Origin of the sequence: Falsiroseomonas selenitidurans (assembly GCF_012103215.1) — a bacterium.
In the GTDB taxonomy this organism is placed as follows: domain Bacteria; phylum Pseudomonadota; class Alphaproteobacteria; order Acetobacterales; family Acetobacteraceae; genus Falsiroseomonas; species Falsiroseomonas selenitidurans.
In genome coordinates this window covers 1-54085 of record NZ_JAAVNE010000026.1, presented here as the reverse complement: position 1 = coordinate 54085, position 54085 = coordinate 1, and the positions used below count along the sequence as shown (strand labels likewise).

At 73.9% G+C, this 54085-nt stretch carries 53 protein-coding genes (1 of these 53 cut by a window edge); 24 read left to right on the top strand and 29 right to left on the bottom strand.

The features are described 5' to 3' along the window. The 5 genes from HEQ75_RS16250 to HEQ75_RS16230 form a co-directional block, all read right to left on the bottom strand. Window positions 1-685, bottom strand: the 5' portion of a protein-coding gene (locus HEQ75_RS16250; protein ID WP_168032534.1) for a glycosyltransferase family 4 protein. It extends 443 nt beyond the left edge of the window; the window shows 685 of its 1128 coding nt (coding positions 1-685); the start codon lies at window positions 683-685; its stop codon lies off the left edge, out of view. 182 nt (window positions 686-867) lie between these two features. Then, complete coding sequence (locus HEQ75_RS16245; RefSeq protein WP_209318603.1) at window positions 868-2553, bottom strand: heparinase II/III family protein; 1686 nt, start codon at window positions 2551-2553, stop codon at window positions 868-870. Then, a complete protein-coding gene (gene rpe / locus HEQ75_RS16240) occupies window positions 2550-3218 on the bottom strand; it encodes a ribulose-phosphate 3-epimerase (RefSeq protein ID WP_168032479.1) in 669 nt (222 codons plus the stop codon). Before rpe ends, HEQ75_RS16245 begins: the two co-directional genes overlap by 4 nt. Before the next feature lie 153 nt (window positions 3219-3371). Continuing rightward, window positions 3372-3839 carry an Lrp/AsnC family transcriptional regulator gene (locus HEQ75_RS16235; RefSeq protein ID WP_168032477.1) on the bottom strand — a complete coding sequence of 156 codons (468 nt, stop codon included), beginning with the start codon at window positions 3837-3839 and terminating at the stop codon, window positions 3372-3374. Between the two features lie 87 nt (window positions 3840-3926). Next, window positions 3927-5243, bottom strand: coding sequence for an RsmB/NOP family class I SAM-dependent RNA methyltransferase (locus HEQ75_RS16230; protein WP_168032474.1), 1317 nt, complete (start codon window positions 5241-5243; stop codon window positions 3927-3929). 49 nt (window positions 5244-5292) lie between these two features. Here HEQ75_RS16230 and HEQ75_RS16225 point away from each other — a divergent pair, with 49 nt between their 5' ends. Next, on the top strand, window positions 5293-6972 hold the full coding sequence (locus HEQ75_RS16225; protein WP_168032472.1) for a glycosyltransferase family 39 protein: 1680 nt from the start codon (window positions 5293-5295) through the stop codon (window positions 6970-6972). Next, window positions 6969-7574: a DedA family protein gene (locus tag HEQ75_RS16220; RefSeq protein WP_168032470.1), complete on the top strand. Its 606-nt coding sequence runs from the start codon at window positions 6969-6971 to the stop codon at window positions 7572-7574. Before HEQ75_RS16225 ends, HEQ75_RS16220 begins: the two co-directional genes overlap by 4 nt. Window positions 7575-7728: 154 nt before the next feature. Here HEQ75_RS16220 and HEQ75_RS16215 read toward each other — a convergent pair whose 3' ends face one another. Together HEQ75_RS16215 and htpX are read right to left on the bottom strand one after the other, a co-directional pair. Then, complete coding sequence (locus tag HEQ75_RS16215; RefSeq protein WP_168032468.1) at window positions 7729-8064, bottom strand: hypothetical protein; 336 nt, start codon at window positions 8062-8064, stop codon at window positions 7729-7731. A 71-nt stretch (window positions 8065-8135) separates the two neighbouring features. Next, window positions 8136-9080 (bottom strand): zinc metalloprotease HtpX, encoded by a 945-nt coding sequence (htpX, locus tag HEQ75_RS16210; RefSeq protein WP_168032466.1) that lies wholly within the window; start codon window positions 9078-9080, stop codon window positions 8136-8138. Between the two features lie 186 nt (window positions 9081-9266). Between htpX and HEQ75_RS29195 the strand changes: the two genes are divergently transcribed. Continuing rightward, the gene (locus HEQ75_RS29195) at window positions 9267-9488 is read left to right on the top strand and encodes a DUF1674 domain-containing protein (RefSeq protein WP_168032529.1); all 222 of its coding nucleotides are present in this window, start codon (window positions 9267-9269) and stop codon (window positions 9486-9488) included. A 39-nt stretch (window positions 9489-9527) separates the two neighbouring features. On the opposite strand, the gene ccmI is transcribed toward HEQ75_RS29195, so the two are convergent. The 7 genes from ccmI to HEQ75_RS16170 are packed head-to-tail and all read right to left on the bottom strand — an operon-like array spanning window position 9528 to window position 14763. Continuing rightward, on the bottom strand, window positions 9528-10322 hold the full coding sequence (gene ccmI, locus HEQ75_RS16200) for a c-type cytochrome biogenesis protein CcmI (RefSeq protein WP_168032464.1): 795 nt from the start codon (window positions 10320-10322) through the stop codon (window positions 9528-9530). Further along, window positions 10319-10792 (bottom strand): cytochrome c-type biogenesis protein, encoded by a 474-nt coding sequence (locus HEQ75_RS16195; RefSeq protein WP_168032462.1) that lies wholly within the window; start codon window positions 10790-10792, stop codon window positions 10319-10321. The genes ccmI and HEQ75_RS16195 overlap by 4 nt, the downstream gene beginning before the upstream one ends. After that, on the bottom strand, window positions 10792-11358 hold the full coding sequence (locus tag HEQ75_RS16190) for a DsbE family thiol:disulfide interchange protein (RefSeq protein ID WP_168032460.1): 567 nt from the start codon (window positions 11356-11358) through the stop codon (window positions 10792-10794). Before HEQ75_RS16190 ends, HEQ75_RS16195 begins: the two co-directional genes overlap by 1 nt. Then, the gene (locus HEQ75_RS16185) at window positions 11355-13337 is read right to left on the bottom strand and encodes a heme lyase CcmF/NrfE family subunit (RefSeq protein WP_168032458.1); all 1983 of its coding nucleotides are present in this window, start codon (window positions 13335-13337) and stop codon (window positions 11355-11357) included. Before HEQ75_RS16185 ends, HEQ75_RS16190 begins: the two co-directional genes overlap by 4 nt. After that, window positions 13334-13852, bottom strand: a complete 519-nt coding sequence (gene ccmE, locus HEQ75_RS16180; RefSeq protein ID WP_168032456.1) for a cytochrome c maturation protein CcmE — start codon at window positions 13850-13852, stop codon at window positions 13334-13336. Before ccmE ends, HEQ75_RS16185 begins: the two co-directional genes overlap by 4 nt. Next, window positions 13849-13995, bottom strand: coding sequence for a heme exporter protein CcmD (gene ccmD / locus HEQ75_RS16175; protein ID WP_168032454.1), 147 nt, complete (start codon window positions 13993-13995; stop codon window positions 13849-13851). The genes ccmE and ccmD overlap by 4 nt, the downstream gene beginning before the upstream one ends. Before the next feature lie 3 nt (window positions 13996-13998). Further along, a complete protein-coding gene (locus HEQ75_RS16170; RefSeq protein WP_168032452.1) occupies window positions 13999-14763 on the bottom strand; it encodes a heme ABC transporter permease in 765 nt (254 codons plus the stop codon). Between the two features lie 164 nt (window positions 14764-14927). Between HEQ75_RS16170 and HEQ75_RS16165 the strand changes: the two genes are divergently transcribed. From HEQ75_RS16165 to HEQ75_RS16145, 5 genes are all read left to right on the top strand, one after another. Next, window positions 14928-15218, top strand: coding sequence for a YciI family protein (locus tag HEQ75_RS16165; protein WP_168032450.1), 291 nt, complete (start codon window positions 14928-14930; stop codon window positions 15216-15218). Then, window positions 15218-15655 carry an EVE domain-containing protein gene (locus HEQ75_RS16160; RefSeq protein WP_168032448.1) on the top strand — a complete coding sequence of 146 codons (438 nt, stop codon included), beginning with the start codon at window positions 15218-15220 and terminating at the stop codon, window positions 15653-15655. The genes HEQ75_RS16165 and HEQ75_RS16160 overlap by 1 nt, the downstream gene beginning before the upstream one ends. A gap of 3 nt (window positions 15656-15658) precedes the next feature. Then, window positions 15659-16147, top strand: coding sequence for a GFA family protein (locus tag HEQ75_RS16155; protein WP_168032440.1), 489 nt, complete (start codon window positions 15659-15661; stop codon window positions 16145-16147). Continuing rightward, window positions 16144-16506, top strand: coding sequence for a Rieske (2Fe-2S) protein (locus HEQ75_RS16150; protein ID WP_168032438.1), 363 nt, complete (start codon window positions 16144-16146; stop codon window positions 16504-16506). Before HEQ75_RS16155 ends, HEQ75_RS16150 begins: the two co-directional genes overlap by 4 nt. Before the next feature lie 227 nt (window positions 16507-16733). Beyond that, window positions 16734-17747: a Bug family tripartite tricarboxylate transporter substrate binding protein gene (locus HEQ75_RS16145; RefSeq protein WP_168032427.1), complete on the top strand. Its 1014-nt coding sequence runs from the start codon at window positions 16734-16736 to the stop codon at window positions 17745-17747. Here HEQ75_RS16145 and HEQ75_RS16140 read toward each other — a convergent pair. Next, window positions 17731-18456, bottom strand: coding sequence for a class I SAM-dependent methyltransferase (locus tag HEQ75_RS16140; protein WP_168032425.1), 726 nt, complete (start codon window positions 18454-18456; stop codon window positions 17731-17733). The genes HEQ75_RS16145 and HEQ75_RS16140 overlap by 17 nt on opposite strands. A gap of 157 nt (window positions 18457-18613) precedes the next feature. Here HEQ75_RS16140 and acs point away from each other — a divergent pair, with 157 nt between their 5' ends. Continuing rightward, window positions 18614-20557: an acetate--CoA ligase gene (acs, locus tag HEQ75_RS16135; RefSeq protein WP_168032423.1), complete on the top strand. Its 1944-nt coding sequence runs from the start codon at window positions 18614-18616 to the stop codon at window positions 20555-20557. Window positions 20558-20570: 13 nt separating this feature from the next. Here the strand turns inward: acs and HEQ75_RS16130 are convergent, their stop codons facing one another. Continuing rightward, window positions 20571-21362 (bottom strand): EAL domain-containing protein, encoded by a 792-nt coding sequence (locus tag HEQ75_RS16130; RefSeq protein ID WP_328734130.1) that lies wholly within the window; start codon window positions 21360-21362, stop codon window positions 20571-20573. Window positions 21363-21487: 125 nt separating this feature from the next. Between HEQ75_RS16130 and HEQ75_RS16125 the strand changes: the two genes are divergently transcribed. Beyond that, window positions 21488-22657, top strand: a complete 1170-nt coding sequence (locus HEQ75_RS16125; RefSeq protein ID WP_168032419.1) for an MFS transporter — start codon at window positions 21488-21490, stop codon at window positions 22655-22657. A 240-nt stretch (window positions 22658-22897) separates the two neighbouring features. On the opposite strand, the gene HEQ75_RS16120 is transcribed toward HEQ75_RS16125, so the two are convergent. Further along, window positions 22898-25333: a membrane-bound PQQ-dependent dehydrogenase, glucose/quinate/shikimate family gene (locus HEQ75_RS16120; protein WP_168032417.1), complete on the bottom strand. Its 2436-nt coding sequence runs from the start codon at window positions 25331-25333 to the stop codon at window positions 22898-22900. 69 nt (window positions 25334-25402) lie between these two features. Continuing rightward, complete coding sequence (locus HEQ75_RS16115; protein ID WP_168032415.1) at window positions 25403-26041, bottom strand: TetR/AcrR family transcriptional regulator; 639 nt, start codon at window positions 26039-26041, stop codon at window positions 25403-25405. A gap of 86 nt (window positions 26042-26127) precedes the next feature. Here HEQ75_RS16115 and HEQ75_RS16110 point away from each other — a divergent pair, with 86 nt between their 5' ends. The 3 genes from HEQ75_RS16110 to mdoH are packed head-to-tail and all read left to right on the top strand — an operon-like array spanning window position 26128 to window position 29017. After that, window positions 26128-26538: an ABA4-like family protein gene (locus HEQ75_RS16110; RefSeq protein ID WP_168032413.1), complete on the top strand. Its 411-nt coding sequence runs from the start codon at window positions 26128-26130 to the stop codon at window positions 26536-26538. Beyond that, a complete protein-coding gene (locus HEQ75_RS16105) occupies window positions 26535-27305 on the top strand; it encodes a hypothetical protein (protein WP_168032411.1) in 771 nt (256 codons plus the stop codon). The genes HEQ75_RS16110 and HEQ75_RS16105 overlap by 4 nt, the downstream gene beginning before the upstream one ends. Window positions 27306-27325: 20 nt before the next feature. Next, window positions 27326-29017: a glucans biosynthesis glucosyltransferase MdoH gene (gene mdoH, locus HEQ75_RS16100; RefSeq protein WP_168032409.1), complete on the top strand. Its 1692-nt coding sequence runs from the start codon at window positions 27326-27328 to the stop codon at window positions 29015-29017. A gap of 6 nt (window positions 29018-29023) precedes the next feature. On the opposite strand, the gene HEQ75_RS16095 is transcribed toward mdoH, so the two are convergent. From HEQ75_RS16095 to HEQ75_RS16085, 3 genes are all read right to left on the bottom strand, one after another. Then, window positions 29024-30991: an alpha/beta hydrolase domain-containing protein gene (locus HEQ75_RS16095; RefSeq protein ID WP_209318602.1), complete on the bottom strand. Its 1968-nt coding sequence runs from the start codon at window positions 30989-30991 to the stop codon at window positions 29024-29026. A gap of 51 nt (window positions 30992-31042) precedes the next feature. Then, window positions 31043-33109 carry a YjbH domain-containing protein gene (locus tag HEQ75_RS16090; RefSeq protein WP_235961777.1) on the bottom strand — a complete coding sequence of 689 codons (2067 nt, stop codon included), beginning with the start codon at window positions 33107-33109 and terminating at the stop codon, window positions 31043-31045. A gap of 136 nt (window positions 33110-33245) precedes the next feature. Further along, complete coding sequence (locus tag HEQ75_RS16085) at window positions 33246-35909, bottom strand: SLBB domain-containing protein (protein ID WP_235961775.1); 2664 nt, start codon at window positions 35907-35909, stop codon at window positions 33246-33248. A gap of 100 nt (window positions 35910-36009) precedes the next feature. Between HEQ75_RS16085 and HEQ75_RS16080 the strand changes: the two genes are divergently transcribed. From HEQ75_RS16080 to HEQ75_RS16050, 7 genes are all read left to right on the top strand, one after another. Continuing rightward, entirely contained in the window at window positions 36010-37725 is a 1716-nt protein-coding gene (locus tag HEQ75_RS16080; RefSeq protein ID WP_235961772.1) for a heparinase II/III domain-containing protein, read from the top strand. 58 nt (window positions 37726-37783) lie between these two features. Further along, window positions 37784-38644 (top strand): hypothetical protein, encoded by an 861-nt coding sequence (locus HEQ75_RS16075; protein ID WP_168032405.1) that lies wholly within the window; start codon window positions 37784-37786, stop codon window positions 38642-38644. Continuing rightward, window positions 38641-39831, top strand: a complete 1191-nt coding sequence (locus tag HEQ75_RS16070; RefSeq protein ID WP_168032403.1) for an O-antigen ligase family protein — start codon at window positions 38641-38643, stop codon at window positions 39829-39831. Before HEQ75_RS16075 ends, HEQ75_RS16070 begins: the two co-directional genes overlap by 4 nt. Further along, the gene (locus tag HEQ75_RS16065; RefSeq protein WP_168032401.1) at window positions 39824-40432 is read left to right on the top strand and encodes a sugar transferase; all 609 of its coding nucleotides are present in this window, start codon (window positions 39824-39826) and stop codon (window positions 40430-40432) included. Before HEQ75_RS16070 ends, HEQ75_RS16065 begins: the two co-directional genes overlap by 8 nt. A 126-nt stretch (window positions 40433-40558) precedes the next feature. Continuing rightward, window positions 40559-41752, top strand: coding sequence for a DegT/DnrJ/EryC1/StrS family aminotransferase (locus HEQ75_RS16060; protein WP_168032399.1), 1194 nt, complete (start codon window positions 40559-40561; stop codon window positions 41750-41752). Further along, entirely contained in the window at window positions 41739-43079 is a 1341-nt protein-coding gene (locus tag HEQ75_RS16055) for a glycosyltransferase family 4 protein (protein ID WP_168032397.1), read from the top strand. The genes HEQ75_RS16060 and HEQ75_RS16055 overlap by 14 nt, the downstream gene beginning before the upstream one ends. After that, window positions 43076-44317: a glycosyltransferase gene (locus HEQ75_RS16050; RefSeq protein ID WP_168032395.1), complete on the top strand. Its 1242-nt coding sequence runs from the start codon at window positions 43076-43078 to the stop codon at window positions 44315-44317. The genes HEQ75_RS16055 and HEQ75_RS16050 overlap by 4 nt, the downstream gene beginning before the upstream one ends. A gap of 10 nt (window positions 44318-44327) precedes the next feature. Here HEQ75_RS16050 and HEQ75_RS16045 read toward each other — a convergent pair whose 3' ends face one another. From HEQ75_RS16045 to HEQ75_RS16035, 3 genes are read right to left on the bottom strand one after another with little or no spacing between them, the layout of a single operon-like run. Continuing rightward, window positions 44328-44525: a cation transporter gene (locus HEQ75_RS16045; protein WP_168032394.1), complete on the bottom strand. Its 198-nt coding sequence runs from the start codon at window positions 44523-44525 to the stop codon at window positions 44328-44330. Continuing rightward, the gene (locus tag HEQ75_RS16040; RefSeq protein ID WP_168032392.1) at window positions 44522-44914 is read right to left on the bottom strand and encodes a Cu(I)-responsive transcriptional regulator; all 393 of its coding nucleotides are present in this window, start codon (window positions 44912-44914) and stop codon (window positions 44522-44524) included. The genes HEQ75_RS16045 and HEQ75_RS16040 overlap by 4 nt, the downstream gene beginning before the upstream one ends. A gap of 8 nt (window positions 44915-44922) precedes the next feature. Further along, on the bottom strand, window positions 44923-47385 hold the full coding sequence (locus HEQ75_RS16035; protein ID WP_209318601.1) for a heavy metal translocating P-type ATPase: 2463 nt from the start codon (window positions 47383-47385) through the stop codon (window positions 44923-44925). Window positions 47386-47567: 182 nt separating this feature from the next. On the opposite strand from HEQ75_RS16035, the gene HEQ75_RS16030 reads away from it, so the two are divergent. From HEQ75_RS16030 to arsJ, 4 genes are all read left to right on the top strand, one after another. Beyond that, window positions 47568-48617 carry a trypsin-like peptidase domain-containing protein gene (locus HEQ75_RS16030; protein WP_168032388.1) on the top strand — a complete coding sequence of 350 codons (1050 nt, stop codon included), beginning with the start codon at window positions 47568-47570 and terminating at the stop codon, window positions 48615-48617. Window positions 48618-48701: 84 nt separating this feature from the next. Then, the gene (locus HEQ75_RS16025; RefSeq protein ID WP_168032386.1) at window positions 48702-49556 is read left to right on the top strand and encodes a metalloregulator ArsR/SmtB family transcription factor; all 855 of its coding nucleotides are present in this window, start codon (window positions 48702-48704) and stop codon (window positions 49554-49556) included. After that, window positions 49553-50596 (top strand): ArsJ-associated glyceraldehyde-3-phosphate dehydrogenase, encoded by a 1044-nt coding sequence (locus HEQ75_RS16020; protein WP_168032384.1) that lies wholly within the window; start codon window positions 49553-49555, stop codon window positions 50594-50596. The genes HEQ75_RS16025 and HEQ75_RS16020 overlap by 4 nt, the downstream gene beginning before the upstream one ends. A 4-nt stretch (window positions 50597-50600) precedes the next feature. After that, window positions 50601-51833 (top strand): organoarsenical effux MFS transporter ArsJ, encoded by a 1233-nt coding sequence (gene arsJ / locus HEQ75_RS16015; RefSeq protein WP_168032382.1) that lies wholly within the window; start codon window positions 50601-50603, stop codon window positions 51831-51833. Window positions 51834-51839: 6 nt separating this feature from the next. On the opposite strand, the gene HEQ75_RS16010 is transcribed toward arsJ, so the two are convergent. From HEQ75_RS16010 to HEQ75_RS15990, 5 genes are all read right to left on the bottom strand, one after another. Then, on the bottom strand, window positions 51840-52256 hold the full coding sequence (locus HEQ75_RS16010) for a DoxX family protein (RefSeq protein ID WP_168032380.1): 417 nt from the start codon (window positions 52254-52256) through the stop codon (window positions 51840-51842). Between the two features lie 91 nt (window positions 52257-52347). After that, a complete protein-coding gene (locus HEQ75_RS16005) occupies window positions 52348-52929 on the bottom strand; it encodes a nitrile hydratase subunit alpha (RefSeq protein ID WP_168032378.1) in 582 nt (193 codons plus the stop codon). Then, window positions 52929-53222 carry an SH3-like domain-containing protein gene (locus tag HEQ75_RS29070; RefSeq protein ID WP_168032376.1) on the bottom strand — a complete coding sequence of 98 codons (294 nt, stop codon included), beginning with the start codon at window positions 53220-53222 and terminating at the stop codon, window positions 52929-52931. The genes HEQ75_RS16005 and HEQ75_RS29070 overlap by 1 nt, the downstream gene beginning before the upstream one ends. Then, the gene (locus HEQ75_RS29065; RefSeq protein WP_168032374.1) at window positions 53219-53539 is read right to left on the bottom strand and encodes an SH3-like domain-containing protein; all 321 of its coding nucleotides are present in this window, start codon (window positions 53537-53539) and stop codon (window positions 53219-53221) included. The genes HEQ75_RS29070 and HEQ75_RS29065 overlap by 4 nt, the downstream gene beginning before the upstream one ends. 9 nt (window positions 53540-53548) lie before the next feature. Next, the coding region (locus HEQ75_RS15990) for an SH3 domain-containing protein (protein ID WP_209318600.1) at window positions 53549-54085 on the bottom strand (537 nt) is incomplete at its 5' end.

Sequence of the window (54085 nt, the reverse complement as noted above, 5' to 3'; positions counted from 1 at the left end):
CGGCCACCCACAGCACGCAGTTCGGCGGTGTGCAGGCCATCGCCTCCAGCAACTCCACAAAACCCTTGTGGCGGACGAGGCGGGAGATGGCGATCACCACGCAATCCCCCGCGGCCGCGCCCAGCGCCGCGCGCAGACGGGCGCGGGCGGCGGGGTCCGGGTGGAAGCGGGCGGGGTCGCGGCCGTTCAGCACCGCCACGGGGTGTGGATGGATGCCGAGCCGCCTGGCATCCCCGGCTTCCTCGGCGCTGACGGTCAGGTAGGTGTGGGTGATGCGGCCGGCGGCGCGTTCCAGGCCGAGCGCCAGCCGCCGGCGCCACCAGGGGCCGGGCTGGTTGAACAGGAAACCATGGCCGGTATAGGCGATGCGCGGCACCCCGGCGATGCGCGCGGCGCTGCGCGCCAGCAGGCCGCTGATCGGCATGTGGGCGTGCACGAGGTCCGGCTTCTCCGCCCGCATCAGCGCCACCAGCGCCGCCAGCGCGCGCGCCTGCGGCAGCGGGTTCAGGCTGCGGGCGAAGGGGATGGGGTGGATGCGGAAGCCCTCCGCCCGCGGCCCGGCCAGTAGCGGGCCCTCGGCGCAGGCGCCCTGCACCTCATGCCCCCGGGCGCGGAGCGCGCGCATCAGGGGAGAGATGAAGTGCAGCAGGGCGAAGTCGATGTTGGTGACCTGCAGGATCTTCAGGGCACGCGGCGGTGCGCCCGCAGCCGGCCCGCTCATGCCAGATCCCGGTGATCGTGGCCGACCACCGCCTCAATCGCCGGCGCCGGCATCCGCCGGCATGGCCAGGCGCCATGGGGCGCGGCGGCCGTTCCGCCGCTTGCCCGCCCTCGGCGGGCGCGGGTTCCGGCCCGTGGGATCCGGCATCACTCGGGCTGCGGCTCCGGCGCCGTGGGGGCGGGCACGCCGATCCGGCTCAGCGCCCAGTTCACGCCGGTGGCCCCGGCTTCCAGATGCAGCGCCACCTGCTGGCTGCGCCGCGGTTCGCCGCCGAGATAGATGCTCTCTTCGATTGCCACCCGCACCTCCCGCCCCGCGCGCAGGCGCCAGCCGACGCCCGACGGCAGGCGCAGCAGCGCGCCCTGTTCGTCCTGCTGCAGGCTGGCGGTCACCGTCGGGTGCAGGTGGAAGCGCACGGTGAAGCCGGGCAGCGTGGTGTCGCGCACTGCCTCCAGCACGTCCTCGCCGATCAGGCTGTCACCGGATTCGGACAGGAACAGGCGGCGGCGGTGGCGCAGGCCGAACTGCTTCACCCAGCCATCATGGGTGCCGTCCAGCCACAGCTTGCCCTCCTCCTCGAAGCGGTCCGTGGTCACCGTCTCCACCCGCCGGCCAAGCCCTTCCGGCCGCAATTCGGAGGAGTTGGTATCGGCCAGCACCAGGGTGGAATGGGCCGCGGTGGCGCGCATCGCGTCGCGCCATTCGCCCTCCGCCGCCGGGGCGGCGCCGCAATTGACGATCAGGCGTTCCCGGCCCACCGAGACCTCGAAGGACAGGGTGCCGGCATGGGCGTTGCGGTCGGCGCCGCGTGGCAGGCCGCCCGGGGCGGCGTCGCGCCGCGCCGCCGGCGGGGCGCCGCAATCCATCAGCACCAGGGTGCGGCTGGCGGCCAGGCGGTGGAAGCCGGTCTCCGGCAGGAGGCTGGGCGCGCGGCCGCGCGACTGGCCCTGGGTCAGCACCAGGTCGATGAAGGACGCCGCTTCGTCCCGCGTGCCGTTGAACAGCGACAGCCCGCCATCGGCATGGCGCATCAGGCGCAGCGCCGGGGCGGCGCGGTCCAGCGTCGCGGCCAGTTGCGGCGGCGCCTCCACGCCTGCGCCGTGCAGCAGGTTGCGGATCTCGATCAGGTCCTGCAGCGCCGAAAGCTGCACGCCCGGGCTGCGCTCCACATGCCCGCCATCGGCGCGGAACTGCCGTTCGAGCTCCTGCGGCAGGAAGCGGACGCAGCGCGCCAGCCAGGTTTCCTCCTCCAGCGCCACGGCGCCGGCCATGCCGCCCTTCAGCGCCACCAGCGCGCCGCGGTGCAGCGCCTCGGCCGGCAGGCCGGCGACGACGCTGCGCGCATCCTGCGCCAGCCGCTGCATCAGTTGGCGGCGGAAATCATCCTCCGCCGTCGCGGCCAGGAAGTCCCAATGGCCGAGCCAGGCGGAGATGCGGGCGCCGGCCACCTCGGGGGCTTCCGCCAGCGGGTCCGACGCCCCGTTCAGCAGCCAGTCGGCGGCCAGCGCCCGGCCGCGCAGCCGGGCGGCGTCGGTGCCCAGCGCGCGCAGGTCGCGCAGCCAGGCGAAGGCATGGGCGGCGGCGTACCAGGTGCCGGTGCCGCCGGGCTGGGCGGGGGTCCAGTCATGCCGCGACGGCCCGCCTTCCACTTCCTGCGGCCGCAGCGGGCGCGTGGTGCCATGCGCCTCGAACTCGCCGCGCAGCAGCCGGGCGCCGCGCGCCGCATCGCCCGGCCAGAGATCGCGGAAGGAGCGCGCCGGGCCCTCCGGCACCTTGATCGGCTTGAGGTTGGCCAGGATGCGGCGGGCGCCGCGCAGAACCCCCCCGATCATGCGCTGCTTCCCCCCCCGCGCAGTCCGGCGATGGCCGCGGCGTAGTCGGGCGCGCCGAACACCGCGGTGCCGGCCACGAGCACATCCGCCCCCGCCGCCAGGCAGTCCGGTGCCGTCGCCGCCGTCACGCCGCCATCCACCTCCAGCGCGATGGCACGGCCGGAGGCATCGATCATCGCCCGCAGCGCGGCGATCTTCGCCAGCTGGCTGCGGATGAAGGACTGGCCGCCGAAGCCGGGATTCACCGACATCACCAGCACCAGGTCGCAAAGGTCGATCACCGGCGCCACGGCTTCCACCGGCGTGGCAGGGTTCAGCACCACGCCGGCCTGCTTGCCCAGCGCACGGATGGTCTGCAGCGACCGGTGGAGATGCGGCCCGGCTTCCGGGTGCAGGCTGATCAAATCCGCCCCGGCCTCCGCGAAGGCGGCCAGATAGGGATCGGCCGGGGCGATCATCAGGTGCACGTCGAAGAACATCCCGCTCTGCCGCCGCAGCGCCTTCACCAGCCCGGGGCCGAAGGAGATGTTGGGCACGAAATGCCCATCCATGATGTCGAGGTGCAGCCAGTCCGCGCCGGCCGCCTCGATGGCGGCGACCTCCGCGCCCAGGCGGGCGAAATCGGCGGCGAGGAGGGAGGGGGCGATGCGGATGGGTGCGGGCATGTCCGGTCGGTTCTAGCCTTCGCGGTGGCGCGGGGGAACCGGCCCCGTCGCAATAACGGCAGGGTTGAACGCGGCCGGGCCGGGCTCTGGCCTGGGGTCAGGCGGCTTTCCCGGAACCCGGGCGGCGCCGGCCGCGGCACCACCCGGCGACCTTCAGATGGGCAGGGCGGTGGTGGACTTCACCCGTTCCATGGCGAAGCGGCCGGTCACCTTGCGCAGCGCCGGCACGGCGGCGACGAAGCGTCGGTAGAAGGCGTCGTAGCCGGCCATGTCCGGCACCACGACGCGCAGCAGATAATCCACGTCGCCGCCCAGCCGCCAGCATTCGACGATCTCCGGCAGGCTTGAGACGGCCTCCGCGAACCGGGCGATCCATGCGCCGGAATGGTCGCCGGTCTCCACCGCGACGAAGACCGAGATCGGCAGGCCGACGCGCGCCGGGTCCACCAGCGCGACACGGCCGGTGATGACGCCCGCTTCCTCCATCCGCCGGATGCGCTTCCAGCAAGGCGTCGGCGTCAGCCCCACCTCCTGCGCGATCTCGGCGAGGGAGCGGGCGGAATCCTGCATGATGAGGCGCAGGATCTCGCGGTCGATACGGTCCAATTCGGCAGCGGCCATCTCGGGAATCTTCCCTGTTTCACCAGGATCTGTAGCACGATCCTCTCCGCCACGAAGCCAGGCCCGCGGGGCAGGGAATAATCTTCCTCAGAGCTTGCGAAAGCGCGCGGCGAAGAAGCCGTCGATGCCGCCCTTCTCCTCCCACATGTCGGGCCGGGTGCGCAGGGTGCCGCCGCGCATCAGGGCGGTGCGCAGCCCGGGCAGCTCGGTGGGCGCGATCGGGTCCGGCGCCAGGCCGAAGGTCGCGGCCCGCGCCAGATGCGCCTCGCCTTCCTCCGGCTGCAGGGAACAGGTGGCCAGCACCAGCCGCCCGCCGGGGCGCAGCAGCCGCGCCGCCTGGGCCAGCAGCCGGGCCTGTGCCTCCACCAGCGGGGCGATGTCCTTCGGCCGCTTCAGATGCGGGATGTCCGGGTGGCGGCGGATGATGCCGGTGGCGGAGCAGGGGGCGTCCAGCAGCACGGCGTCGAAGCCGGCTTCCTCCGGCATCCAGGTCGCGGCATCGGCCTCCACCACCCCCACCGCCAGGTGCAGCCGGGCCAGGTTCTCCCGCAGCCGTGCCGCGCGCTTCGGCTCCCGCTCCACCGCGGTGACGATGCCGCCGGCGGCGGCGAGCTGCGCGGTCTTGCCGCCGGGCGCGGCGCAGAGATCGGCCACACGCTCCCCCGGCCGGACGCCCAGCAGCCGCGCGGGCAGGGCGGCGGCGGCGTCCTGCACCCAGAAGGCGCCCTCCGCGAAGCCGGGCAGGTCCGTCACCCGCGTGCCTTCCGGCAGGCGCCAGGACCCCGTCGGCAACTGCTCCGCGCCTTCAGGCGGCGTGGCGCCGGGGGCCAGGGTGATGTCGAGCGGCACGGGCAGCCGATGCGCGCGGGCGATGCCACGCACCGCCGGGCCATAGGCGGCGTGCCAGGCGGACCAGAGCCAGGGCGGCGTGTCCAGCCGTTCCGCATCCAGCGCGGCCAGCGCTGCCGCACCCTCCGTCGCCACCTTGCGCAGCACGGCATTCACCAGGCCCGCGAAGGGGCGCGGCACCACGGCCACGGTGGCGTCGACCGCGGCGTGGGCGGGGGTGCCGAGATGCAGCAGCTCCGCCGCCCCCATGCGGAGCGCGGCGCGCACCACGGGCGGCGGCTGGCGCCGCAGATGCGGCTCCAGCACCGCATCCAGGCTGCCGGCATGGCGCAGCACGGCGGCGGCCAGGCGATGCGCCGCGGCGCGGTCGCGCGGATCGAGCGCGGCGGGCAGCTGGTCCAGCGCTTCTTCCAACGGCCGGTGGCGGTCGAAGACGGCGGCGAGCAGCGCCAGCGCGGCGGAGCGCGTGCCGGGCGGCGGGCCGGCGCGGTTGGCGCGGGCATTGGGCGGACGGGCGGTCACCCGCTTGGTGGCCGGGGGATTTGTGGGGGGCATGAGGCCGGGTTTATGGCCGCCCGCGACCGGCCATGCTAGGGGCGGCGCCATGCAGGCGCTCTCCGACTTCCTCGATCGGCTGCCGGAGACGCGGCGACCGCTTCCCTGGCTCGTCCTGCTGTGCGCGCTGCTGTGGCTGCCGGGCTTCGCCACGCTGCCGGCCGGTGATCGCGACGAAAGCCGCTTCGCCCAGGCAACGCGGCAGATGGTGCAGACCGGCGATTACGTCCGCATCCGCTTCGGCGAGGTGGAGCGCAACAAGAAGCCTGCCGGCATCCACTGGGCGCAGGCCGCCGCGGTGCAGGCGGCGGAGGCGCTGCGGATCGGCAGCCGCGACGACATCTGGCCCTACCGCGTCCCCTCGCTGCTCGGCGCGCTGGCGGCGGTGCTGGCGACGGCGCATTTCGGTCGCGCCCTGGTCGGGCGCCGCGCCGCCTTCCTCGGCGCCGCCATGCTGGCCGGCTGCTTCGTCCTCGGCGTGGAGACGCATATCGCCAAGACCGACGCAGCGCTGCTGGGGACCATCGTCGTCGCCATGGGGCTGATGGGCCGCGCCTGGCTGACGCCGGCGCAGTTCGGCGCCGGGCAGGCGGCCGCCTTCTGGCTGGTGCTCGGCGGTTCCGTGCTGCTGAAGGGGCCGATCGGGCCGCTGGTGCCGCTGCTGGCCGGCATCACGCTGGCGGCCGCCGACCGCGCCTGGAAGACCGGCGCGCCCTGGCTGCGCGCGCTGCGCCCGGGCTGGGGCGTGCCCCTGATGGTGCTGGCCGCCGCGCCCTGGTTCATCGCCGTCACCATCGCCACCGAAGGCCGCTTCATCACGGAAGCGCTGGGCGGCGACATGCTGGGCAAGGTGGGCGGGGCGGATGAGAACCATTGGGGCCCGCCCGGCTACTACCTGCTGAGCTTCGGCCTGGCCGCCTTCCCCGCTGCCTTCCTGGTGCTGCGCGCCGCGCCGGGGGTCTGGGCGGACCGGCTGCAGCCCGGCACGCGCTTCCTGCTGGCCTGGGCCGTGCCGGTCTGGCTGATGTTCGAGGCGGTGACCACCAAGCTGCCGCATTACGTGATGCCGGCCTACCCGGCGCTGATGCTGCTGGCCGCCGCCTGGGCGCTGGACCCGCTGCGCCGGGCGCCGCCGCGCTGGCTTGCCCGGCTGTCCGGCTTCGGCGCGGTGGCCGCCGCCGCCGGGCTGGCGCTGGCCGCCGCCCTCCTGCCGGTCCTGGCGGATGGCGCGGTGGATCCGCTGGCGCTGCTGGCGCTGCCGGCCGCCGCGCTGTTCATCTGGGCCGTGCTGGCGCTGCTGCGCCAGGGGCTGCCGGCCCGCGCCGCCCTGGCGGCGGTGCTGCTGGCGGTGCCGATCCAGGCGACCGCCCTGGGCCTGGTGCTGCCGCGGCTGGAGGCGCCCTGGATTTCGCCCCGCCTGGCGGCGCTGGTGCGCGCCACCGCGCCCGGCCTGCCCACCGCGCGCTTCGGCGTCGCCGGTTACCACGAGCCGTCCCTGCTGTTCGCGCTGGGCGGCGACATAAGGCTGCTGCGCGACGGCGTGGCGGCGGCGGCATTCCTGGCCGACGAACCCGGACGCCTCGCCGCCGTTTCCGACCGCGACGGCGCCACCTTCCTGGCGGAGGCGGCGCGGCTCGGCCTGGTGCCGGCGGCCCATGGCCAGGTGACCGGCTTCAACTATTCCCGCGGCCGCAGGGTCGCGATCACGCTGTACGGGACGAACCGATGATCGAATGGGTGACAGGCGTGGTCGCCGCCGGCGGCTGGCCCGGCGTCATGGCGCTGATGTTCCTGGAGAACCTGTTCCCGCCGATCCCGTCGGAGGTGATCATGCCGCTGGCCGGCTTCGCCGCGGCGCGAGGCGAGATGTCGCTGGGGCTGGCGCTGTTCGCCGGCATCGTCGGGACGCTGCTGGGCAATGTCTTCTGGTACGAACTCTCTCGCGCCATCGGCGCCGACCGGATCCGGCCGCTGGTCGGGCGCTACGGCCGCTGGTTCGCGGTCAGCGAGGACGACATGCGCAAGGCGGAGCGGACGCTGGAGAAATACGGGCCGGTGGCGCTGTCCTTCGGCCGGCTGCTGCCGGGCATCCGCACCATCATCTCCATCCCCGCCGGGCTGATCCGCATCCCGCGCCACGTCTTCTACCTGTACACAGCCCTGGGCAGCACGGTGTGGACCGCTTTCCTGACCTTCGCGGGCTACTTCCTGGAAGACCAGTACGACCAGATCGAGGGCTGGCTGGAGCCGCTGAGCTACGTGGTCATCGCCGGCATCATCGGTACCTATCTCTGGCACATCTGGTCCACCCGAGGCCGGCGGAAGGGCTAGGGCCTGTGGACTCTTGGGCTGCGGGCGCGTCCGGCGGTGCTTTTCCGCGCCGGGTGCGTCAGCCATGCTCGCCGATGGATAGCCATCGGCTGCGCTGTCTTCCTGCCCAGCACCAAAAATCCCTCGCCGGCCGCATCCCGGCCCCAACTGTCCCCTAGTTTTTCGCCCCCGGGCGCCGGGCCTTGGCGCGGGCCGGCACAAGGCCCGGCAACCACGCCGGCACCGGGGGGCCGCGGCGCGGCGGCGGTGACGCGCCGTCCAGCAGCGCCAGCGCCACGCCGATCTGCACGGCCGAGAAGGTGAGGCCGAGGAACAGCCACAGCAGCGCACCCGGCCACCAATGGCCGGCGCCGCGCAGCAGCAGCGCCCGCGCCTCATTCGGATCGGCGGCCAGCAGGAAAGCCATCGCCAGGGCCGCCAGGCCGAAGCCGATGGCCGTCTGGCACAGCAGGAATCGCACCATCCCCGGCAGCCCTTCGCAGCGACGCATCGCAACCTCCTCCTATCCGCGCGAAACGCGCGGCTGGTGCGGGCGGTTGCGGGACGGCGGAAGCGGCCCTGTCAGGCCCAGGGGTTGCGGCGCGGCGTGCGGGAAGGCTGGCGCTGCTGCGACCACGGCCCCGGCGCCGGGGCGCGCAGCGGCGGGCCGGACGGTGCCTGCGCCGGGCCGCGCAGCGCGCGCAACGCCGCCACCCGGTTTTCCGTCCGCGGATGGGTGGAGAACAGACCATCCATCCGCTGGCCGGAGAGCGGGTTGATGATGAACATGTGCGCGGTCGCCGGATTGGCCTCCGCCGTCAGGTTCACCCGGCCCTCCTTGTAGGCTTCCAGCCGCAGCAGGGCGGCCGCCAGGCCTTCCGGGTCCCCGGCGATCTCGGCGCCGATGCGGTCCGCCTCATATTCCCGCGACCGGCTGATCGCCATCTGCACCACCATGGCGGCCAGCGGCGCCAGCACGATCATCAGGATGGTGCCGATCATCCCGAAGGGGTTCTGCCGGTTGTCGCCGCGGCCGAACAGGAAGCCGAACTGCGCCAGCATGCCGATGGCGCCGGCGATGGTCGCCGTCATGGTCATGATCAGGGTGTCGCGGTTCTTGATGTGCGCCAGCTCATGCGCGATGACGCCCGCCACCTCCCGCTCCGGCATCATGTCCAGCAGGCCGGTGTTCACCGCCACCGCGGCGCGGTCCGGGCTGCGGCCGGTGGCGAAGGCGTTGGGCTGGTCCTCATGGATCACATACAGCGCCGGCATCGGCAGGCCGGCACGGTTGGCCAGGGCCTGGGTCAGCTGGAACAGGCGCGGCGCGTCGCCGGGGCCGATCGGCTGCGCATTGTGCAGGCGCAGCACCATGCGGTCGCTGTTCCACCAGGCGAACAGGTTCATGCCGCAGGCGACCAGGAAGGCGATCGCCATGCCCTGCTGCCCGCCGATCATGAAGCCGACGCCGACGAAGAGGGCCGTCAGCCCTGCCAGCAGAACCGCCGTCCGCAGATACCCGCCCATTGGTCCTCCTTTCCGCAATCCGGCGCCGTGCTGCGGCGTTGACCTCTCCGCAGCGCCAGGGGAACGACCTACATGTGGGGCATGAGCAACGCGAATCACGAGGGTCGGGGCATGACACCCGCGATCACATCCCCTCCGGGGATCGGCGCCCAGCAGGTGCCGCTGCCGCCGCACGACCCGCCCGGCATGCCACCGGGCCAGCCGCCGGCGCCGGAGCCGCCGCCGATCCAGCCGCCGCCGGACAATGAGCCGCCGCTGCCCGGTGACCCGCAACAGCCGCCGGTGGGCGACCCGCCCTCCGAGAAGCCGATGCGCATGGCCCTGCCGCCCGAGATCGGCGGCCCCAAGGGGCCGGAGCCGACGCGCTATGGCGATTGGGAGCAGAAGGGCCGGGTCAGCGACTTCTGAAGCCGAGGGCCGCCGCCGGGGCGGCCGGCCGGCGGACCATCAGGGCAGGGCGCGCAGCTGGGTCTCGACCACCGGGCGCCAGGGCGCGTCCGGCGGGGCTTCCGCCAGCAGCGCTTGCCAGGTGCGCCGCGCATTATCCGCCCTTCCGGCGCGGGCCTCCGCCAACCCGGCCAGGAAGCGCAGCCGGGGCTCCTGCGGCGCGCTGCCCAAGGCGCGGGCGATGAGGGCGGCGGCGGCATCGGTCTCGCCACGCTCGATCTCCACCTCGGCCAGGTCGCCGGCAAGCGACGCGTCGAAGCGGGCCTGCAACGCGCGCCGCCAGGCGGCGGCGGCCTCCGCCATGTTGCCGCGGCTGCGTTCCGCATTGCCGAGCAGGATCAGCCCCTGCCGCGCCAGGTCCGTGGCCGGGTCCATGGCGGCGACGCGGGCGCGCAGCGTCTCCATCATCCGGTCCTCGGCCTCGGCCAGGCGCTGGCGCTCGGCGTGGGGGGCGGAGGGCATGTCCGGCACGCCGCGCACCAGGTACAGCGCCAGGCCGGCGGCAGGCAGCAGGAACAGCAGGGCGGCGAGCAGCGCCGGCGTGCCGCGGCCGCCCGCGATATCCGCATCCTGCGGCGCGGCCAGGATGCGGCGCTGCACCTCCAGCCGCGCGGCCTCGTGCTGTGCCGCCTCCAGCCGTCCCGCCTCGCGCTCCCGGTCCAGCTCCGCCAGCTGGGCGCGGTAGATCGCGAGATCGGCCTCCGTACGGCCGCGCAACCGGGCGGGGCGCAGCAGGGCCCAGGCGAGCGGCGCCAGGGCCAGGGCGGCAAGGCCGCCGAGCAACAGCCAGATCACGCCTGTGTCCCGCCCCCGACCCGTTCGAGTTCCGCCAGCCGGCGCTGTTCCTCTGCCGTCAGCGGCGCCGGCGGGGTGGGCTGCACGGCCTTGCGGCGGGACAGCCAGATGAGCCCGAAGCCGCCGAGCAGGGCCAGCACGGGCGTCGCCCACAGGATCAGCGTGTTCCAGGCGAAGGGCGGGCGCAGCAGCACGAAATCGCCGTAGCGGGCATGCAGGAAGGACTTCACCTCCGCGTCGCTGGCGCCGGCGGCGATGCGTTCGCGCACCAGCAGCCGCAGGTCGCGCGCCAGGCCCACCTCGCTGTCCTCGATCGACTGGTTCTGGCAGACCATGCAGCGGATTTCGCGCCCCAGGGCGCGGGCGCGTTCCTCCTGCGCCGGATCGGGCAGCATGTCGGCGGGGCTGGACAGCGCCAGGGCGCTGAGCGGCGCCAGCAGCAGCAGCAGAAGGATCAGGGCGCGGCGCATCAGGCGGCGTGCCGCGCCAGCAGGATGCGCAGATCCTGCTCCAGCACCTCGGGCGTGATCGGGCCGGCATAGCGCCAGCGGATGATGCCCTGGGCGTCCAGCAGGTAGCTTTCCGGCACGCCGTAGACGCCCCAGTCGATCGCCACCCTTCCCGGCACATCCTGCGCCAGGCGGCGGAACGGGTTGCCGTGGCGGCGGAGGAAGGTGAGGCTGTCGGCCGGCTTGTCCTTGTAGGCGATGCCGAACACCGGCACCCCCTGGCGGGACAGCGCCATCAGCTGGGGATGCTCGATGACGCAGGGCACGCACCAGCTGGCCCAGAAATTCACCAGCGCGGGCTGGCCCAGGCCGCGCAGATCGGCGGCGGCGAAGGGCTCCACCCCGCTCTCGGGCACCGGCGGCAGGTCGAAGGCCGGCGGCGCCTGGCCGATCAGCGCGGAAGGAACGCCGCGCGGGTTGTAGGCGCCGGTCCGCTGCCGTTGCAGCGCGGTGTAGAAGCCGGCGCCGCCGAGCGCGGCGGCGGCGAAGGGCGCGGCCAGCAGCAGGCGACGGGAAAGCGGGGTCATGCCGGCCTCGGCCCCGTCGTGGCGCGGGCGGTGGCGCGGTTCGGGGCGGAAACGCGCACCCGCCGGTCGGCCAGGGACAGGCCGCCGCCCAGCGCCATGATCCCGGCGCCGAGCCAGATCCAGGGGGCGAGGAAATTGTAGTGCAGGCGGATGACGGCGCGGCCGCTGGCGGCGTCCTCCTCCCCGATCACGGCGTAGAGGTCGGCGATCAGGTTGGTGTGGATGGCGACCTCGGTGGTGTTCTGCCGGGCGAGGGGGAAGAAGCGCCGCGCCGGGCGCATCACCCGCACCACCGCCCCGTCCCGCAGCAGGGTGATGGTGGCGCGGCGCGCGGTCCAGTTCGGCCCGACCTCGTCCCGCACCTCCTCCAGCCGCCATTCATAGCCGGCGAGGGTGGTGGACTGGCCGGGGGCGAGGGAGGCCAGGCGTTCCTGCGCCAGCCCCATGCCGGCGATGCCCGCGGCGGTGATGCCGATGCCGGCATGGGCGATGGCCGCCCCCCAGGCCGCGCGCGGCAGGCCCTTCGCCCGGTTCCAGGCATTGCCCAGGTTGGTGCGGAACAGCGCGGTGCGGTCGGCGATATCGGCGAAGGCGGCGCCGATGACCCAGGCGGCGAAGGCGAAGCCCACGGCCGGCAGCACCTTCTGGCCCGAGGCCAGCAGCGCCACGAAGAAGGCGGCGAAGCCGATCACCGCCACCCACCACAGCTTCATCACCACGGGCATGAACTGCGCCCGCTTCCACGGCATCAGCGGCCCGGCCGCCATCGCCAGCAGCAGCGGCACCACCAGCGGGAAGCTGGCGGAATTGAAGAAGGGCGGCCCGACGGAGACCTTGGTGCCGAACAGCGCATCCGCGAACAGCGGCCACAGCGTGCCGACGAAGACCACCGCGGTGATGCAGCAGACCAGCAGGTTGTTCAGCACGATGGCGCCTTCGCGCGACACCGGCGCGAAGATGCCGGTCGGGATCATGGCCCGTGCGCGAAAGGCGAACAGCAGGAAGGCGCCCGCCAGGTAGAACATCAGCAGGCCGAGGATGAACAGCCCGCGCTCCGGGTCGTTGGCGAAGGAATGCACGCTGTTCAGCACGCCCGAGCGCACCAGGAAGGTGCCGAGGAGGGACATGCCGAAGGCGATGATCGCCAGCAGGATGGTCCAGGTCTTCAGCGCCTCCCGCTTCTCCACCACGATGGCGGAATGCAGCAGCGCGGTGCCGATCAGCCAGGGCAGCAGCGAGGCGTTCTCGACCGGGTCCCAGAACCAGTAGCCGCCCCAGCCCAGCTCGTAATAGGCCCACCAGGACCCCAGCGCGATGCCGAGCGTCAGGAAGGACCAGGCAGCCAGTGACCAGGGCCGCACCCAGCGGCCCCAGGCGGCATCCACCCGCCCCTCGATCAGCGCGGCGATGGCGAAGGCGAAGGTCACGGCATAGCCGACATAGCCGAGGTAGAGCAGCGGCGGGTGCATCGCCAGCCCGATATCCTGCAGGATCGGGTTCAGCCCCTGCCCATCCGGCGCCGGCGGCCAGATCCGCTGGAACGGGTTGGAGGTGCGGATGGTGAAGGCCAGGAAGCCCACGGAAATCAGCCCCAGCACGCCGAGCACCCGCGCCCGCAAGGCCGTCGGCAGGTCCCGCCCGAAGGTGGAGACGGCCGCGCCGCAGATCCCCAGGATCATGACCCAGAGGATCAGCGACCCCTCATGGTTCCCCCAGGTGCCGGTGATCTTGTAGAGCATCGGCTTGGCGGAATGGCTGTTCTGCACGACGTTCGCCACCGTCGTGTCGTTGATCGCATAGGCATACATCAGGCAGAGAAAGGCGCTGGCCAGCGCCAGGCATTGGCCGAGCGCCAGCGGTGCGGCGGTGGCCATCATCCGGCCGTTGCGCAGCTCCGCCCCCAGCAGCGGCAGGATGGTCTGCGCCAGGGCCAGAACCAGGGCCAGCGCCAGGGCGAAATGGCCCAGCTCCGCGATCATGAGCCGCTGGCCGGGCTGCGGGGCGGGGAGAGCGTGTTCCAGCTGGCCGCCGGCGGCGCGGCGCCCTGTTCGGGCTGCCAATGGCCGGACCGCTTCAGCGCGTCCGCCACTTCGGGCGGCATGTAGGTCTCGTCGTGCCGGGCCAGCACCTCCGTCGCGCGGAAGGTGCCGTCCAGCCCGTAGCGGCCGGCGGTGACGACGCCCTGGCCTTCCCGGAACAGGTCCGGCAGCACGCCCTGGTAGACCACCGGGATGGTGTTGGCGCCATCGGTGACGCGGAAGCGCACGCTGGGGCGCGCGCCATCGGCCACCTGCTCGCGCTCCACGCTGCCGGCTTCCACCAGCCCGCCCAGGCGGAAGGAGCGTTCCGGCGCCGGGCGCTCGGCCAGGATGTCGGAGGGGGAGCGGAAGAAGACGATGTTGTCCTGGAAGGCGGTCAGCGTCAGCGCCGTCGCGCTGCCGACGCCAAGGCCGCAGAGCAGCAGGATCCAGAGGCGGCGGCGTTTCCGGGTCATGTGTCCTTCCCGCCCCGCGGGTCCAGCCGTTGCAGTGTCGCCGCCGCCTGGCGCTGGCGCAGCACGGCAGAGATGGCGAGCCCGGCGAAGATCGCCAGCGTGCCGGCCCAGGATAGGGTGATGTGGACCCAATGCGTTGTCATGGATCAATCCCCGGCGAGGGTTGCGGGCGCGGCGGCCAGCGGCCGGTCGGCACGGCGGGCGCGCGCCATTTCCAGCGCGCGGATGCGGCGTTCCATCACCGCGCTGCGGGTCCGTGCCAGGACAATGGCGCCGAACAGCAGGGAAAAGCCGATGGCGCAGACCAGCAGCGGGTACAGCATGTCCACATGCATCCCCGGCGCGTCCAGGCGGGTGACGGAAGCCGGCTGGTGCAGCGTGTTCCACCAATCGACGGAAAACTTCACCACCGGCAGGTTCACCAGCCCGACCAGGGCCAGGATGGCCCCGGCGCGGGCGCCGCGTTCCGTCTCGTCGAAGGCGCGCACCAGCGCGGCATGGCCCAGCCACAGGAAGAACAGCACCAGCACGCTGGTCAGCCGCGCATCCCACACCCACCAGGTGCCCCACATCGGCTTGCCCCACAGGCTGCCGGTGGCCAGGCACAGCGCGGTGACGGCGGCGCCCACCGGGGCCAGTTCCCGCGCCGCCAGATCCGCCAGCGGATGCCGCCAGATCAAGGACATCACGGAGAGGATGCCGAGGCCGAGATAGCCCCCCATGGCCAGCCAGGCCATCGGCACGTGCACATACATGATCCGCACCGTCTCGCCCTGCTGCCAGTCCGCTGGGGCGTAGAGCAGGGCCCAGGCGGTGCCCCAGGCGGTCACGGCCAGGGCCGTGGCCCACAGCCAGGGCAGGACGGCCCCGGCCAGCCGCAGGAAGCGGCCGGGATTGGCAAAGCGATGCAAGGACCGCGCGCCCGCTGGCGGGGCGGCGGCGGGCGGGCCCGGTTCTCGGGGCGTGCTGGGTCTGGCGTCCACGCCCCTAGAGTAAGGCGGCTTCGCGCCGGATTGAAGCCGGAGCCTGGGGGCGTTACGTCCCTTTATCACCGCCGCAACCACGGGAGCCGTCCATGCTGTTCGCCATCACCTGCACCGACAAGCCGAATTCCCTCGAACTGCGCCTGGCCACCCGGCCGACGCATCTGGAATACCTGAAGTCCAGGATGGCGGATTTCGTCGTGGTGGGCCCGGTGCTGGACGCGGAGGGCAAGCCCTGCGGCAGCCTGTTCGTGGTGGAGGCCGCCGACCAGGCCGCCGCCGAGGCCTTCGCCGCCGGCGACCCCTATGCCCTGGCCGGGCTGTTCGAGACCGTGCAGGTGCGGCCCTTCCGCATGGTGTTCAAGGACGGGGCGATGGTGTGATGGCGCCAGCCCGCCAGTACTGGCTGGTGAAGTCGGAACCGGACGCCTTTTCCTGGGACCAGCAGGTGGCCAACGGCACCGAGCCCTGGACCGGCGTGCGCAACCACATGGCCAAGGCCAACCTCAAGGCCATGCGGACCGGCGACCTGTCCTTCTTCTACCATTCCAACGAGGGCAAGGAGATCGTTGGCGTGGTGGCGGTGGCGCGCGAGGCCTACCCCGACCCGACGGTGGAGCCGGGCACAAAGGGGGAGTGGGTCTGCGTCGACATGAAGGCGGTGGGGCCGATGCCGAAGCCGGTGACGCTGGCCGAGATCAAGGCGGACCCCGACTTCGCCGACCTCGCCCTGGTCCGGATGTCGCGGCTTTCGGTGATGCCGGTCTCGGCCGAGCACTGGAAGAAGCTCTGTCAATTGGGCGGCTGGAAGGGGAAGTAGGGGATGCGGCTGGAAGGGTCCTGCCATTGCGGCAAGGTGGGGTTCCGGTGCGAGAGCGCGCACCCCTACCCCTACCAGCGCTGCTATTGCTCGATCTGCCGCAAGACGCAGGGGGGCGGCGGCTATGCCATCAACCTCTCGGGCGATGCGGCGACGCTGAAGATCCGCGGGGCAAAGCATCTGAGGATCTACCGGGCGGTGCTGCGGGAGGCCGGCCGGCGATCCCGGAAAAGCCCGGGCCAGCGGCATTTCTGCGGCGAATGCGGCAGCGCGCTGTGGCTTTTCGACCCGCGCTGGCCGGCGCTGGTGCATCCCTTCGCCTCCGCCATCGACACCAGGCTGCCGGTGCCGCCGGAACACACCCACCTGATGCTGGGCTCCAAGGCCGATTGGGTGGAGCCCTGCCTGGCGGAGGGCGACCGGCGGCACCGTGACTATCCAAGGGAAAGCATCGCCGCATGGCATGCCAGGCTGGGGCTGGAGCAGACATGAGCGAGGCTGATGCCGCCGAGCGGGTGCTGTGCCAGCTGGAGGAGATTCCGGACGGCGAGAGCCGCGGCTTCGCCCCGGCGGCCGGCGCCTTCACCGGCCTGTTCGCGATCCGGCGCGGGGCGCAGGTCTTCGTCTATGTGAATTCCTGCCCGCATATCGGCCTGCCGCTGGACCCGGCGCCGGACCGTTTCCTGGACGCGAAGCGCAGCGCCATCATCTGCGCCGCCCATGGCGCCCGATTCCGCATCGAGGACGGGCTCTGCACCTCCGGCCCCTGCTATGGCGAGAGCCTGGAGGCGGTGCCGGCGCGGGTGGATGAACAGGGGCGTGTGATCGTGCCTGGGGATGCCGGGCTGTAGCAGGGCACTGCCCGCACCGCCGCGGCCTCGCGCGCTCTTCCTGCCTGACAGGCGGGATGAGAGAAAATAAATCTTCTGATTGACTGAAATTCCGGCCTTCATGGAAAATATTTCCATGAACAAGCCGAGGCTAGCGCACCACCCCGTCCCGTCGCCCAGGTGCCGGCGGCGATGTCGCCCCGCCGACAGCCGCCCCGCCCCCCGCTTCTGAGCCTCGGAGACCGATCATGCCCGTACCCCCGACCGACCGCTTCCGCCGCCGCCTGCTGCTGCACACCCTGGCGCTGGCCGGCGCCACCGCCCCCTGGGCCACGAGCCGGGCCGCCGGCGCCGAGGCGCCCTGGCCCGACCGGCCGATCCGCCTGGTGGTCCCCTGGCCGCCCGGCGGCGCGGTGGATGTGCTGGCGCGCGCCGTGCAGCAGCCGCTGGGTGCGGCGCTCGGCCAGCCGCTGGTGATCGAGAATATCGGCGGTGCCTCCGGCCGGGTCGGCGGCCAGGCGGCGGCGCGCGCCGCGGCGGATGGCTACACGCTGCTGCTGGCCAACGACACCTTCGCCGCCACCGAGGCGCTGCCGGTGGAAGGGGCTCCGGCGCTGCGCCAGGCCCTGCGCCCGGTCGCGCAGGTCATCACGGCGGAGCAGGGCTTCTTCACCCATCCGCGCTCCGGCCTGGCGAGTGCCCAGGATTTCGCCGCCGCCGCCCGGGCGCGGCCGGGGGCGCTGAATGTCGGCGTGCCGGGCATCGGCGCCTCGCAGCACCTGACCAGCGAATTGCTGCTGCGCGCGGCCGGCGGGCTGCGGGTGGAGCATGTGCCCTATCGCGGCGGCGGGCCGGTGCTGCAGGACCTGCTGGCGGGCAACATCGATGTCGGCGTGGTGACCTTCTCCGCCGGCGTGCCCTTCGCGCGCGATCGCCGGCTGCTGCCGCTATTCGTCACCAGCGCCGCCCGCCCGGCCGCCCTGCCCGAGGTGCCGACCGCGGCGGAGGTCATCGCGCCCGGCTTCGTGCAGGACACCTGGATCGGCTTCTTCGCCCCCACCGGCACGCCGGAGCCCATCCGCGCCCGGCTGCACCAGGCGGTGCTGGCGGTGCTGGCCGAACGGGCGGTGCAGGCGAAGCTGGCCCTGCTGGGGTTCTACCCCTCCGGCCTCGGCCCGGCGGCCTTCACCGCCCGCTTCGACAACACCATCGAGACCTTCGCCGCCATCGCGCGGGAACGCGGGATCACGGTGGGAAGCTGACCGCCGGCCGGCACCATTCCATGATGTGGAAATAGGGCACACGGCGGTAGCGCGCCGCCGCGTGCGGGTCGCCGCCCTCGCGCGGCGCCGGTTCGTCGAAATGGGTCAGGACCAGGCCCCGGCCCAGCAGCAGGGTCATGTAGTGGTGCATCGGCCGGTGCCAGTTGCGGATCCGGATGCCGCGCCAGCCGACCCATTCGGCGCGCTCCTCCAGGTAGCGGTCGATGGCGAAATGCGTCGCCTCGCCACGGCGCACCCAGCCATCCGGCATCCCGGCGGTGAAGAAGGGGTTGAGGTTGGCGATCAGCAGGCGGCCGCCGGGCGCCAGCACGCGCGCCATCTCCGTGATGCCGGCGGCGGCGTCCGGGATGTCGATCAGGCTCAGATAGCTGACGACGAGGTCGAAGGCCGCATCCGGCGCGGGCAGGGCTTCCGCGCGGCCCGGACGGTAGTCGCCGCCCGGGTCGCGGCGCCGGGCCTCTTCCAGGAGCGCCTCGGTCGGGTCGATGCCGGTGGCGGCGATGCCGCGGGCGCGCAGCAGCCGGCAGAAGCGGCCCTCGCCGCAGCCGACATCCAGCGCGGCGCGCACCGGCGCCGCCGCCACCCGCGCCAGCATCGGGGCATCCAGCACGAAGCGGCGGCCGTAATCGCCCTCCTCCCCCTGGCTGGCGATCCAGGCCCCGGCCGATTCCCCCCACCCATTCTCCATGCCCTGCCCCCCCCCCGCCTGCCGCTTGACGCCCGGTTGACGCAGCGCAACGCCGCGTGCCCCATTCATGCTCTATGAACCGGCCGGAACGCCGGAACGAGACGCGCCGAACGACCCGGCCCATGAGACCAGGCCCAAGAGACCACGGGGACGCCCAATGACCGAAACCACCCTGATCGCCGTGAAGCCCGAAATCGCCGCGCGCGCCCATGTGGATGCCGCCGGCTACAAGGCGATGTACGCGGAAGCGGCCGACAACCCGGATGCCTTCTGGGCGAAGGAGGCCGGGCGCATCGCCTGGATGAAGGCGCCGGGCCTGGTGAAGAACGTCGATTTCGGCGCCACCTCCGGCCAGGTCTCCATCAAATGGTTCGAGGACGGGGTGCTCAACGCCTCCGTCTCCTGCCTCGACCGGCATCTGCCAGCCCGCGGCGACCAGGTGGCCATCATCTGGGAGGGCGACGACCCCGCCAGCGACGCGAAGGTGACGTACCGGGAGCTGCACGCCCGCGTCTGCCAGCTGGCCAATGCCATGCGCGGCCTGGGCGTCACCAAGGGCGACCGCGTCTGCATCTACCTGCCGATGATCGTGGAGGCCGCGGTCGCCATGCTGGCCTGCGCCCGCATCGGCGCGGTGCATTCCATTGTCTTCGGCGGCTTCTCGCCGGACAGCCTGGCCAGCCGGATCCAGGATTCGGCATGCGCCCTGCTGATCACGGCCGATGAGGGCCGCCGCGGCGGCCGCAAGGTGCCGCTCAAGGCCAATGCGGACGAGGCGCTGAAGACCTGCCCCTCCATCCGCCATGTCATCGTGGCCAGGAACACCGGCGGGGCGGTGGCGATGCAGGAAGGCCGCGACCATTGGTGGGCGGCGGCCTGCGACGGGCAGCCGAAGGAGGCAGCGCCGGAGCCGATGGGGGCGGAGGACCCGCTGTTCATCCTCTACACCAGCGGCAGCACCGGCAAGCCGAAGGGCGTGCTGCACACCACCGGCGGCTACATGGTCTGGGCCAGCTTCACGCACCAGAACGTCTTCGACTACCGCGAGGGCGAGATCTACTGGTGCACCGCCGATGTCGGCTGGGTGACCGGCCACACCTACATCGTCTACGGCCCGCTCGCGAACGGCGCGACCACGCTGATGTTCGAGGGCGTGCCCAACTATCCCACCGTCTCCCGCTTCTGGGAGGTGGTGGACAAGCACCAGGTGAACATCTTCTACACCGCGCCGACTGCCATCCGCGCCCTGATGCGCGACGGCGAGGCCCCGGTGAAGCGCACCAGCCGCGCCAGCCTGCGCATCCTGGGCAGTGTGGGGGAGCCGATCAACCCGGAAGCCTGGCTGTGGTACTACCGCGTCGTCGGCGAGGAGCGCTGCCCGATCGTGGACACCTGGTGGCAGACGGAAACCGGCGGCATCCTGATCTCGCCCCTGCCCGGCGCCATCGCCCAGAAGCCCGGCTCCGCCACCCTGCCGCTGCCCGGCGTGAAGCCGGCGCTGGTGGACAATGAGGGCAATTTCCTCGACGGCGCGACGGAGGGGAACCTGGTGCTGCTGGACAGCTGGCCGGGCCAGATGCGCACCGTCTATGGCGACCATGAGCGCTTCGTGCAGACCTACTTCTCCACCTTCAAGGGCACCTATTTCACCGGCGATGGCGCCCGGCGCGACGCCGATGGCTATTGGTGGATCACCGGCCGGGTGGATGACGTGATCAACGTCGCCGGCCACCGCATGGGCACCGCGGAGGTGGAAAGCGCGCTGGTGGCGCACCCCAAGGTGGCGGAGGCCGCGGTGGTCGGCATGCCGCATGAGATCAAGGGCCAGGGCATCTACGCCTATGTCACCCTGAAGACCGGGGAGGAGCCTTCCGAGGCGCTGCGCAAGGAGCTGGTCGCCTGGGTCCGCAAGGAAATCGGCCCCATCGCCAGCCCGGACGCCATCCAATGGGCCCCGGGGCTCCCGAAGACCCGGTCCGGCAAGATCATGCGCCGCATCCTGCGCAAGATCGCCGCCAACGAGACCGACAGCCTGGGCGATACCTCGACGCTTGCGGATCCCGGCGTGGTGCAGGATCTGGTGGAGAACCGGGTGGGGTAGGGCCCGCCCGCCGCTACGGCACCACCGGCACCGGCAGCATCTCCAGCCCTGGGCGGGCGAACAGGTAACCCTGCATCGCCCGCACGCCGAGGCGGCGCAGTGCCGCCAGCTCACCCGGCGTCTCGATGCCTTCCACCACCGGCACCATGCCGAAGGCGTGCAGCTGTTCCAGCGTCTCCCGCACCTTCTCGAAGCGGTCCGGGTCCTGGTCCAGGCCCATGATGACCTCCCGCGCCACCTTGGCGCCGTCCGGGCGCCAGACCATCAGCAGCGGGATGCGGGCATGGCCGGTGCCGACATCGTCCAGCGCGATGCGCAGGCCGCGGCGCTGCAGGGCGCCCAGCGTGGCGGCCAGGGCTTCCGGGTCCTCCACCGGCTCCATCTCGCTGATCTCGAACACCAGGCGGTCGGTGGGGAAGCCCAGCGCCACCGCATCCTCCACCGTGCGGGTGGCGCAATAGTCGGGGATGCCGATGCAGCCGGGGTAGATGTTCAGCGTCAGGCTGGCGGTGGTGGCGGGCAGGCCGAGGCGGATGGCCGATTCCAGCGCCCGGCGGCGGAGGCGGGTGTCGAAGGCGTAGCGCTGTGCCGGGGGGACCGCGCCCAGCACGCTGCCCGCGCCTTCGCCCTTCGGGCCGCGCACCAGGGCTTCCTGCGCCAGGGTCAGGCCGGTTTCGACGTCCACGATCGGCTGGAAGGCGATGGCGAAATCCGGCGCATATGCGGGGACAAGGCCTGGCGTCGCGCCGGGCGCGTCGGTCGTCGCAGGCTCGGGGCTCGGTTCTGGGGCGAAGTCGGGGGTCACGGTCCCGGTCCAGGCAGTGGTTAACCGCAGGCTAACCCATAACCGCTGCCAATGCGCCAGCGCCAAGCAGCGTTGCTTTCTGCGCGGTTGCGCCGCGGCGCCCGGCCGCGCAGCATCCCGCCCCTATGGCCGACCCCCCCGATGCGCATGCCACGCGCCGCCTGATCTTCGTGCTCGGCCTGGGCTGCCTGGCCTCCGTGCTCGCCGCCCGGTCCTTCGACCCGCTGGTCGGCGTGCTGGCGGCGGAGTTCGCGGCGACGCCGGCCACCGTCGCCCTGCTCGCCACCGCCTTCGCCCTGCCCTATGCGCTGGTGCAGCCGGTGCTGGGACCGCTGGGCGATGCGGCGGGCAAGCGGCGCGTCATCCGCTTCTGCCTGGCGGCGCTGGCCGTGGCGCTGGCCGCGGCGGCGCTGGCGCCGGACCTCACCACGCTGACGGTGCTGCGCGTGCTGGCCGGCGCGGCGGCGGGCGGCATCTTCCCGCTGGCCATCGCCTCGGTCGGCGACCAGGTGCCGATCCAGCACCGCCAGGTGGCGCTGTCGCGGCTGCTGGTGGCCGGGCTGACCGGCAGCGCCGCCGGCGGCATCCTGGCGGCGCTGCTGGAACCGCTGATCGGCTGGCGCGGCGTGACGCTGGCCTGCGCCGCCGCTGCGCTGGCCGGCCTGCCGCTGCTGCGCGACCCGCCGGGCCAGGCGCCGGACCCCGGCCGCCGCTTCAACCTGGGCGAGGCGCTGCGGCGCTACCGGCAGATCCTGGCCCTGCCGGCGGCGCGCATCCTCTATGCCAGCGTCTTCGTCGAAGGCACGCTGATCTTCGGCATCTTCCCCTTCATCGCGCCGCTGCTGGCCGAACGCGGGCTGGGCGGCCCGGCGGAGGCCGGCATGGCGATCGCCGCCTTCGCCATCGGCGGCTTCGCCTTCGCCGCGCTGGCGCCGCTGCTGCTGCGCCACCTGGGGCAGGGGCGGATGGTGCAGCTGGGCGGCGCGCTGGCCTGTGGCGGGCTGCTGGCGCAGGGCTTCGGCTTCGAGGCCTGGATGGTGATCGCCAGCTGCCTGCCCACCGGGCTTGGCTTCTACATGATGCATTCCTCCATCCAGACCCGGGTCACGGAGGTTGCGCCGATGGCGCGCGGCAGTGCGGTGGCGCTGCACGCCTTCAGCTTCTTCCTCGGCCAGTCGCTGGGCCCCGCCGCCATGGCGCTGGGGCGGGCGCTGTTCGGGTCGGAGGTGGCGCTGACGGTGGCGGGGCTGGGCATCCTGGTGCTCGGCCTGCTGCTGGCGCGGCGGGGTCGCTAGCCCGGTCAGGTTCGCGATTCGCCCCCGAATCGGAACACAGGGTGAATCACAGCGAGTGCGCGGGCACGTATCGATCGTGGAATCAACCACCTGGCCCGAGTCGCGCGAACGAATCGCGGACCCGGCCCTGTTGTTCTCCCACCACAAGATTTGGGGGTGCCGGCCCGAGTCGGCCCACAACCGCGTTCTCCGAGTCGCGCCCCGAGTCGCGCCCCGAGTCGCACCCCGATTCGCAGGCCGCTAGCGCGGCAGCGCATAGGCGATCACGTGATCCCCTGGCGTGGTGCCCAGCGAGCCATGGCCGCCCGCCACCACCAGCAGATACTGCCGCCCATCCGCGCCCAGATAGGTCATCGGCGTGGCCTGCCCGCCGGCCGGCAGCCGGGATTCCCACAGCTGCGCGCCCGTGGTCACGTCGTAGCCGCGCACGAAATCATCCAGCGTGCCGGACATGAAGGCCACGCCGCCGCGCGTCATCACCGGCCCGCCGAGGTCCGGCACGCCCAGCCGGAAGGGCAGCGGCACGGGCGAGAGGTCGCGCACCGTGCCGTTGCGGTGCTGCCAGGCGATCTCCCCCGTGCGCAGGTCGGCCCCCGCGACATAGCCCCAGGGCGGCTGCTGGCAGGGCAGGCCGATCGGGGAGAGGAAGGGCTTCAGCTCCACCGCATAGGGCGCGCCGAAATTCTCGTTCAGCGCCGGCAGCGGGCCGGGCGGGGCGCCATCGGCCTGGACATACAGCGTTGTCGCATCCGCCCGCGGCACGAGGCGGGAGACGAAGGCGAGGTAGGCCGGCGTGGTGAAGGCCACCTGCCGTTCCGGATCGACGGCGATGCCGCCCCAGTTGAACACGCCGAAATTGCCCGGATGCACCAGCGATCCCTGCAGCGAGGGCGGGGTGTAGCGGCCTTCGTAGCGCAGCCGACGCAGCTGGATGCGGCAGGCGAGCTGGTCCAGCAGCGTCGCCCCCCACATCTGCCGGCCGGTCAGCCGCGGCGGGTCGAAGGACAGGGCGGAGACCGGCTGGGTCGCGGCGGTGAAGTCGCCCTCCGCCGCGCCCTGCGGCGCCGCAACCTCCCGCACCGGCAGCAGCGGCTGGCCGGTGCGGCGGTCCAGCACGAAGATCTCGCCCTGCTTGGTCGGCTGCACCAGCGCCGGCACCGTGGCGCCATTGATGGTCAGGTCCACCAGCGTGGGCTGGGAGGGGACGTCATAGTCCCAAAGGTCGTGGTGCACGGTCTGGAATACCCAGCGCAGCGCGCCCTGCCGCAGGTCCAGCGCCACCACGGCGGAGGAGAAGCGTTCCACCGCCGGGCTGCGGTTGCCGCCGAACTGGTCGGGCGGCTGGTTGCCCAGCGGCACATAGACCAGGCCGAGCCCGGCATCGACGCTCAGGATCGACCAGGCGTTGGGGGAGTTGGCGGTGTAGGTCGCCTCCGCGGCAATGGGCGCCACCTCTTCCGGGGCGCCGGAATCCCAGTTCCACAGCAGCGCGCCGCTGCGCACGTCATAGCCGCGGATGACGCCGGACTGCTCGTTGGTGGAGACATTGTCCAGCACCGTGCCGCCCACCACCAGCACGCCATTGGCAACCGCGGGCGGGGAGGTGGAGTAGTAGGCGCCAGGCTTCACATTGGGCATGTTGGCCCAGAGGTTGATCTGCCCGGTGCCGGCGCCGAAATCGGCGCAGACGGCGCCCGTCTCCGGGTCCAGCGCGATGACGCGGCCATCGGCCGTCGGCATGAACAGCCGGGCGCCGCAACGCGTCGTCTCCGCGCCCTCCGTGGCGACCGGCAGGCCGGGCACGGCGGCGCGGGCGGCCTCGAGCCGGGCCGGGTCCGGCGCCGGGGCATCGGCGGCGTCCATCGTCGGGGCATAGCCCAGGCCGCGGCAGGTCAGGTGCTGCAGCGCGAGCGGGTTCAGGATGTCCGGGTCATAGCGCCAGACCTCCTCGCCCGTCGTCGCGTCCAGCGCGATGACCAGCTGGTGCGGGGTGCACAGGAACAGGCGGTTGCCCAGCTTCAGCGGGGTGACCTGGAAGGTGGTCTCCTGCGGGTCGCCGGGCCGGCCGCGGACATCGCCGGTGCGGTACTGCCAGGCCATTTCCAGCGCGGCGACGTTGGCCGGCGTGATCTGGTCCAGCGGCGAGAAGCGCTGGCCGAACCCGGTGCGGCCATAGGCGTGCCATTCCCCGGGCTGGATCGTCAGGGGGTCTTCGGCGATCCGCTGCACCGGCAGGCGGCCCTGCCGCGCATGCGGGTCCGCCAGCAGGCTGAGCGGGGCGGCGACCAGGCAGGCCAGCACGACGAGGCCCAGCACCAGCGCCGGGCCGCGCAGCAGGCGCTGGCCCAGCGGGCGCAACGCCCAGGGCAGCAGCAGCAGCAGGCCGAGGACCACCGGCAGCCCGCCGCGCGGCGCCAGCGCCCACCAGTCCAGGCCCGATTCCGCCAGCGACCAGGCGAGGGTGGCCAGCAGCCCGGCGGCGAACACCGTCAGCCCCGCCGGCCGGCGCTGCCACAGCAGCACCGCCGCCACCAGCAGCAGAAGGCCGAGCGCCAGGTAGAACCAGCTGCCCCCGAGCGCCAGCAGCCAGCCGCCGCCGCCGGCCAGGGCCAGCCCGACCAACGCCAGCAGCACCGCCATCAGGCGGAGGAAAAGGGTGTTGTGCGTCTGATCCATCGGGCTTGCCTCGGCACCTGTCCTGGTGGCAACGCCGGTTCAGGCGGATCGTTCAGGCCCAGCCGTGGGTCAATCGGCGCTTCGTTCCGGGGCGGCGCAGGCGCGCACCACCAGGGCCACCAGATCCTCCGCCACCTCGGCGCCGCGCGGGGCCGGGTGCCACAGCTCGTTCCGCGGCAATTCGGCGCGCAAGGTGCAGAAGCCGTGCACGGCGGCCCAGGCGAACGCCAGCCGGGCGCGCAGCGCCGCCGCGTCCGCCGCCGGCACCAGCGCCGCCATGGCGCGGTCCAGCGGGTCCCGCGCCGCCTGCGCCGCGTGGCGCCAGGCGGGGTCGGCGGTGTCGATCAGGTCGGTGCGGAACATCAGGCGGAAATGCGCCGGGTTGTCCCGGGCGAAGCCGAGATAGCCGTGGCCGGTTGCCGCCAGCACGGCGCGGGCATCGGCGCCCGGCGGCAGATCCGCCACCGCCTGCTCCATCGCCGCGCGCAGCCTTTCCGACTTCTCCGTGGCGAAGGCGGTCAGCAGGCCGCGCTTGTCGCCGAAATGCGGCGCGGCGGCGGAGTGGGAGACGCCTGCGCGGCGGGCGCATTCGCGCAGGCTGACCCGTTCCGGCCCGGCTTCCAGCACGATCTCCGCCACTGCATCCAGCAGGGCGCGGCGCAGGTCGCCGTGGTGGTGGCGGCCGCGGGCTTTCGGGGTGACGGACATGATGGGGCTGTAGCGGCGCGGGCGGAACTTGACAACGGTCAGATTTCCGGGCGAAGACTGACCGATGGAAAGTTGAAGGCGCCCCCATGTCGCTCGAAACCCTGTTCTCCGCTGCCGGCGCCGTCGCCATGGCCGGCTGGCTGGCGCTGCTGGTCGCCCCCGGCCGCAGCTGGGCCAATTGGCGCCTGGCTGGCCAGGCGCTGCCGGCGCTGCTGGCGCTGCTCTATGCCGGGCTGCTGGCCTGGCACGCGCCGGGGGCGGAAGGTGGCTTCGCGACATTGGCGGACGTGGCGCGCCTGTTCGCCACGCCGGGCCTGCTGCTGGCCGGCTGGGTGCACTACCTGGCCTTCGACCTGGCGATCGGTGCCTGGATCTGCCGGCGCGGCACGGCGGAAGGCGTGAACCCCTGGCTGCTGCGCCTGTGCCTGCCGCCCACCTTCCTGGCCGGGCCGATCGGGCTGCTGCTGTTCCTGGGCCTGCGGGCGGTGCGGCGATGAGGGGCTTCCTCGCGGAACTGCACCGCCGCCAGCCGGTGCTGGCCTGGGCGGGCTGGGCGATGCTGGCCTGGCTGGCGCTGTGCCTGCTGGCGATGGCGCTGGATGGGCGGCAGATCGGCGGCACCTCCGTCTGGACCAAGCCGGCGAAATTCGCGGCCAGCCTGCTGCCCTGGTTCTGGACGCTCGCCTGGGCCTGGGGGCTGCTGGCCCCCGCTGCCCGGCGCGGTGCGCTGGCCTGGCTGGTGCTGGGCGGCACGCTGGCGGCGGCGGCGCTGGAGATGGTGTGGATCACCGGGCGCGGCGCCGCCGGCCTGCCCAGCCACTTCGCCACCGACCCGATCGGTCAGGCGATGTTCGGCGTGATGGGCGCGGCGGCGACGCTGCTGGTGCTGATGGCGGGGCTGCTGGGCGTGCTGGTGCTGGCGCGGGGGGAGGCGGCGCAGCCGCGGCCCTGGCGCCTGGCCGTCGGGCTCGGCCTGGTGGTGACGGGCGTGCTGGGCCTGGTGACGGGCTTCGCCATCGGCGGCGCCGGAAGCCCGCTGGTTGGCGCCGCCACCCCGGGCCTGCCGCCCTTCTTCTGGTCCCGCGACGGCGGCGACCTGCGCGTGGCGCATTTCCTCGCCGTGCATGCGATGCAGGCGGTGCCCGGCTTCTGGCTGCTGACGCGGGCCGGGCCGCGGCTGGTGGCGCTGGCCACGCTGGGCTGGGGCGGGCTGGCGCTGGGGGCGCTGCGGCTGGCGCAGGCGGGCGTGCCGCTTTCGCCGTAACCGCGCCATGATCGGGCGGCATGTCCGCCCCCGTGCCCGAACCCACCGAATCCGCGCCGCTGCGCCGAACGCTGTTCGCGCTGCTGGTCGCCGCCCTCGCCGCGCTGCTGCTGCTGCTGCCGCTGCGCGCCCTGCTGCCGCACGGCCTGAACGCGGCGGAGGCACTGATCCTGCTGTGCCTGGCGCTGACCACGCCCTGGGCGGCGCTTTCGGCCGCCAATGCGCTGGTCGGGCTGGTGATCCTGCTGCGCAGCCCGGACCCCGCCACCGCGGTGCTGCCGGCCGCCGCCCGCGCCCGCCCCGGCCCGCCGCAGGCCGTGACCGCGCTGCTGGTCTGCCTGCGGAACGAGGAGATGGGCGCGGTGCTGCCGCCGCTCGGCGCGCTGCTCCATGGCCTGGCGGCGCGCGGCGCCGGGGAGCGCTTCCGGCTCTGGCTGCTGTCCGACACCCAGGACCCGCCGGCGGTGGCGGCGGAGGAAGCGGCCGTCGCGGCCTTCCTGGCGGCCCATCCGCAGGCCCGCTACCGCCGGCGGACGCTGAACACCGGCTTCAAGGCCGGCAATGTGATGGACTTCCTGGACCACCACCTGACCGACGAGGCCTTCTTCATCACGCTGGACGCCGACAGCGTGATGACGCCGGACGCCGTGCTGCGGCTGGTGGCGATCATGGAGGCCGATCCGCGGCTGGCCATCGTGCAGCAGCTGATCGTCGGCCGCCCGGCCACCGCCGCCTTCCCGCGGCTGTTCCAGTTCGGCATGCGCGCCGGGATGCGCGCCTGGGCCACCGGGCAGGCCTGGTGGCAGATGGATGCCGGCCCCTATTGGGGCCACAACGCCATCCTCCGCGCCGCCCCCTTCCGCGACCATGCGAAGCTGGAACCCCTGCCCGATGGCAGCCGCATCCTGAGCCACGACATGGTGGAATCGGTGCGGCTGCAGGCTGCGGGCTGGGCGGTGCGCTGCCTGCCGGCGGAAGACGGCAGCCAGGAAGCGAACCCGCCCGCCCTGCCGGAATTCCTGCGCCGGGACGAACGCTGGGGTGCCGGCAACATGCAGTATTTTCATCTGTTGCGCCTGAAGGGGATGAGCTGGCTCGGCCGGCTGCAGTTGCTGCAGGCGATCCTGCTGTTCCTGGGCGCGCCGCTGTATGCCGCCCTGCTGCTGCTGGCGGCGGCCAACGCGCTGACCGGCGGCGGGGCGGGCACGCCGATGGGGGCGCTGGCGCTGGCCATCCTCGCGCATTGGCTCTGCTACTTCGCGCCGAAGCTGGCCGGCTACGCCCAGGCGCTGGCGCAGGGCAGGCTCGCCGCGACCTATGGCGGCCGCGCCGCCTTCGCCCGCGGGGCGCTGGCGGAACTGGCCTTCATGCAGCTGTTCGAGCCGCTGTCGATCCTGAACAAGGCCGCCTTCCTGGCCCGGCTGCCCTTCGGCGCCCGCGCCGGCTGGCTGCCGCAGAACCGCGCCGACCGCGGCGTCACCTGGGGCGATGCCACGCGCATGCTGTGGCCGCACACGGTGGCCGGGCTGCTGCTGACCGCGGCCTTCGCCCTGGTGTCCTGGCCCGCCTTGGCGCTGGCCCTGCCCTTCACGGCCGGGATGATCCTGGCCGTGCCGCTCTGTGTCCTCACCGCCGACCCGGCCTTCTCCGCCGCGCTGCGGGCGCGGCGGATCGCGGCGGTGCCGGAGGAGCTGGCCCTGCCCTTGGCCTGACCGGCCTCAGGGCGCCAGGCGGGCCAGGGTGCCGGCCTCGGCGGCCGTCACGGCGGCTTCCGCATCCGCCGGCAGCAGCAGCCGTTCGGCCACCAGCCTTGCCGAGGCCTGGCGCACCGCTGCCACATAGGCGGCCGGCGTCGGATACAGCTCCTCGATCGAGGGGCGCGGGTCGCCGGCGGCCAGCCTGGCCGCGCGGGTCTCCGCAAAGGGCACCACGCCACCCACCTGGGTGCAGATCTCCTGCGGCCCGTCGCCGGCAGCCTGCGCGTTCCAGCCGACATAGGTGGCACGCGGCGCCTCCAGGATCGGCTGGCGGATGCCGCCCACGGCGTTGCCGTCCAGCCCGGCGCGCGGCAGGAACAGCGGGTAGCTGCCGGTCGCGCGCGGCAGCGGCGCGGTCTGCTCCACCAGCTCCGCCCGCACATACTGCCCGCGATAGGGCAGGCCGGGGATTTCCGGATACACCATCGCCGGCCGCGTCAGCGTGCCGGCGGCCAGGGTCGGGAAGCGGCTGGCCGGGGGTTCCACCCCGTCCCGCACCCAGCGTTCCATGGCGACGATCAGGGCGCGCAGCGCCGGGCCCTGGGTCATCGGGTTCAGCGCCATGCGGCAGGCGGCGATGCGCCGCGCCACCGCGTTCCAGGCATTGCCATGCGGCGTGCCGGAAACCAGGTAGGCGCGCACATTCGCCGGCAGGTCGTGGTGGTTGCCTTGCGTGTCGGTGACCAGCAGGCTGGCCTGGGAGCCCCAGAACTCGAACTCCGAATCCATGTGCATGATGACGGGGCAGGTATTGGTCTGCTGGCAGCGCAGCAGGATGCCATCCCGCCGGCCGCCGACCTTGTCCTCCATCACCGCATAGGTGAAGGGAAAGCCCAGCACCGGGAACAGCCGGTCGTATTGCGGCCCCGGGTTGCGGCCCGGCTGGGCGAAGCGGGCATTGGTGAAGCTGCGGCGGGCGCCGGGGATCACCGGCATCATGCCCTCGAACACCAGGCGCCCGGCCTCGTCCTCGTTCATGCCGAAATACAGCACGTCGCGCAGCACGCGGCCGGATTGCGAGATGCCGAGGCCGATGGCGCGATCCACCCCCGGCCTGCCGTTCGCGGCCAGGGGATTCTCCGGCCCGGTGGCGCGGCGCAGAAAGGAGGTCACGTCGCGGATCGCGGCGAGGCCCATGCCCATCACCCGCGTGTCGCGGGCGGTGTAGGTCAACTCGAGGATCGCACCGGCAGCGATGCCGTCCGGGCGGGTGATCTCCAGCGTGCTGTCATCGATGAAGGTGAAGCCCAGCCCGGCCGGCGTCTGCCGGTCCATATCCGTCCGCGCCCGCACCGTCAGCCGCGCGCTGGCGCGGTCCGCCAGGGGGTAGCTGAGCGTGACGCGCTGCGGCCCGGGCCGGCTGGCCGCCGGCCATTCCTCCCGCGACGGCCCGGTGAGGCCGGCGACCGTCGGCACCTCGATGCGCAGCGCGCCGGGGGCGGCGGGGCTGTCCGCCTGCCAGCCGGCCCAGACCAGCGTGAAACCCTGTTCCAGCAGGAAGCCATTGCCGGCATCGTCGGGTTGCTGCAGCCGGATTCCGGCCGCCGTGCTGGTGTCCTGCACCCAGCCGGGCAGCAGCTTGCGGCCGCGGTTCAGCACCTCGAACAGCAGGGTGCCGTTGGGGCGGGCGGGGCGCAGGATCACCACCTCCGTCATCGCCTCCACCCGGCCATCCGCGTTGCGCGGCGCGCGGTCCAGGTCGACGATCACGGCGTTGCGCGGATGGGCGGGGTCCAGCGCCAGGGTTGCCCGCGCGGTGATCTTCTCCGCCTGGCCGCTGGCGCCGAATTCGCGGCCGCCGAGGGCGGCGGCTTCGCGCGCCGTGATGTCGAAGCGCACCACCTCGGCCCTGGCGGGCAGCGCGCCGGCGGCCAGCAGCGCAAACGCTCCCAGCGCCGCCCCGCGCCGCGGCCTGATTGCATTCAGCATGGTTTCCTCCTTCGCCCTTGTCGCCGGGCGTGGCAGGCAGCGACGATACGCTCAGTGCAAGAAGGCCGGAAAGCCCTCGCGCAGCGCCCGCGCCCGGCCTTCCCGCGTCACCGCCCACAGCGGGTTGTCCACGGACAGGCGGGCGCCGCCGTCGCGCGTCACGCCGCGCACCACCACGGGCGCCACAGCCGGCGAGGCCAGGCCGAACAGATCCAGCGGGATGCGGATGAAGACGCCGCGGTCGAAGCTGCCCTCCCCGAACCGGCTGAAGGGCACGTCGGTGAAGGTGGCGAAGCCGCCGATCTCGATGCCGCTGGCGAAGCGGCGGGAAAGCTCCACCGTCGCGCCCCAGTCGCCCGCCAGATAGCGCCCGGCGCGGACCACGCCCTGCAGGTTGTACCAGGGCAGGTCGGCATAGGCGGAGACATGCCCGGTGGTGACGCTGTAGCCCAGCACCCCCAGGCGCTGGTCGTAGTCGCGCTGCGCCACCTGCGCGACCTCCGCCCCCAGCGCCCAGTCGCGTGCCTGCGGCCGCCACAGCACCTCCGCCGAGACACCGGCGAACATCGGCTCCAGGAACCCGGCGGTGAGACGGCCGAAGATGTCGGGCCCGAGGCCGGCGATGCGCTCGGCATACAGGGCCGGGATCGCCGTCTCGCCCTCCCGCGCATAGCGCGCGGCCTCGCTGCGGACGCGCGGCAGAAGGCTGTCGGAAGGCGGCGCGCCGGCCAGGTTGCCCGCCAGGCTGCGGGAGAGGCTGCCCGCCAGCGCCAGCCCGCCCCCCATCTCCCACCGCCCGCCCGCCAGGGCGGATAACTGCCAGCGCAGGGTGCGGGAGGGATCGCCCAGCAGCACCGAAACCCGCGGCACCGCATCGAAGCTGGCGCCGCCGGGGTCACCGGCGCCGAAAGCGTCTGTCCCGGTGGGGGACAGGGTGGTGGCGAAGAACACCTCCTCCGCACTGCCCTCGCCGCGGCTCGCGGCTTCCATGGCCCGGCGCGGCAGCACCAGCCGCGCCACCTCCACCCCCGCCCGGCGCCAGGAAAGCCGCACCCGCTCCACGTCCCGCGGCAGATGCGGCTGCACCGCGCGCAGCACCCGCCCGGCCACCCCGGCCAGGCGGCGCTGGCGCGCGCCCGCCACCGCGATCCGCGCCTCCGCCCCGCGCAGTTCCACCGCCACCGGCCGGAACCCGGCCTCGCGCAGCGCCGCGCGGATCGCGTCCGCCGGCGCCGCCACCGGCGCCAGGGGCCGGGGCGCCAGCGCCGGCAGCGGCACGGCGGGCGCCTGCACCCGCTCCGGGTCCAGCCGGGCGGACAGACGGAACAGCAGGTCCGTGCCATGCACCCAGTCCAGCCCGGCATCGAGCCAGCCATTCGACCAGTGCAGCCCGTAGTTCAGCCGGCTGTCCGCCAGCCCCCGCAACCCGGTTGTCTGCGCCGGCCAGCCGCCGCGCTCGTCCCGCAGCGCATCGCCGGCAACCTCCAGCTTGCCGCGCAGCCCCTCCACCGCGCCCCACGGCGTCCAGACCGGCGGCAGGGAATATTCCAGCCCGCCGAACAGCGCCGCATCCTCCCCCCTGAAGAAGGGAAAGGTGTTGATCGCGCCACCCTGCCCGACCTCCCGCGGTCGGTCATCGAAGCGCGGCGACAGCGCGGCCAGCGGATTGCCGAAATCCGCGCCGGTGCCGAGCCGGCCCCAGCCCAGCCCCAGCGTCACATCCAGCGGGCCGAAGCGCTTCGATGCCACCAGGTACTCGCCGGAATAGATCCCCGTGCCGATGAAATCCTGCAGCCCGATCGCCACGGCCGGGTGCCAGTCATCCTCCGCCAGCAGCCGCAGCTTCACGTCGAAGGCGCGGTCCGTGGTCATCCCCGCGCCGCTGGTGCCATCCAGCCGCTCCGCCAGGCGGAACGTCGTCTCCAGCCAGGGCAGCGCCTGCCAGGTCAGAAAGTGAAAGCGCCGCTGGTGCCGCAGCGTGGTCCCTGCCTCCACCACCCCATCCGGCCGGAACCGCGCATTCCGTGCCTCGATCAGCCCTACCCCACCCAGGCTTGACCCGGTTCCTGGCACCGCCTGCGCCAGGGTGGGGAGGGGCAGGAGGAGCGTGAGGAGCAAGGCGGCGCGGGTGATCGCAAGGCGGACGCTGTCCCCCCTGCACCCCCCTGCCAGAAGGCGGGGCCCGGGGGGCGCCACGCCCCCCGGTGGGGGTGCGGGGGCGGCGCCCCCGCGAGGCCACCCGCGCCACACTCCCTCAACGCACCTCCCGCGCGATCACCGCCAGGGCGGCGGAGGAGATGGTGATCTGGCTCAGCACCTGGGTCAGGTCGCGCACCAGGCCCCAGGTTTCGAAGGGGGAGGGGTCCTGCGGCACCACCACCAGGCTGCCGGGCGGGACGGGCGGGCCGCCGGCCTGCCAGGCGGAGAGGCCGGCAGGGGCGGCCTGGCCGTTCGGCAGCACCACGAAGGCGCGGCTGGTGTCGGCGAAGCGCTGCGGGCCGCCGGCGGCGCTGGTGTAGTCGCCGGCGCGCCAGCCGGACCGGAATTGCAGGCTGCCGGGGTTCAGCACGGCGCCGACCACGGTCACTTCATTGGGGCGTTTCGGGATGACGATCAGGTCGCCCGGTTCGAGCAGCACGTCGCGCTCCGGATGGGCGGCGAGTTGCACCGGGTCGGCCTCCACCACCATGCGGCCGGCGGCCTGGGCCTGGCGCAGGGCGTTGGCCAGTTCGCGCCCCGCGGTGATGGCGCTGCCGACATCGGTGCCGACGCCGCGCCCGCCCGCCACCGCCTGCCCGGCGGCCACCTGCACCAGCGAGGTCTCCAGGTCCCGCGCCGTGCGGGCGAAGCCTTCCTGCTGGCGCAGCCGCACGCTCTCGCGGGTGAAGACGGCGCCGTAGGGGTAGGCCTGCGGCGTCAGCCCCCCGGCGCGGGCAAGGAGTTCCGAGAGCTTCTCGCCGCGCCGGATGTCGTAGCTGCCGGGGCGGAGGGCTTCTCCGGCCAGGGTGACGGGCCCGGCTTCGCGGTCGCTGAAGCCGCGCGGGATGCGGATGACGTCGCGCGGTGAAAGCCGCACGGCGGCGAAGTTGCGGGACCGCAGGTCGAGCAGCAGGCGGGACAGCGGCTGGGCGCCGGACTGGTCCGTGGGTTCGCGCGCCAGTTCGATGGCGGACAGGTCGGCGCCTTCCGTGGTGCCGCCGGCGGCGGCCAGCAGCAGGTCGAGCCCGGTGTCGTCGGCCAGGGGGAACAGGCCGGGCTGGCGCACCTCCCCGCTCAGCAGCGCGGCGGTGTCCAGCAGGAATCCGAGCAGCGGCGGGTGGTCGCGGAACACGGCGGGGCAGCCGGGGGCGCCGATCTCGGGGAAGCCGGCGCCGCGGGCATGGGCGAAGCGGGCGGGGGCGCTGCGGCTGGCGATGGCCAGCTGGACCAGGGCCGGGCAGGCTTCCGCCGCCGGCGCTTCGCCGCGCAGGGCGCGCTGCACCGGCGGGCTGGCCAGCCAGGCGATGTCGGCGTTGCCGAGCACGATCACCTCGTCGCCCTCGGCCAGCGGCAGGTCCGTGCTGCCGCGCAGCAGGCGGGAGAGGTCGAAGGGCAGGAAGTGGCGGCCGCGGGTCTGGGGGTCCAGCCGCAGCACCACGGCCAGGCGCGGATAGGGGTCCGGCCGCACCAGCCGGGGGTCCGACAGCAGGCTGCGCAGCGACCCGCCGTGCCGCGGCAGGGCGCGGGTCAGCGGCGCGGTGACGTGGCCGGACAGGCGCAGCCGGTTGGCCACCACATCGGCGCCGGGCTGCACCAGCACGCTGTCGCCGCGCCGCACCGCGTCCCCAGGGCGGATCTCGGCGAAGCTGCGCCGGCCGCCGGCATCGGTGCCCTGCACCAGGAAGCGGTTGCCGGCCGGGCGCAGCGGCTCCCCCGCCAGGCGCAGCAGGGTGGCCAGCGGCGCGCTGCGGGCGCCGGCGGGCAGCTCGTAGATGCCCGGCCGCGTCACCTCCCCGGCCACGGCGACCACGCTGCCGAGCGGCGGCACCAGGATGCGCTCGCCTTCGGTCAGCGTCAGGTCGGCCTCCGCCTCCTCCCCGGTGATGACGGCATAGAGGTCGACGATGCGCCGGCCGCGCGGGCCGTCGATGCGGATGGCGCGCAGGCTGCCGGTGCGGCGCGGCCCGCCGGCCTGCATCAGCGCATCCAGCACGGAGGAAAGGGCGGTCAGCGTCTGCATGCCCGGCCGCTGCACCTCGCCGGCGACGAAGACCGCGATCTGACGGACCTGGCCGATCGAGACGAAGGTCTCGGTGCCCGGCATGTCGCGGGCGACGCGGGCGGCCAGGTCGGCACGCAATTCGCCGAGCGTGCGGCCGGCGGCGGGGATGGGCGGCAGATCCGGGGTCAGGATGCTGCCATCGCGCTGCACCCGCAGGTTCAGCGTGGCGCGGGTGCGGCCGCGCAGCGCCAGCACCAGCTCGTCGTCGCGGCCGATGACGTAGTCCTCGGGCAGGGCGCCGATCAGGCCGGGCGGGCGGGGCGGGGCGTTGAAGCTGTCATAACCGAACTGCCGCAACGCCAGGCCGAGGCGCTCGGCGAAGAAGGCCTCGGTATGCGACAGCGCCGGCGTGGCGGCAGGCTCCGGCGCCGGGAGCGTGGCGGGCGCGGCGGGGGCGGGCAGCGGGCCGGGCGGGGCGGGGGGGCGGCCGGTGGCGGCCTCGCGCATCCGTTGCAGGATCTCCTGCTGTGCGGCCGGCGGCAGGGCGGGAAGGGGCAGGCCGCCGGGGAGAAGGGCGGGCAGTGAAGGTGGCGCGAGCGACGCGCCATCCGAGATCTGCGCCCCGGCCGGGCGGGGCGCGACGGCCGGCACGACTCCCGCCAGCAGCAGGGCGGTCCGGTAGAGGAATCGCAACCTGTGGGTGAATTTCATCGCCATTGTTCAGCCCTGATATACCATAGCCGCAGGATTCATGACTGACCAAGAACCAATCATGTCGCATCCCCCGGTTGCACCCGGCCGACCTGATTCGCGGGCCTTGCGCCTCCTCTGGCGGGTGGATGCGGCCTGGCGGCTGGGCCGGCGGCCGGTGGCGCTGTTCCTGCTGCACCGGCTGCGGCTGGCGCTCGGCCTGCCGCAGCGCGCCCTGGCGCGGGCGCATCCCCCGCGGGGGCGCTTCCTGCCCGGGGTCGCGCCCGCCGCGCCGGATCTGCCGCCCGGGGAGGCCGCCCGGCTGCTGCGGGCCGCGGCGGCGCTGCCGGAGCGGCCCGACTGGCACGGCCCCTTCAACCCGGCGGCCGACGCCCTGGGGCTGGATCTGTTCGGCCCCGGCGATGTCCGCCCGGTGTGGGAGGCCAGCCGCTTCGCCGACCTGCTGGTGCTGGTGCAGGCCGCCAGGTTGGACCCGGCCGGCCCGCATCTGGCGCAAGCGGAGGCGCGGCTGGCCGCCTGGTGTGCCGCCAACCCGCCCTTCTTCGGCCCGGCCTGGGCCTGCGGCCAGGAAGCCGCGCTGCGGGCGCTGGCGCTTGCCCTGGCCCTGTCGCTGCTGCAGGCCGAGGCCCCGCCGGCCAGCCGCGCCCTGCTGGAACGCTGCGCCCGGCGCATCGCCGCCACCCCGGCCTATGCCGCGGCGCAGGACAACAACCATGCGATCTCGGAGGCCGCCGGCGCCTATGCCTGCGCCCTGCTGCTGCGCCGGGACAGCGCCGGGCATGCGCGGCGCCTGGCGCGACGCGTGGCGCGGCTGGTGGCGCCGGATGGCGGCTTCGCCCAGGTCTCGGCCGGCTATGCGCGGCTGGCGCTGGATGTTCTGGCGGTGGCGGAGGTGCTCCGCCAGCGCCATGGCGCGCCCGCCTTCCCGGCGCCGCTGCCGGCCCGCGCCGCCGCCCTGGCCGCCTGGCTGCACCAGGTGACGGCGGCGGAGGATGGCAGCACCCCCGCGATGGGGGTGGAGGATGGCTCCGCCTTTGCCGATCTGGGCCTGCACGGCCCGCAGGATGCGCGCGGCAGCGTGGAGCGCGCGGCGCGGCTGTTCGCCGGGCTGGGCGGCGACCTGCCGGAGGAGGCCGGCTGCGCCTGGCTTGGCCTGGCGGTGCCGGCGGGGCGGCTGGCGCGGCCGGCGCGGTGGCGGGCTTCGGGCAGCCAGGGCTGGCGATCCGCCGGGGCCAGCGCCGTGCTGCGCGGCGGCAGGCTGCGCTTCCGCCCCGCCCAGGCCGACCTGCTGCACCTGACCCTGCGCGATGGCCCGCGCGCCGTGCTGCGGGATGGCGGCACCGGCGCCTACAACCCGCCCGCCGCCTGGTGGTGGGGCGCGCTGGCCGGCGCCGCCGCGCATAATGCCGTGGTGTTCGACGGCACCGAGCCGATGCCGCGCGCCGGGCGCTTCCTGCTCGCCCGCTGGCCGCGGGTGGAGGACCTGCCCGATGGTGCCTGGCGGCGCGATGCGGCCGGGCGGGTCCATGCCCGGCAGGTGGCCGTGGCAGGCCGGGTCTGGACGGTGACGGACAGGCTCTCCGGCCGCTTCCGGCAGGCGGTGCTGCATTGGCGCCTGCCGGCCGGGCCGTGGCGGCTCACCGGGGAGGCGGCGACGGATGGCCTGGTGACGATCCGCGTCATCGCCGAACAGCCGCCGCTTCTGGACCTGGTGCAGGGCTGGGAGAGCCCCGGCTACGGGCGGATCGCGCCCTGCCCCCTGCTGCGGGTAACGGTGGCTGGAGGGATTTCGCGCATGACGACCATCATCGCCCTGCCATGACGATCTATGGTTGCTTTTCGATCTCGACATCAACAATCTGTGTTCGGGGAGGGGCATAATGCCTCTGGACACGCTGATCCTACGGCTCTGGGTGCTGCGGCGGCGCGTGGCGCTGCTGGCCATGCTGCTGCTGGCGTCCGGCGCGACGCTGGTGCTGTCCTGGCCGCGCGCCTTCGTGGCGGAGGCGCTGGTGGCGCCGTCGGAGACAACGGGCATCGCCACCTCCTCCCTGCTTTCGCCCTCGCCGGCCTTTTCCGGGCTGCTGGACCCGCGGCCGACCGGCAATTTCGCCATCTACCTCGGCGCGCTGCGCTCGGCGGAGGCGGCGGCGATGCTGGCGGCGGACACGCCCCTGCTGGCGGAACTTGCCGCGCGGCGGGCGGCGGGGCCGGGCGGTGCGGTGCGCGGGGCGCTGGGGTTGCGCCTGGCGGTGGACCTGGACGATGCGCGGGCCTGGCTGGCCCGCAACCTGGCGGTGACGCAGACGCTGGGCGCCGTGACCTGGACCCTGGCGCTGACCCATCCGGACCGCGACCAGGCGTTGGACGCGCTGCGCCGGCTGCACGGCTTCGCCGAGGCCAAGGTGCGTGCCGACCTGGAGGATATGGCGCGGCGCCGGATCGTGGCGCTGGAGGCGCGGCTGGCGCGGGAGCCGGACCTCTATATCCGGCAATCCCTGTACGAGATGCTGGCGCAGCAGCAGCGCGTCGGGCTGGTGGTGGCGGCGGATGAGGCGGTGGCGGCGCGGCTGGTCTCCGCCCCCATGGTGGAACAGCGCGCCTCCGTCCCCAACCGGCCGCTGCTGCTGCTGCTGCTGCTGCTGGCGGCGCCGCTGGCGGCGGTGGCGCTGGTGGCGGCCGGGCTGCTGGCGGCCGGCCAGCCGGCGCCGCGGCCGCTGCGGATGGAGCCCGCCGAATGAACGCCGCGCTGGCGCTGGCGGCGGGGTTCCTGGCCGCGGTGCTGCACCTGGCGGGCGCGCTGAAGACCGCGCCGCCGCTGGCCGCGCTGCCGCTCGACCTCACCTGGGCCAGCCTGCTGGGGCTGCTGCCGCTGCTGGCCCTGCTGGCGGTGACGCGGCGCTGGCTGCTGGCGCCGGTGCTGGCGCTGCCGCTGGCCGCCGCGGCGCTGCTGTGGCTGTGGCTGGTGCTGGCCGGCGCCTGGTCGCCCTCGCGCCTCGTGCTGGCGCAGAAACTGCCGGAGGTGGTGCTGCTGGCCCCGGCCATGCTGGCTGCCGGCCTGCTGCTGGGGGCGGAGGAACGGGCCCGCCAGGCGCTCTGTGGCACCACCTTCGGCATCGGGCTGCTGTTGGCCGCGATCATCGCGGCGCAGGCCGCGGCGGGCGGGTTCGCGGTGCCGGAGGAGGCCGGGCGGGTGCACCATCAGCTGGCCGGGCTGGCGCTGGCTATGGCCGCGGCGCTGGCGGCGGTGGCGGCGCTGCGCGCACGCGGGCTGGCGCGGCTGCCCTGGGCGCTGGCGGTGGCGGGGCTGGGGCTCGCGGCCCTGCGGCCGGGGGGGCGCACCGCGCTGCTGGCGCTGGCCGCCGGGGTGGCGCTGGCGCCGGCGCTGCTGCTGCGGCGCGGCCGGGCCATGGCCTGGCTCGCCGCCATGCTGACGGTACTGGCCGGGGCCGTGCTGTGGCTGGCGCTGCGGCCCGACCTGGTGGAGGGGCTCCGCACGCTGGAGCGGCTGACCGCCGATCCGGCCGGGCTGGAGGCGCGGCTGGCCCTGTGGCAGGCGGCGCTGGACTGGGCCGGGTTGGCGGCGCCCTGGGGCCTTGGCACCGGGGCCTTCACCATCGCCGCCGGGCATGGCGAGTGGCGTGGCCTGTATCCCCACAACCATGCGCTGGAGGTGTTGGCGGAAGCCGGGCTGCCCGGGCTGCTGCTGTGGCTGGGTGCCTTCGGCGGCGCTGCCTGGGTGGTGCTCCGCCGCGCTTTCCTGGTGCCGCCGGCGCGGCTGGCGGCGATCGCGGCCCTGGTGCTGCCGGTGGCGATGACCGTGCTGGTGTCCACCGACCTTGGCAACCGCATGGCCTGGTTCGCGCTGGGCCTGGCACTGAGCCTGGGGGTCACGGCGCGCCCCGCCGGATCGCCCGCCGATGTATGAGCGCTTCGGCAAGCGGTTGCTGGACCTGGCGGCGGCGCTGCTGCTGCTGGTGCTGCTGGCGCCGCTGTTCCTGGCCGTGGCGCTGGCGGTCTGGGCCTGGCTGGGCCGTCCGCTGCTGTTCGTGCAGCCACGCGCCGGTCGCGGCGGCATGCCCTTCACCCTGCTGAAGTTCCGTTCCATGGCGCCGGGCCGGGCGCCGGACGCGGCGCGGCTCGGGCGCTTCGGCCGGGCGCTGCGGGCCAGCGGGCTGGATGAACTGCCGCAACTGATCAACGTGCTGCGCGGGGAGATGAGCCTGGTCGGGCCGCGGCCCCTGCCGCTGGCCTATCTGGCGCATTACTCGCCGCGCCAGGCGCTGCGGCTGCGGGTGCGGCCGGGGCTGGTCGGGCCGGGCGTCGCCGCCGGGCGCAATGCGGTGGCCTGGCCGCAGCGGCTGGAACTGGGGGCCGACTACGCCGCCCGGCCGCCCCGTCTGTCGCTCGACCTGATGCTGGCCTGGCGCAGCCTGTGGGTGCTGCTGCGCGGCCAGGGCGTCACCGCCCCCGGGCATGCCACGATGCCCAGCTTCACCCCGCCCGGCCCGCGCGACCCCTTCGCCTGATCCGCCCGGGCCGGCGCTGCCTTTCGCGTTGCAAGGCCTGGCAGGGTTGCAGCGAACGCTTGATTTTCAGGTTCGACATCAACCATTCTGTGAATTCGTTCAGCAAATTTCAATTATTTGGTTCATATGGGATACCTCCATCCAGCCCTGCCCGGCGCCGCCGTCCTGCCGTTTCCCGGCCGGGCGCCGTATGGCCGGCTCCCGCTATCCCCGCCGCATCTGGCAGGCGGCGAGATCGAGGCGGTGCGGGCGACGCTGGAATCCGGCTGGCTCGCCCCGGCCGGCCCCGCCCCGGCGGCCTTCGAGGCGGCGATCGGCGCCGCCACCGGCTTCGCCGCCACGCTGGCCACCACCTCCGGCACCGCGGCCCTGCACCTGGCCTACCGGGTGCTGGGCGTGGCCCCGGGGGATGAGGTCTGGGCGCCGACGCTGACCTTCGTCGCGACGGTCGCGCCGGCGGTGCAGATGGGCGCGGTGCCGCGATTCCTCGATGTCAATCCCACGGGCTGGACGCTCGATCCGGATCTGCTGGCGGCGGAGCTGGCCCTGGCGGCGCGGCGCGGGCGGCTGCCGCGGGTGGTGGTGCCGGTGGACCTCTATGGCCAGTGCTGCGACCTGGACGCCATCCTCGGCGCCTGCGACCGCTGGGGCGTGCCGGTGCTGTGCGACAGCGCCGCGGCGATGGGCGCGGCGCAGCGCGGCGGCCAGCATGCCGGGCGCGGCGCGCGGCTGGCCGTCTACTCCTTCAACGGCAACAAGATCGTCACCGCGGGCGGCGGCGGCGCCCTGTGCAGCGACGACGCGGCGCTGATCGCCCGCGCCCGCCACCTGGCCGGCCAGGCGAAGGAACCGGCGGCGCATTACCAGCACGAGACGACGGGCTACACCTATGGCCTGTCCTCCCTCCTCGCGGCGGTCGGGCTGGCGCAATTGCCGTTGCTGGAAGCCCGCGTCGCCCGCCGCCGGGCCATCTTCGCCCATTATGCCCAGGCGCTGGCCGACCTGCCGGGCCTCGATTTCATCCCCGAGCCCGCCTGGGGCCGCGCCACGCGCTGGCTGAGCGTGGTGCTGGTGGACCCGGCGGCCTTCGGCGCCGACCGCGAAGCGCTGCGCCGCGCGCTGGACCAGCAGGGCATCGAGAGCCGGCCGGCCTGGAAGCCGCTGCACCTGCAGCCGGCGTTCCGCGGCGCGCCGCGCGCCGGTGGCGCGGTCGCCGCCCGGCTGTTCGAGCGTGGCCTGTGCCTGCCCTCCGGCAGCGGCATGACGCAGTCCGACCAGGATTGGGTCATCGACGCGGTGCACCGCCATGCGCGAGGCTGAAGGCGGCTACGATGCCGGCGCCGGCCGCATCGGCGCAGGCCCGGCGGCGGAGGCCGGGCTGCGGATCCTCTACCTGCACCAGCATTTCTCCACCCCCGCCGGCAGCACCGCCACGCGCGCCTTCCAGCATGCCGCGGCGCTGGCGGCTGCGGGCCATGCGGTGACGCTGGCCTGCGGGCGCTACAAGGGCGCGGTCTCCGGCCTCGACGGTCCCTGGCGGCTCGGCCGGCGCCAGGGCCGCGTCGCGGGGTTCGAGGTGGTGGAATACGATATCCGCTGCGGCAATGCGCAGACCCTGGGCGCGCGCAGCCTGGCCTTCCTGCGCTTCGCCTTCGCGGCGGCCCGCCTGGCGCTGACCCGGCCCTGGGACCTCGTCATCGCCTCCTCCACCCCGCCGACCGTGGCGCTGCCGGCGCTGCTGGCGCGCCGCCTGCGCGGCACGCCGTTCATCTACGAGGTACGCGACCCCTGGCCGGAACTGCCAGAGGCGCTGTCCGACATGCCGCGGGAGGCGGGCGGCCAGCAACGCCGGGTGCCGCAGCCGGTGCTGGCCGCGCTCGGCCGGCTGTCCAATGCCGCCTGCCAGCAGGCCAGCGTGGTGGTGGCGTTGACCGAGGGCATCGCCCGCATCGCGCTCGACCGCGGCGCCGACCCGGAACGGGTGCGGGTGCTGCCGCAGGGCGCCGATCTGGCGCTGTTCCACCCCGCCATCCCGCCCTGGCGTCCCGAGGGAGTCGGGCCGGAGGAGGTGCTGGCGGTCTATGCCGGGGCGCATGGCGTCGCGAACGGGCTGGGGCAGCTGCTGGATGCGGCCGCCCGGCTGCGCGGCACCGGGTTGCGCCTGGTGCTGGTGGGCGAGGGGGCGGAAAAGCCGGCGCTGGCGGCCCGCGCGGCGGCGGAGCGCCTGCCGGTGCTGTTCCTGGACCCGCTGCCCAAGGTGCATCTGGCCCGGCTGCTGGCCGGGGCGGAGGTCGGGCTGCTCTGCCTGGCGCCGGTGCCGGCCTTCGCCGAATGGTCGGCGCCGAACAAGCTGGTGGAGGCGCTGGCCGCCGGCCTGCCGATGGTCAGCAACGTCCCCGGCCGCGCCGCGCGGGTGCTGCGGGACGGCGGCTGCGGGCTGACCGTGCCGCCGGGGGACCCGGATTCCCTTGCCGCCGCGCTGCTGGCCCTGGCCTCGGACCCGGTGCGCCGTGCCGCCATGGGGCGCGGGGCGCGCATCACCGCCGAGCGCGGCATGGACGCACGGCGCATCGCCGCGCGGCTGGTGCAGGTGGTGGAAGCGACCTGCGGCCATGCGCCGGGGCGAAGTCGGGGCGGCGGTGCATGACGGCGCCGGGGCCGCCGGCGGCCAGCGCCGCGGCGCCCGGCCGCCAGGCGCTGCCGCTGGTGCTGATGCTCTCCGCCGCGCACCCGCCGCAGGATGTCCGGATCGTGGTGAAGGAGGGCGCGGCGCTGGCCGCCGCCGGCCTGGCGGTGTGCCACCTCGCGCCGGCCCATCTCGCGCCGGCACCCCCTCCCCGCGGGCCGGCCGAGGCAGCCCCGATGCTGCACGGCGTGGCGATCGCGGCCTATGAGGCGCCGCGCAGCTGGCTGGGCCGGCTGCGCGGCGTGCCCGCGCTGGCGCGGCGGGCGGCGGTGCTGCGCCCGGCGGTGATCCATGCGCATGAGCCGGACAGCTGGCTGGCGGCACTGCTGGCCGCCCGGCGCTGCGGCGCCCGCTGCGTGCTGGATGTGCACGAGCACTACCCCTCCCGCCTCGACACCCGGCTGCCGCGGCCGCTCCGGCCGCTGGCGCGCGCCGCGCTGCGCGGCCTGTGCCGGGTGGCGGCGGCGCGGGCCGATGCGGTGGTGGTGGCGAAGGACGGTCTGGACGCGGATTTCGGCGGCGCGGCGCGCTGCACCGCGGTGCGCAATTACGCCAGCCCGGTGCCGGTGGTGCCGCGCCGGCATCGCGCAGGGCCGCTGCGGCTGCTGCATCTCGGCGCGCTCGGCGCCGCGCGCGGTGCACTGCTGATGCCGGCGGTGCTGGCCCGGCTGCCGCAGGACACCACGCTGTGCCTGCTCGGCCGCTTCACCGATGGCAGCGAGAAGGCGTTCTACGCCCGCGCCCGGGCGCTCGGCGTCGAAGGCCGGATCGAGGCCCTGGGCTGGATGGCGCGCGAGGCCGCGCTGACGGGCGCGGCCGGTTGCGACATCGGCCTGGTGCTGTTCCAGCCGGGGGTGGAGAACCATCGGCTGGCGCTGCCGCACAAGCTGTTCGACTGCATGCTGGCCGGCCTGCCGGTGATCGTGCCCGATTTCGCCGAGGAGGTGCGGGAGGTGGTGCGCCAGGCCGGCTGCGGCCTGGCCGTGGATGTCGCCGACCCCGGCGCCATTGCCCGGGCGGTGCTGTCCCTGGCCGACCCGGCGCAGCGGGCGGCACTGGGGGCGCGCGGCCGGGCGGCGGCGCTCGGCCGCTTCGGCTGGTCGCCGGAGGCGGCGCGGCTGGTGCGGCTGTATCGCCGGCTGCTGGCCCCGGCGCCGGCCGCGGCGCCTTCCCTGCAGGAAGCGGTGCGGGCGCCGTGAGGAGCCGGCCTCAGCCGGTGACGGTGTAGCCTTCCGCGGCGATGGCCGCGGCCAGTTCCGCCCGGCTCAGCGTGGTCTCCGCCTGCACCGTGCCGGCGGCCAGATCCACCTGCACCGTCGCTGCCGGGTCCCGCGCCTGGATCGCGCCGGTGACGGCGCGGGCGCAATGGCCGCAGGTCATGCCCTTCACCTGCATCGCCTGGGTCATGGCTTCGGTCCCTCCAGCTCCGCCAGGATCGGACAATCCGGCCGGTCGTCGCCCTGGCAATGCTGCGCCAGGTGCCGCAGGCTGTCAGCCACCGCCTGCAGCGAGGCCGCCTTGGTCTCCAGCGCCGCCACATGCGCCAGCGCCAAGTCCTTCACGTCGCCGCTGGCGCGCGTCCGGTCGCGCCACAAGGCCAGCAGCCGGCGGATATCCTCCAGCGGGAAGGCCAGGTCGCGCGCATGGCGGATGAAGCGCAGCACCGCCACGTCCTGCGCGCCATAGGCGCGGTAGCCGTTCGGCCGGCGCTGCGCGTCGATCAGGCCGATCGCCTCGTAGTGCCGGATCATCTTGGCGGAGACGCCGGACTGTGCCGCCGCCTCGCCGATCGTCATGCCGCGGCTCATCGGCTGGCAGGCCGCCACCGGGCCAGCAGCAGGGCGTTGCCCAGGACCGATACCGAGGACAGTGCCATGGCTGCCCCCGCGAAGGGCGGGGAGAGCAGGCCGGCTGCCGCCAGGGGCAGGCCGAGAAGGTTGTACGCGAAGGCCCATGCCAGATTCTCCTGCAGCTTGCGGGTGGTTCGGCGGGTGATGTCGAGCGCGGCCGGCACCAGCGCCGGGTCGCCACGCATCAGGGTGATGCCGGCGGCCGCCATGGCGACCTCCGTGCCGGTGCCCATGGCGATGCCGAGATCGGCCGCGGCCAGCGCCGGCGCGTCGTTCACGCCATCGCCGACCATGGCGACCCGCGCCCCCTCGCGCCGCCAGGCCTCGATCGCGTCCAGCTTCTGTTGCGGCAGCACCTCCGCCGCCACGCGGTCGATGCCCAGCCTGGCGGCGGCGGCCTGCGCGGCCGGGGCGTTGTCGCCGCTGAGCATCGCCGTCTGCACCCCCATGGCGTGCAGCGCGGCGATGGCCCCGATGGCGCCGGGCTTCACCGCATCCTCGAAGGCGAACAGCGCCAGCACGGTGCCATCCCCTGGGCCATCCCCTGGGCCATCCCCTGGGCCCAGCAGCCAGGCCAGGCTGCGGCCCTGCGCGGCTTCCTGCGCCGCCAGCGCCGCCAGGGGGCCGGCATCGAGGCCCGATTCGGCCAGCAGCCGCGGGCTGCCGAGTGCCAGGCGGCGGCCTTCCACCCGGCCTTCCACGCCGCGGCCGGGCAGGGCGCGAAAGCCGGTGGCGGCGGTGGGCGTGCCGCCGAAGGCGCCCAGGACGGCGCGGGCCAGCGGATGCTCGCTGCCGGCCTGCAGCGCCGCGGCCAGCGCCAGCGCCGCCTCGGCCGCCACGCCCGCGGCGGGGTGCAGGGCGGCCAGGCGCGGCCGGCCTTCGGTCAGCGTGCCGGTCTTGTCGAAGGCGACGAGGGTGATGCGCTGGCCGCGCTCGATCGCCTCCGCGTCGCGCAGCAGGATTCCGGCGCGGGCGGCGGCGCCGGTGCCTGCCATGATCGCGGCGGGCGTCGCCAGCCCCAGCGCGCAGGGGCAGGCGATGACCAGCACCGCCACCGCATGCAGCAGCGCGTCCTGGAAGGCGGCGCCGGCCAGCAGCCAGCCGCCAAGGGTGGCCAGCGCCAGCACCACCACGACGGGCACGAAGATGGCGGCGACGCGGTCCACCAGCTTCTGCACCGGCGCGCGGCTGGCCTGGGCGGCGGCCACCAGCGCGGCGACGCGGGCCAGGGTGGTGTCGGCGCCGATGGCGGTGCCGCGCAGCACCAGCCGCCCGTCCAGCACCACCGTGCCGGTGGAAAGTCTCGCACCCGGGGCCTTTTCCACCGGCCGGCTCTCGCCGGTCAGCGCGCTTTCGTCGACCCCGGCCTCGCCCTGTTCGACCAGGCCATCCACCGGCACGGATTCGCCCGGGCGCAGCACGATGCGGTCGCCGACGGCCAGGCGCGCAGCCGGCACCTCCTCCTCCGACCCATCGGGCCGCAGGCGCCGGGCGGTGCGCGGCCGCAGGTCCAGCAGCGCCCGCAGCGCCGCCCCGGTGCCGCGACGGGCGCGCGCTTCCAGGTGCTTGCCGAGCAGGACGAACAGGATGACGACGACCGAGGCCTCGAAATACAGGCCATGCGCGTGCGCCCCGCCCTGCTGCAGCAGCAGGAACAGGGACAGCAGGAAGGCGGCGGAGGTGCCGATGGCCACCAGCAGGTCCATGTTGCCGGTGCCGGCGCGCAGCGCGGCCCAGGCGGCGCGGTAGAAGCGCGCCCCGAACCACAGCTGCACCGGCAGCGCCAGCGCCAGCTGCACCCAGCCATTCGGCATCCAGTCCTGGCCGAAGGGCATGCCGACCATGCCGACCAGGAAGGGCGCGGCCAGCAGCCCGGCCAGCGCCAGGTCGCGGCGCTGCCGCGCCAGCTTCGCCGCCGCCGCCTGTTCCTCTGCCGCGCCGGCCTCCGCGCCCTCCGCCACGGTGGGGGCGGCCATACGGTAGCCGGCGCGGTCCAGCGCGGCGGCCAGGGCGGCGTCCTCCACCGGCAGCAGCAATTCGAGCGTCGCCTGTTCGGAAGCGAGATTCACCGAGGCGCTCGCCACGCCTGGCACCGCCGCCAGCGCGCGTTCCACGCGGCCGGCGCAGCTGGCGCAGGTCATGCCCTCCACCCCGATGCTGCGGTGCCGGCGCGGCACGCTGTAGCCGGCCCTGGCCACCGCCTCGGCCAAGGCGGCCGGGTTGGCGGTGCCGATGACCTGCACCTGTTCCGAGGCAAGGTTCACCCTGGCCTGCTGCACCCCCGGCACCTGTGCCAGCGCGCGCTCCACCCGCCCGGCGCAGCTGGCGCAGGTCATGCCCTCGATCGGCATGATCAGCCCTGGCGGGCTGACGGGCAGGAGCCGCCCTGGCGGGCTGGTGAGCGGGGCCTCTGGCATCGTCGCTTGTGGTTCCATGCGGCGGAGATGGGGGTTGCCCCCATGGGAAGGTCAATCCCCGCAACCCGGAGACTGCCGGAAGGAAGCGATGCGGACATTGATCCACAGCAGGTTTCGCGGCGGGTGGCTTTTGTGGCGGGGCCGTTGACGGACGGCGGTGTCGGGCCGACATCGTCGCCGCCATGCGCACAACCCCCCGCCTGATCCTCGGCTTCCTCCTGCTGGCGCTGCCCCTGGGCGCGGCGCCGGGCCCTGCCTGGGCGCAGAACGCGCCGGCCGCCGGCGCGGCCCAGCCGGACCCGGCGGTGCCGGTGCGCATCGTCAACCGCACGGGGCAGCCGGCCACCGCCCTGCATGCGGTGCGCAGCGGCCGGCCGGACTGGGGCAGCAACCTGCTGAACCGCGGCCCGCTGCCGAATAACGCTGCCTTCGCCATGCGCCCCAGCGCCAGCGCCGGCTGCCACTTCGATATCCGCCTGGTGCTGCAGGATGGGCGGGAAAGCACGGCGCGGAACCAGGACATCTGCGGCACCCCGCGCGTGGAGCTTTCGGCCGCCGTCACCGTGGCGCCCGCCGCGTCCGTGGCCCAGGCACGGCCGAACACCGCGGCGCGGCGCGTCTCGACCGGCACCGGCTTCGTGGTGGCGGCCGATCGGGTCCTGACCAACCAGCATGTGGTGGATGGCTGCGACCGCATCCTGGCCCGCACGCCCGATGGCCGATGGCTGGCCGCGGTGCCGCCGGCGCAGGTGGACCGGGCGCTGGACCTGTCGATCCTGTCCATCCCCGGCAATCCGGGCCCGGCCCTGGCCTTCCGGGCCGGCCCGGCAGTGCGGCGGGGGGAAAGCGTGGTGGCCTACGGCTTCCCGCTGACCGGGCTGCTTTCCGCCGACCCGAAGCTGACCCGCGGCGAGATCAACGCACTCGGCGGGCTGCGCAACGACCAGAACAACTACCAGATCAGCGCCGAGGTCCAGCCCGGCAATTCCGGCGGCCCGCTGCTGGACATGCAGGGCCATGTGGTGGGCGTGGTGGTGGCGAAGCTGGACAGCCGCCGGGTGCAGAATGTGGACAATGTCAACTTCGCGGTGAAGGGGGAGGCCGCGCAGGCCTTCCTGCGCCGCGCCGGCCTGGCCTTCCGCACCGAGGCCAGCAGCGGTGCCGACCGCAGCGCCGCCGATGTGGGCGACATCGCCCACCGCTCCACCGTGCTGCTGCGCTGCGAGCGCTGACCGCGGGCCCTCCGCGCCTGTGACAGGGGCGGCGTCACCAAAGCATCACATGCTTCGGCTGCATGTTTCGACTATTCTGGAAACATGGATGCGACAGACGCTGCTGCGACCTTCACCGCTTTGGGCCAGGCGACGCGGCTCGATATCCTGCGCGCCCTGCTCGCCGCCGGGCCCAGCGGCCAGCCGGCGGGGGCGATCGCGGCGCAGTTGGCGGTGCCGCCTTCCACCCTGTCCTTCCATCTGCGGGCGCTGGAGCAGGCGGGCCTGGTCGCGGCCACCCGCCAGGGCCGCAGCCTGATCTACGCCGCGCAGTTCCTCCGCCTTCGCGAACTCGTCGCCTTCCTTGCCGAAACCTGTTGCGGCGGAGAGCCGGAGCGCTGCGGCGATCTCCACCGCCTTCTCCCGGAGCCCTTCCCCATGTCCAGCCCCATGCCGGTCTTCAACGTCCTGTTCCTCTGCACCCGCAATTCCGCCCGCTCCATCATGGGCGAGGCGATCCTGAGCCGGTTCGGCCAGGGCCGCTTCCACGCCTTCTCCGCCGGTTCCGACCCGGCCCAGGAAGGCCCGCTGCCGGAGGTGCTGGCCCAGCTCAGCGCCCTGGGCCATGATGTCGGTGCCCTGCGCTCCAAATCCTGGGACGTGTTCACCGGTCCGGACGCGCCGCGCATGGATTTCGTCATCGCGCTGTGCGACACGCTGGCCGGCCAGGCCTGCCCCGATTTCGGCGACACCACCATCACCGCCGCCTGGCCGCTGCCCGACCCGGCGAAGTTCATGGGCAACGCCGCGGAACGCGCGACGCTGCTGAACGAGCTCTATGCCGCGCTGAAGCGCCGGCTCGACATCTTCATGAGCCTGCCCTTCGCCTCGCTGGACCGCATGGCGCTGAAGGCGCGCATGGATGAGCTGGCGCAGCCGCATGCGGTGGCCCGCGCATGAGGGTCGGCATCAGCGGCATGGGCCGCATCGGCCGTCTGGCGCTGCGCGCGGCGATGGGCGCGGCGGAACGCCAGCCGGAGGACCCGCGCCGCGGCAACCGGCTGGAGGTGGTCCACCTCAACGAGATCAAGGGCGGCGCGGCGGCCTGCGCGCATCTGCTGGAATTCGACAGCGTGCAGGGCCGCTGGCGGGCGCCGATCGCGGCGGAGGGCGGCGAGGCGCTGCGCATCGGCGACCGGCGGCTGGGCTTTTCCGAACACGCGAAGCCGGCGGACATCCCCTGGGGCGATCTCGGCGTCGACCTGGTGCTGGAATGCACCGGCAAATTCCTCGACCCGGCGACGCTGGAAGGCCATCTGGCGCGGGGCGCGAAACGGGTGATCGTGGCGGCGCCGGTGAAGACGGGCGGCGTGCTGAACGTGGTGGTGGGGGTGAACGAACACCTCTACGACCCGGCCAGCCACCCGATCGTCACCGCGGCCTCCTGCACCACCAACTGCCTGGCCCCGGTGGTGAAGGTGGTGCACGAGGCGATCGGCATCCGCCACGGCCAGATCACCACCATCCACGATCCGACCAACACCAATGTCGTGGTGGATGCGCCGCACAAGGACCTGCGCCGGGCACGCTCCGCCATGCTGTCGCTGCAGCCGACCACGACGGGCAGCGCGACCGCCATCGCTTTGATCTACCCGGAGCTGAAGGGCAAGCTGAACGGCCATGCGGTGCGCGCCCCGGTGCTGAACGCCAGCCTCACCGACTGCGTCTTCGAGATGCGGCGTGAGACGACGGCGGCGGAGGTGAACGCGCTGTTCGCCGAGGCCGCGGCCGGGCCGCTGGCCGGCATCCTGGGCTATGAGGCGCGTCCGCTGGTCAGCGCGGATTATGCCCGGGATACCCGCAGCGCCATTGTCGACGCGCCCTCCACGCTGGTCACCGACGGCACGCTGCTGAAGGTCTATGCGTGGTACGACAACGAGATGGGCTATGCCTGCCGCATGGTGGACCTCGCCTGCCACATGGCCGAAGCCGGGATCTGAGCCGATGGGCAGCAGCACCACGCTGGCCGTTTCGTCCGGTACCCGCCACTATGCCATCGTCACCGCCGCCTATTGGGGCTTCACGCTGACCGATGGCGCGCTGCGGATGCTGGTGCTGCTGCACTTCTTCCGGCTGGGCTACAGCCCCTTCGCGCTGGCCTTCCTGTTCCTGCTGTATGAGGCGGCGGGTATCGGCGCGAACCTGATCGGCGGCTGGCTGGCGACGCGCTTCGGCATCGCGCGGATGCTGGCGGTGGGGTTGGCGACGCAGATCGCCGGCTTCCTGATGCTGTCCGCGCTCTCGCCGGGCTGGACCGCCGTGGCTTCCGTCGCCTGGGTGGTGGCGGCGCAGGGCGTCTGCGGCGTGGCCAAGGACCTGACCAAGACGGCCAGCAAATCCGCCATCAAGCTGACGGCGGGCGAGGCTTCCGGGCGGCTGTTCCGCTGGGTGGCCTTCTTCACCGGCAGCAAGAACGCGATGAAGGGCGTGGGCTTCTTCCTCGGCGGGCTGCTGCTGGATGTGGTGGGCTTCCGCGGCGCGCTCTGGGCCATGGCGGCGGGGCTGGCGCTGGTGCTGGCGGGCGTCCTGCTCGCCCTGCCGCCGCTGATGGGCAAGGCCCGGGCCTCGCGCACGGCGAAGGAGCTGTTCGGGAAGAGCCGCGGGGTGAACCTGCTGGCGGCGGCGCGGGTGTTCCTGTTCGGCGCGCGGGATGTGTGGTTCGTGGTCGGCCTGCCGGTGTTCCTCTATGCCGCGGGCTGGACCTTCACCATGGTGGGCGGCTTCCTGGCCCTGTGGACCATCGGCTACGGCGTGGTGCAGGCGGCCGCCCCCGCCCTGGTGCGACGCAGCGCGGATGGCCTCACGGCCGAGGTGCCGGCGGCGCGCCTCTGGTCGCTGGCCCTGGCCCTGGTGCCGCTGGCGCTGACCGCCGCCCTGCTGGCGGAGGTGCCGCGGCCGGACCTGGTGGTGGTGGTGGGGCTGGCGCTGTTCGGCTTCGTCTTCGCGGTGAATTCCTCCGTCCACTCCTACCTGGTGCTGGCCTATGCGGGGTCGGAGAAGGCGGCGGAGGATGTCGGCTTCTACTACGCCGCCAATGCCGCCGGGCGGTTCGGCGGCACGTTGCTCTCCGGCCTGCTGTACGGCTTCGGCGGGCTGTTCGCCTGCCTGGCCGGCTCGGCGCTGATGCTGCTGGCCTGCTGGGCCGTCACCCTGGCCCTGCCACTGCGGCGGGCATAGGCGGGATCACGGGCGCCGGCGCGCGGCATCCACGCTCCAGGGGCCGGCGCCGGCGGCGGCCAGGTACAGGAAGACGAAGCAGTACAGGATCGCCGCGTCGCCGCCATTGTTCACCGGGAAGGGGTCGCGCGGCGCATGCGCCAGCCAATAGGCGAAGGCCATGGTGCCGGAGGCGACGAAGGCCGCCGGGCGGGTGAACAGGCCGAGGGTGATCAGGCTGCCGGCCACCAGCTCGATCACGCCGGCGAACCAGGACAGGGAAAGCATCTCCGGCGCGCCGCCGCTGCCGGCGGGAAAGCCCAGCAGCTTCTGCGTGCCATGCGCCAGGAAGACCAGCCCGGCTGTGATCCGCAGCAGGGAGAGAAGCTGTGGCCCCCAGGACCGGGCGAGGGGAGAGGTGACGTTGGGGCTGTCGCTCGGCATGCAGGGGTTCCCGGCCGGGGCGGGATGCCCCGGATTTCGTCCCTGCAACGCCTGTGGTGCCAGTCGGTCGGGCTGCCTCGCGCAGCCGTGTTCAGGGGCGCGGCAGCCGGGTGCCGACCAGCGCATCCCGGGTGACGAGGCTGGCCAGGCGGTCCGCGTCCCACCCCTCCGTGCCGGCCGGACGTTCCGGCAGCACCATCCAGCGATAATCGGCGGTGCTGTCCACCACGCGGATCTGCGTGGCCTCCGGCAGGGTGGTGCCCCATTCGGCAAGCACGCCGCGCGGGTCGCGCACCGCGCGGGCGCGGTAGGCGGCGGATTTGTACCAATGCGGCGGATAGCCCAGCACGGCGCGCGGGTAGCAGGAGCACAGCGTGCAGACCACCAGGTGGTGCAGCCCCGGCCGGTCCTCCAGCACGCCGAGCGGCGGGGCGCCGGCCATCGAGACGCCCATCGCCTCCGCCGCCGCGCTGCCGTCCCGGCGCATCAGCGCCAGGTAGTCCGGGTCGGTCCAGGCGCGGGCCACCATGGCGGCGCCGATGCGCGGGTCGGCGCGGTCCGTGCGGGCGATCTGCGCTGCGATCTGGTCTTCCGTGACGATGCCGCGTGCGGCCAGTGCCGCGGTGAAGCGTTCCAGCAGCGCGATGCTGTCGGGGGAGGCGGCGTGGGCCATCAGGCGGCGGGCTCCAGCCAGTGTTCGTACAGCTCCACCAGCACCGTGTCCCCGGCCTGGCCCTCGTTCCACAGCGAGGGCTGGTCGAAGCGCACATGGTACAGTGGGATGCGCGCGGCGGGGCGGGCGAAGGCGAGGTCCTCGGGGTTGGGGAAGGCACCCAGCGGGCGTTCCACCGCGCCCTCCCGGCCGCGCAGGTAGTGCGGCGTGCGGATGTGGCAGGGGCCCCGGGTTTCCGGGAAATCCGCCTTCACCCGGATGCGGGCGCCCGGTTCGAAACGGGGTTCGGTCATGGCCGCAATTCCTCCGGCAACACCACGCCCTTTTCCGCCATCAGCCCGGTGATGGAGCGCAGCCAGCGCTCGTAATAGCCGATGGCGTGGTACTCGGCCTCCGGAATCGCCTCCACCCCGCGGCGCAGCTCGTCCACCGTCATCAGCCCGCGCTGGGCGAGCAGCTGGCGCAGCGCGTCCACGCGCTTGCCGAAATCATCCGGCGGCGCCTCGTCATCCGGCTCCACCGGGGTGCAGCGGAAGCGGGGGAGGCCGCCGATGTCGTGGGTGGCGGCCGGGGGGATGTCGGGCGTTGCGCCGGGCGGATCATCGGTCATGGCGGCAGCCTATTTGATCTCCTCCGCCGCGCCCACGCCCCAGATCTCGGCGCGGCGCAGAAAGCCGCGATGCCCGGCGACCTGCACCTCGCACCAGGGCGACTCCGCGCCGCATTCGCGGAGGCGGGCGATGACGCCGGGGCGCAGCCGGGCGACGGGGCTGGCCGCTTCCTCCGCCCGCCGCCGCAGCATCACCTCCGGCCCCGGGCCGGCCGGGCGCACCAGGGCGGTGCGGCGGCCCGCGAGGGTGGAGGAATGCACCCAGCCCTCCGCCCCGTCGGCATCGCGGATCCGGCGCCAGAGCTGGAATTCGCCGATGATCTGCACCGGCAGGTCGCGGCGCTGGAAGGTCCATTCGATCGGGTAGCTGGTCGAGGGTCCGACCCGCATGTTCACCTCGTCCGAGCGCAGCGCGGCGAAGCGCGGCAGCGGCATGCCGGTGACGGAGCCGGTGGAGGGGATCGGCGGCGGCGCCGGGCGCGGCGGCTCCGCCGGCCGGGCGGTGGCCACGGTGGCGGCCGTCGCGGCGGCAGCGGCCGTCGCGGC

Excerpts from the sequence above, each read along its gene's own strand:
- HEQ75_RS16245 (WP_209318603.1), bottom strand. The coding sequence starts at position 2,553 with ATGATCGGGGGGGTTCTGCGCGGCGCCCGCCGCATCCTGGCCAACCTC.
- rpe (WP_168032479.1), bottom strand. The coding sequence starts at position 3,218 with ATGCCCGCACCCATCCGCATCGCCCCCTCCCTCCTCGCCGCCGATTTC.
- HEQ75_RS16235 (WP_168032477.1), bottom strand. The coding sequence starts at position 3,839 with ATGGCCGCTGCCGAATTGGACCGTATCGACCGCGAGATCCTGCGCCTC.
- HEQ75_RS16230 (WP_168032474.1), bottom strand. The coding sequence starts at position 5,243 with ATGCCCCCCACAAATCCCCCGGCCACCAAGCGGGTGACCGCCCGTCCG.
- HEQ75_RS16225 (WP_168032472.1), top strand. The coding sequence starts at position 5,293 with ATGCAGGCGCTCTCCGACTTCCTCGATCGGCTGCCGGAGACGCGGCGA.
- HEQ75_RS16220 (WP_168032470.1), top strand. The coding sequence starts at position 6,969 with ATGATCGAATGGGTGACAGGCGTGGTCGCCGCCGGCGGCTGGCCCGGC.
- HEQ75_RS16215 (WP_168032468.1), bottom strand. The coding sequence starts at position 8,064 with ATGCGTCGCTGCGAAGGGCTGCCGGGGATGGTGCGATTCCTGCTGTGC.
- htpX (WP_168032466.1), bottom strand. The coding sequence starts at position 9,080 with ATGGGCGGGTATCTGCGGACGGCGGTTCTGCTGGCAGGGCTGACGGCC.
- HEQ75_RS29195 (WP_168032529.1), top strand. The coding sequence starts at position 9,267 with ATGCCACCGGGCCAGCCGCCGGCGCCGGAGCCGCCGCCGATCCAGCCG.
- HEQ75_RS16195 (WP_168032462.1), bottom strand. The coding sequence starts at position 10,792 with ATGCGCCGCGCCCTGATCCTTCTGCTGCTGCTGCTGGCGCCGCTCAGC.
- HEQ75_RS16190 (WP_168032460.1), bottom strand. The coding sequence starts at position 11,358 with ATGACCCCGCTTTCCCGTCGCCTGCTGCTGGCCGCGCCCTTCGCCGCC.
- HEQ75_RS16185 (WP_168032458.1), bottom strand. The coding sequence starts at position 13,337 with ATGATCGCGGAGCTGGGCCATTTCGCCCTGGCGCTGGCCCTGGTTCTG.
- ccmE (WP_168032456.1), bottom strand. The coding sequence starts at position 13,852 with ATGACCCGGAAACGCCGCCGCCTCTGGATCCTGCTGCTCTGCGGCCTT.
- ccmD (WP_168032454.1), bottom strand. The coding sequence starts at position 13,995 with ATGACAACGCATTGGGTCCACATCACCCTATCCTGGGCCGGCACGCTG.
- HEQ75_RS16165 (WP_168032450.1), top strand. The coding sequence starts at position 14,928 with ATGCTGTTCGCCATCACCTGCACCGACAAGCCGAATTCCCTCGAACTG.
- HEQ75_RS16160 (WP_168032448.1), top strand. The coding sequence starts at position 15,218 with ATGGCGCCAGCCCGCCAGTACTGGCTGGTGAAGTCGGAACCGGACGCC.
- HEQ75_RS16155 (WP_168032440.1), top strand. The coding sequence starts at position 15,659 with ATGCGGCTGGAAGGGTCCTGCCATTGCGGCAAGGTGGGGTTCCGGTGC.
- HEQ75_RS16150 (WP_168032438.1), top strand. The coding sequence starts at position 16,144 with ATGAGCGAGGCTGATGCCGCCGAGCGGGTGCTGTGCCAGCTGGAGGAG.
- HEQ75_RS16145 (WP_168032427.1), top strand. The coding sequence starts at position 16,734 with ATGCCCGTACCCCCGACCGACCGCTTCCGCCGCCGCCTGCTGCTGCAC.
- HEQ75_RS16140 (WP_168032425.1), bottom strand. The coding sequence starts at position 18,456 with ATGGAGAATGGGTGGGGGGAATCGGCCGGGGCCTGGATCGCCAGCCAG.
- acs (WP_168032423.1), top strand. The coding sequence starts at position 18,614 with ATGACCGAAACCACCCTGATCGCCGTGAAGCCCGAAATCGCCGCGCGC.
- HEQ75_RS16125 (WP_168032419.1), top strand. The coding sequence starts at position 21,488 with ATGGCCGACCCCCCCGATGCGCATGCCACGCGCCGCCTGATCTTCGTG.
- HEQ75_RS16120 (WP_168032417.1), bottom strand. The coding sequence starts at position 25,333 with ATGGATCAGACGCACAACACCCTTTTCCTCCGCCTGATGGCGGTGCTG.
- HEQ75_RS16115 (WP_168032415.1), bottom strand. The coding sequence starts at position 26,041 with ATGTCCGTCACCCCGAAAGCCCGCGGCCGCCACCACCACGGCGACCTG.
- HEQ75_RS16110 (WP_168032413.1), top strand. The coding sequence starts at position 26,128 with ATGTCGCTCGAAACCCTGTTCTCCGCTGCCGGCGCCGTCGCCATGGCC.
- HEQ75_RS16105 (WP_168032411.1), top strand. The coding sequence starts at position 26,535 with ATGAGGGGCTTCCTCGCGGAACTGCACCGCCGCCAGCCGGTGCTGGCC.
- mdoH (WP_168032409.1), top strand. The coding sequence starts at position 27,326 with ATGTCCGCCCCCGTGCCCGAACCCACCGAATCCGCGCCGCTGCGCCGA.
- HEQ75_RS16095 (WP_209318602.1), bottom strand. The coding sequence starts at position 30,991 with ATGCTGAATGCAATCAGGCCGCGGCGCGGGGCGGCGCTGGGAGCGTTT.
- HEQ75_RS16085 (WP_235961775.1), bottom strand. The coding sequence starts at position 35,909 with ATGGCGATGAAATTCACCCACAGGTTGCGATTCCTCTACCGGACCGCC.
- HEQ75_RS16075 (WP_168032405.1), top strand. The coding sequence starts at position 37,784 with ATGCCTCTGGACACGCTGATCCTACGGCTCTGGGTGCTGCGGCGGCGC.
- HEQ75_RS16070 (WP_168032403.1), top strand. The coding sequence starts at position 38,641 with ATGAACGCCGCGCTGGCGCTGGCGGCGGGGTTCCTGGCCGCGGTGCTG.
- HEQ75_RS16065 (WP_168032401.1), top strand. The coding sequence starts at position 39,824 with ATGTATGAGCGCTTCGGCAAGCGGTTGCTGGACCTGGCGGCGGCGCTG.
- HEQ75_RS16060 (WP_168032399.1), top strand. The coding sequence starts at position 40,559 with ATGGGATACCTCCATCCAGCCCTGCCCGGCGCCGCCGTCCTGCCGTTT.
- HEQ75_RS16055 (WP_168032397.1), top strand. The coding sequence starts at position 41,739 with ATGCGCGAGGCTGAAGGCGGCTACGATGCCGGCGCCGGCCGCATCGGC.
- HEQ75_RS16050 (WP_168032395.1), top strand. The coding sequence starts at position 43,076 with ATGACGGCGCCGGGGCCGCCGGCGGCCAGCGCCGCGGCGCCCGGCCGC.
- HEQ75_RS16045 (WP_168032394.1), bottom strand. The coding sequence starts at position 44,525 with ATGACCCAGGCGATGCAGGTGAAGGGCATGACCTGCGGCCATTGCGCC.
- HEQ75_RS16040 (WP_168032392.1), bottom strand. The coding sequence starts at position 44,914 with ATGACGATCGGCGAGGCGGCGGCACAGTCCGGCGTCTCCGCCAAGATG.
- HEQ75_RS16035 (WP_209318601.1), bottom strand. The coding sequence starts at position 47,385 with ATGCCAGAGGCCCCGCTCACCAGCCCGCCAGGGCGGCTCCTGCCCGTC.
- HEQ75_RS16030 (WP_168032388.1), top strand. The coding sequence starts at position 47,568 with ATGCGCACAACCCCCCGCCTGATCCTCGGCTTCCTCCTGCTGGCGCTG.
- HEQ75_RS16025 (WP_168032386.1), top strand. The coding sequence starts at position 48,702 with ATGGATGCGACAGACGCTGCTGCGACCTTCACCGCTTTGGGCCAGGCG.
- HEQ75_RS16020 (WP_168032384.1), top strand. The coding sequence starts at position 49,553 with ATGAGGGTCGGCATCAGCGGCATGGGCCGCATCGGCCGTCTGGCGCTG.
- arsJ (WP_168032382.1), top strand. The coding sequence starts at position 50,601 with ATGGGCAGCAGCACCACGCTGGCCGTTTCGTCCGGTACCCGCCACTAT.
- HEQ75_RS16010 (WP_168032380.1), bottom strand. The coding sequence starts at position 52,256 with ATGCCGAGCGACAGCCCCAACGTCACCTCTCCCCTCGCCCGGTCCTGG.
- HEQ75_RS16005 (WP_168032378.1), bottom strand. The coding sequence starts at position 52,929 with ATGGCCCACGCCGCCTCCCCCGACAGCATCGCGCTGCTGGAACGCTTC.
- HEQ75_RS29070 (WP_168032376.1), bottom strand. The coding sequence starts at position 53,222 with ATGACCGAACCCCGTTTCGAACCGGGCGCCCGCATCCGGGTGAAGGCG.
- HEQ75_RS29065 (WP_168032374.1), bottom strand. The coding sequence starts at position 53,539 with ATGACCGATGATCCGCCCGGCGCAACGCCCGACATCCCCCCGGCCGCC.